Origin of the sequence: uncultured Bradyrhizobium sp. (genome assembly GCF_936943645.1) — a bacterium.
Taxonomy (GTDB): Bacteria; Pseudomonadota; Alphaproteobacteria; order Rhizobiales; family Xanthobacteraceae; genus Bradyrhizobium.
Window position 1 is genome coordinate 1 of sequence record NZ_CAKZJO010000010.1, and the last position, 50,697, is coordinate 50,697.

A 50,697-nucleotide genomic window follows, 5' to 3' on the forward strand; every position below is an offset into this window, starting at 1 on the left:
GACCGGCGGCGCCGTGCGCACGGCGCGCAGATCGCCTTCGATCATGGACAGGCGATCGACCACATGGCCGAGCGCGCTATGAACGGCTTCGAGCGAGTCCTGGGTGCTGCGGTTGGTCTCGGCCTGGCTGAAGCGGATGTCTGAGAGCTCGCGCTTGACCAGGTCGACCACGCCGGAATCCGCAGGCGCCGAATTGCGGCTCTCGGCGAGGGCCGAATAGGTCGCCTGTTGCCGCTCGAGATGCCTGAGGATGTCGTGCAGCCCGTCCTCGACACGGCTGAGATTGCCGTTGCGCGGGTCGGAGGCGGCTTCGATCCGCTCCAGCAGATAGGAGACGCGCTGTTCGAGATGCGCGAAGGTGGAAGCTGAATCGTTGCCGACCTGCATGCGGTCGAAACGATCCGACAGCGCGCGGATCGCAACTTCCAGATGTTCGGTGCTTTCGGACGGCTGCGGCCGCTCGCGGGTTTCCAGCGCTGCCGTGAGCGCAGCGATGCGCTGCTCCAGCACCGCAAAGCTGTCGCCCTGTCCGGACGAACGGGTGACCTGGTCGACCTTGGACGACAGCAGCTGCACGTCCTCGGACAGACGGGCCAGCGCTTCGTTGGAGGCGACGTTGGAGACGATGCCGCGCAGCGCCGAGATCGCGCTCTCGAGCTGATGCACCGTCGTGGGATCGTCATTGGCGCGCAGGATCAGGTCGAGCTTGGCGCCGAGATTGCGGATCGCCTCGTCGTAGCCGGTGAGCTGCTCGGCCGGCGTCAGCGTGCGCAGCACCTGCTTGATGTCGGACAGCGCGTGCTCGATGCCCGACAGCACCTGGCCGTCGGTGCCGTTGGAGCGGGTCTCGTCGATGCGCCGATGCAGCGAGCGGATCTCGTTCTCGATCGATTCGATCGCGCGCCGCGGCATCGCCTCGGTGATGGCGGCACGGATCTCGGCGAGCTCGCTGCGGAAGGCGTTGATGGCCTGCTCTGTATTGTCCGGACGCTGCAGCGATTCGATCTGGCTCGTGATCTTGAGCAGATGGCGCTCGAGCGAGGAGAAATCCGGCCCCGGCGGTGGTGGCGGCGGAGCGTAGGCAGGCGCAGGTGGCGCCATCGGAGGCACGTAGGGAGCAGCGGAAGGCGCAATCGAGGGCGCTGCGCGCGGCGGCAGCTGCCGCGGCGTGAAGCCGTCGAGCTCGCTCTGCCGCGCGGTGATCTCGGCGACGGCGACGTCGAACGACGCGGGGCTCAGGGGCGGGGCGTTGCGATAGACTTGCGCTGCCGCGCGCTCGACCGCATCGGCCTGGCGCTGGCGCGTTTCAACGGGTGAGGGCGCAGGCGCCGGACGCTGTGGCTGCTGCGGCTGGGGCTGCTGCGGACGGGAGATCTGCGACAGCCGCGCATCGAGCCGCGAGATCGCGTCGTTGAGCTGGCGTGCGACGCCCTGCTCGCGCGCGAGATCCGGTCTCGACGATGCGTCCTGCCGCGGGGCCGGCTTTGAAATCCGTTCGATCTGCTGGGTGATCGCGTCGAGCCGCTGATGGATATCCGCGACTTCGCGGCTCTCCTGACTCGGCAAAGGATTCGGCAAGGGATTCGGCATGGCTTGCGGACGTTGATCCTGACGCTGATCGTAAGGTCCGCGAAAGTTTGGCGGGGCAGTTTCGCCGAGCGTGGAGTTCAGCCAATCGTTGAGCGACATGCCCGCACGACGCGCAGCAGCTTCGGCCCGCTCCCTGACGGATGGATCGATACCGTCCACACTCCACGATACGCGCGAATTCATGACTCTGTCCGGTTCCGACTCCGGCGCCCCACCCGGCGCCTCCAGTCTTCCCACGCGTGCCGATTGCAAAGACAATCGAATTTGGCGCGGGTCGTCTGCCTCGAAAACCGACTTTTTCCTGTTACGGTAAATAACGAGTTAAGGAACGTGGCGCCGGGGTCTTAAAGTTGGACGGGGGACCGCCACGGAACCGGTGCGCTCCCTCCCCCGCTTGCGGGGGAGGGTCGGGGAGAGCGTGCCTCCGCGATGGGATAGTCCCCAAGAGGAGAAAGCCCTCACCCGCGCCTTCCGCGCGACCTCTCCCGCAAGCGGGAGAGGTTTCGGCACCGCCGTCGCTGATCGAGCTCTCAGCCCTTCTCCCGCTTGCCCTCGTCCAGCGGTACCACCGTGGCCTTGCCACTCATCGCCGACAGTGCGGCGAGTGTCTCTTCGCAGAAGTCGGCCACCATCTGCTCGTGGCGGGCCCCGAGGCGGAGCAGGAGCAGATTCCCGAGATCGAGCCGGCCTTCCGCCGTGCCGTCAGGGAAACGCTTCTTCAGGATGCGCTCGTAATTGGCGTGGCGGTCGCGGTGGTGCTCCAGGCGCGCCATCAGATCGGTGCGCAGCGGCTCGATGTCGATGCTGTCGAGGGCATGGAGGCGGACCAGGAGGTCGTCCTTGGTCGAGGCGGGCGTGCTTGGTCGCGCGGCCCAGTGCCGCAGTGCTGTTCGACCCTCCGGAGTGAGCGTATAAACCAGCTTGTTGGGCTTGCCCGATTGCACGACCTCGCGGCCCTGGATGTGGCCGCGGTCGCGCAGCTTGGAGAGCTCGCGGTAGATTTGCTGATGGTCGGCCTTCCAGAAGAAGCCGATCGAGGAGTCGAACGTCTTGGCGAGCTCGTAGCCCGTCATCGGGCGTTCCGTCAGGCATGCGAGGATTGCGTCGCCCAGGGCCATGACCACCGGCCTCCTTGTTTCATCGACCTCGCCCATCTCGCTTGACTTTATGCGCATTGGCGCATATGCGTCAATATGCATATAGGGGTAAGCAGGGCCGGGCGATGATCCGACCCGAAAAGCCCAGCGAAATCAATCGCCACGCTACTGTGCATGGGGTTGTTTTCGCATTTTTTGTCCAGGCCTTTAGGGAGGCAGCTGAGAATGACCGGCCTCGATTCCTGGTACGCCTACATGAAGTCACACGACCGCACCGCGCTCCGGGATCTCCTGCATCCCGACGCCGTGTTCGAAAGCCCGGTCGTCCACACGCCGCAGCGCGGGCGTGACATCACCTTCAAATACCTTTCCAGCGCCGAGCAGGTGCTCGGTGGACCCGATTTCACCTATGTCGGCGAATGGAAGAGCGAGCGCGGCGCCGTGCTCGAATTCAAGACCATGATCGACGGCATCGAGATCAACGGTGTCGACATCATCAGCTTCGATGCCGAGGGGCGCATCACCCATTTCAAGGTGATGGTGCGTCCGCTCAAGGCGATCAACATGCTGCACCGCCTGATGGCGGAGCAACTGGCCGCCCAATCATGACACTGCCCTGAGGTTGCAGAACCCGCTAAGCTCGCGGGCAAGGCTGCGCCGCAGGAAACACGCTGATATCACCGCTTTCCAAGGCCCATTGCCGGGAGAACCTCATGCCGATCTACAAAGCCCCCGTCGAAGACGTGAACTTCCTGCTCAACGACGTCTTCCAGATCGACCGCTACGACAACCTCGCCGGTTTCTCCGACGCATCGAGCGACGTGCGCGAAGCCATCTTGGGCGAAGCCGCCAAGCTCGCCGAAGAGGTGCTGCAGCCGCTCAACCGCGTCGGCGATCTCGAAGGCTGCAAGCGCGCCGATGACGGCAGCGTCACCACGCCGAAGGGCTTCAAGGACGCGTTCAAGCAGGTCGCAGAAGGCGGCTGGCTTGGTCTCTCCGCGCCGACCGAGTTCGGCGGCCAGGGCCTGCCGGTGACGCTCTCGCAGGCCGTCAACGAATTCCAGATCTCCGCCAACATGGCGTTCTCGATGTATGGCGGCCTCACCATGGGCGCGACCGCAGCGCTCCTGGTGCACGGCACGCCCGAGCAGAAGCAGACCTACGTCCCGAAGATGGTCGCCGGCGAATGGACCGGCACCATGAACCTGACCGAGCCGCATTGCGGCACCGACCTCGGCATGCTCCGCACCAAGGCGGTGCGCCAGGCCGACGGCAGCTTCAAGATCACGGGCACCAAGATCTTCATCTCGGCCGGCGAGCATGACCTTGCTCCCAACATCATCCACCTCGTGCTCGCCCGCATCGAGGGCGCACCCGCCGGCATCAAGGGCGTGTCGCTGTTCGTGGTGCCCAAATTCCTTGTGAATGCGGATGGGTCAGTGGGTGCCCGCAACGGCGTCGTCTGCGGCTCGATCGAGCACAAGATGGGCATTCACGGCAATTCCACCTGCGTGATGAACTACGACAGCGCCACCGGCTGGCTGATCGGCGAAGAGAACAAGGGCATGCAGGGCATGTTCGTGATGATGAACGAGGCCCGCCTCGGCGTCGCCGTTCAGGGCCTCGCGCAGTCCGAGGTCGCCTATCAGAACGCCGTCGCCTATGCCCGCGAGCGCATCCAGGGCCGTTCGCTGACCGGCGCCAAGGCGCCGGACAAGCAGGCCGACCCGATCATCGTGCATCCCGACGTGCGCCGCACGCTGCTCTCGATCCGCGCCTTCAACGAGGCCGCGCGCGCCTTCGTGATGTGGACCGCGCTGAAGAGCGACGTCGCCCATCGCTCCGAAGACCCGAAGGACCGTCAGGCAGCCGACGACCATATGGGCCTGATGACCCCGGTGCTGAAGGGCTTCCTCACCGATTACGGCTTCGCCAACGCGGTGCAGGCCCAGCAGATGTATGGCGGCCACGGCTACATCGCCGAGCAGGGCATGGAGCAGTTCGTGCGCGATGCGCGCATCGCGATGATCTATGAAGGTGCCAACGGCATCCAGGCGCTCGACCTCGTCGGCCGCAAGCTGCCGCGCGACGGCGGCCGCGCCATCATGGCCTTCTTCGGCGAGGTCATGGCCTTCGCCAAGGAGAATGGCGGCGACGAGGCGCTGAAGCCCTTCATCACCCCGCTCTCGGCCTCGCTCGGCCATCTGCAGCAGGCGACCACCTGGCTGATGCAGAACGCGATGGCGAAGCCCGACAATGCCGGCGCCGCCGCAACCGATTACCTGCACCTCTTCGGCTTCGTCGCGCTCGGCTACATGTGGGCGAAGATGGCGAAGGTCACGAACGCCAAGATTGCCGAAGGCGGGGCGACGCCCTATCTCTCGACCAAGCTCGTCACGGGCCGCTTCTTCATGGAGCGGATGCTGCCGGAGACGGCCGCCAATCTCGCGCGCATCCAGGCCGGCTGCGCCACCATCATGGAATTGCCCGCGGAAGCGTTCTGAGGCTTTCCGCGTCACCAGAGATTGCGACCGCGCCCGCGGTCGCCACTGACATCACTGCAATCAGGAGGCTCCCATGGCAGATGCCTATATCTATGATCACGTCCGCACCCCCCGCGGCCGCGGCAAGGCCGACGGTTCGCTGCACGAAGTGACCGCGCTCGCGCTCGCCACCGTGCCGCTGAAGGCGCTCAAGGACCGCAACAATCTGCCGGAGGATTCGGTCGACGACGTCATCCTCGGCGTGGTCGATCCGGTCGGCGAAGCGGGCAGCGACATCGCGCGCTTTGCCGCGCTGAAAGCCGGTCTCGGCGAAGCCGTCCCCGGCGTGCAGATCAGCCGCTTCTGCGCCTCCGGCCTCGATGCCGTGAATTTCGCCGCCGCGCAGGTCATGAGCGGCCAGCATGAGCTGGTGATCGGCGGCGGCGCGGAATCGATGAGCCGCGTCGGCATCGGCGCCTCCGGCGGCGCCTGGCCAATGGATCCCTCGATGGCTGTCCCCGCTTACTTCATGCCGCAGGGCGTCTCGGCCGACCTGATCGCGACCAAATACGGTTTCTCCCGCGACGACGTCGACGCCTACGCCGTGCAGAGCCAGCAGCGTGCGGCGAAGTCCTGGGAAGAAGGCCGCTTCGACAAGTCGATCGTGCCGGTCAAGGACATCAACGGCCTCACCATCCTCGCCAAGGACGAGCACATGCGTCCTTCGACGACGATGCAATCGCTGGCGCAGCTGCAGCCCTCGTTCACGATGATGGCGCAGATGGGCGGTTTCGACGGCGTCGCGATCCAGTCGCACCCCGAGATCGAGCGCGTCAATTACGTGCATCACGCCGGCAACTCCTCGGGCATCGTCGACGGCGCCAGCGCCGTGCTGCTCGGCAGCAAGGATGCGGGCAGCAAATATGGTCTCAAGCCGCGTGCAAAGATCCGCGCCTTCGCCAACATCGGCTCGGAGCCGGCGATGATGCTGACCGGTCCGGTCGACGTCACCGAGAAGCTGTTCGCGCGCTCGGGCATGAAGAAGTCCGACATCGACCTGTTCGAGCTGAACGAGGCCTTCGCTTCGGTCGTGCTGCGTTACATCCAGGCCTTCGACATCGACAACGCCAAGATCAACGTCAATGGCGGCGCGATCGCGCTCGGCCATCCGTTAGGGGCCACCGGCGCGATGATCCTCGGCACCGTGCTCGACGAGCTCGAGCGTACCAACAAGTCCACCGCCCTCGTGACGCTGTGCATCGGCGGCGGCATGGGCACCGCGACCATCATCGAGCGCGTCTAAGGGTTGAGGAGCAACCAGCATGTCGTACAAGAACTTCAAGGTTGAGACCGATTCAGACGGCATCGCGCTCGTCACCTGGGATATCCCGGGCCGTTCCATGAACGTGCTCGACGAGACCTCGACCAACGAACTCGACGCGATCGTCAAGGCGACCACGGCGGATGCCGCGGTGAAGGGCGTCGTCATCACTTCCGCCAAGGACGCGTTCTGCGCCGGCGCGGATTTGTCCATGCTCGAAGGCATGAACCAGGCCTATGCCAAGGTCTTCAAGGAGCAGGGTGAGACCGCGGCGAACCAGATGCTGTTCGACCAGAGCCGCCGCTTCTCGCTGGTGCTGCGCTCGATCGAGACGTCAGGCAAGCCGTGGGCGGCCGCGATCAACGGCCTCGCGCTCGGCGGCGGCTTCGAGATCACGCTGTGCTGCCACTACCGCGTGGCGGCCGAGAATCCCAAGACCCGCCTCGGTCTGCCCGAGGTCAAGGTCGGCCTGTTCCCGGGCGCCGGCGGCACGCAGCGCGTGCCGCGCCTGGTGCCGCCGCAGGATGCGATGACGATCCTGCTCAAGGGTGATCCGGTCACCGTCGAGAAGGCCAAGGCGCTGAATTTGATTCACGCCATCGTTCCCGCAGCCGACCTGGTCAAGGCCGCCAAGGACTGGATCAAGGGCGGCGGCAAGGCCGTCGCACCCTGGGACGAGAAGGGCTTCAAGCTGCCGGGCGGTCCGGTGTTCTCCAAGGCCGGCATGATGATGTTCCCGGCCGGCAACGCGATCTATCGCCGCGAGACCTACGACAACTACCCGGCCGCGCGCGCGATCATGAGCTGCGTCTATGAAGGCCTGCAGCTGCCGATCGACGCGGCGCTGCGGGTGGAGTCGCGCTACTTCACCTCGGTGCTGCGCTCGAAGGAAGCGGCGGCGATGATCCGCAGCCTGTTCCTGTCGATGCAGGAGCTCAACAAGGGTGCGCGCCGTCCGAAGGACGTGCCCGCGACCAAGGTGAAGAAGATCGCCGTGATCGGCGCCGGCTTCATGGGCGCCAGCGTCGGCTACGTCTCGGCCCGTGCCGGCCTCGACGTTGTCCTGATCGATCGCGACCAGGAGAGCGCCGACAAGGGCAAGGCGCACGCGCAGAAGGTGATCGAGGAGCAGATCAAGAAGGGTCGCGCCAAGCCCGCGGACGCCGAAGCGCTGCTCGCGCGCATCACGCCGACCGCGGACTATGCCGCGCTGAAGGACGTCGACCTCGTCATCGAGGCCGTGTTCGAGGACCGCAAGGTCAAGGCTGACACCTTCGCCAAGGCGCAGGAGCATATGAAGCCGGACGTGATCTTCGCCTCGAACACCTCGACGCTGCCGATCACTTCTCTTGCTGAATCCTTCAAGGACCAGGGCAAGTTCGTCGGCATTCACTTCTTCTCGCCGGTCGAGAAGATGATGCTGGTCGAGATCATCCTCGGCAAGAACACCGGCGACCTCGCGCTCGCGACTGCGCTCGACTACGTCCGCCAGATCGGCAAGACGCCGATCGTGGTCAACGATAGCCGTGGCTTCTTCGCCAACCGCTGCGTCGGCCGCTATGTCGCCGAGGGCAACGAGATGTTCCTGGAAGGCGTGCCGCCGGCGATGATCGAGAACTGCGCCAAGATGGCCGGCATGCCGGTCGGCCCGCTCTCGCTCTCGGACGAAGTCGCGCTCGACCTCGGCCTCAAGATCATGAAGGCGACGGAAGCCGATCTCGGCCCCAACGCCATCAATCCCGATCAGAAGAAGCTGATGGTGGAGATGGTCGAGAAGCAGGGCCGTCTCGGCCGCAAGAACAGCAAGGGCTTCTACGACTATCCCGAGAAGGGCAAGGGCTCGAAGAGCCTGTGGCCGGGCCTCTCGGCCCTGCAGCCGAAGCAGCTCGATCCTGACACGCTCGACGTCGAGGAACTGAAGCAGCGCTTCCTGGTGGTGCAGGCGGTGGAAGCCGCGCGCACTGTCGAGGATCACGTCATCACCGATCCGCGCGAAGCGGATGTCGGCTCGATCCTCGGCTTCGGCTTCGCGCCGTTCACCGGTGGCACGCTGTCCTATATCGACTTCATGGGCACGAAGAAGTTCGTCGAACTCTGCCACAAGCTGGAAGCGAAGTACGGCTCGCGCTTCACCCCGCCCAAGCTGCTCGAGGAGATGGCGGCAAAGGGCGAAACCTTCTACGGCCGCTTCGCGCCGAAGAAGGCGGCGGCCTGATCAACGACTGTCGTCCCGGACAAGCTCACGGCAACGCGCGAGCGTTGCTGTGAGCGCCGATCCGGAACCCATAATCACAGGATGTGGTTTGGTGCAGACTGGGTCCACGCGTTCGCGGGGACGACGGCAAATCAAGAAGGCCGGATCATGGATCCGGCCTTCTTCGTGCCCCGCGGCCGCTTATTTCGCCTGCGCGAGGCCTTCCTTCTGCAGCGCTGCCTGCACCTGCGGCCGGGCCGCGACGCGGGCCTTGTAGGCCATGAGGTTCGGCATCGCTGAGAGATCGAACTTCATCCGGTCGCCCCAGGTCAGCATCGTGAACAGATAGCCGTCGGCCACCGTGAACTGCTTGCCCATCAGGTAGTCGCGGCCGGCGAGCTGGCTGTCGATATATTTCAGCTTGCCCATGACGCGATCCCTGAAGAAGGCCTTGGCTTCGTCGTTGAGCGCCGGCGCAAACATCGGGCCGAAGTTCTTGTGCACCTCGGAGGTGAGGAAGTTGAGCCACTCCAGCAGCTTGTAGCGCTCGGAACTGCCGTGGGCCGGCGCCAGCGCCTTGGCCGCAGCCTGATCGGCGATCATCTGGACAATCACCGGCCCTTCGGTCACGATCTCGCCGCTGTCGAGGCCCAGCGCAGGGACCTGGCCCTTGGGGTTCAGCTTCAGATAATCCTCACCATTTTCGAGCTTCTTGGCCCGGATATCGACCTTGACCAGCTCATAGGGCAGGCCGGCTTCCAGGAGCGCGATGTGGGGGGACAGCGAGCAGGCACCGGGCGAATAGTACAGCTTCATGGAATTTCCTTCTCTTGAGCTTGGTTCGGCCGAAAGAGCGATTACATGCATCTGCTTGGAATAGTCAAGATTGATGCACCTGCATCAAATGGGGTAAGAGACGGGCGACGAGCTTGAGCGGGACCATGAAACGCAAACCATCGACCGAGGCGACTTCCGCCTGGATCCGCCTGATGCGGGTGCAGAGCCGCGTGCTCGATTGCGTCGAGCAGGACCTGAAGAAGGCGGGCTTCCCGCCGCTGGCATGGTACGACGCGCTGCTGGAATTGTCGCGTGCTCCCTCGGGCGAGCTGCGGCCGGTGGAACTCGAACGGCAGATGCTGATCCCGCAATATTCCACCTCGCGCCTGATCGACCGCCTGGTCGACGAGGGCCTCGCCTCGCGGCGCGAATGCAAGATCGACAAGCGCGGCCAGTTCGTCGAGATCACCGAGGCCGGCCGCGAGCTGCAGAAGCGGATGTGGGGCGCCTACTCCGCCGCGATCGAGAAATATGTCGGCTCGAAACTGTCCGATGCCGATGCCGTCAAGCTCAGCGGTCTGCTCGACCGGCTGGGCTGCTCGTGCGGCGAGATGAAGCTGCCGCCCGTCGCCCAAGCCAACGCCAACACCAACGAAACCTCGCCGTCGCGATGATCGCGCGGCAAACCCGCTCGTCCGTGCGCCCGGTGGGTTCGCGGACCATCCCCGTCACCCGCGCGCATTCGATCGAAGCGCCTTTGATTAGAGTTTGATATGGCGCGAGACCAGATCGATATGACGCCGCTGCAGTCACGCGACGAGCTCGTGGCGTGGTTCGAGGCCGGCTGCAAGCCGGCGTCCGAGTGGCGCATGGGCACCGAGCACGAGAAGACGCCGTTCACGCTCGAAGGCCACCATCCGGTGCCTTACGAAGGCGCGCGGGGCATCGGCGCGCTGCTCGAAGGCATGAAGCTCCTGCTCGGCTGGGAGCCGATCATGGAGAAGGGCAACATCATCGGCCTCTACGACGTCACCGGCGGCGGGGCGATCTCGCTCGAGCCCGGCGGGCAGTTCGAGCTCTCAGGCGCCCCGGTCGAGAACGTGCATCAGACCCAGAGCGAGCTGATGGCGCACCTGGCGCAGGTGCGCGAGATCGCGACGCCGCTCGGCATCGGCTTCCTCGGCCTCGGCATGACCCCGTCCTGGTCGCGCGCCGACATCCCGATGATGCCCAAGGGCCGCTACAAGATCATGACCAATTACATGCCGAAGGTCGGCCAGTACGGCCTCGACATGATGTACCGGACCTGCACGGTGCAGACCAATCTCGACTTCTCCTCCGAAGCCGACATGGTCAAGAAGCTGCGCGTGTCGCTCGCGCTGCAGCCGGTGGCAACTGCGCTGTTCGCCAATTCGCCGTTCACCGAAGGCAAGCCGAACGGCTTTTTGTCCTTCCGCTCCGATATCTGGCGCGACACCGACAATGCGCGGTCGGGCATGATGCCGTGGGCGTTCGAGGACGGCATGGGCTTCGAGCGTTATGTCGACTACGCGCTCGACGTGCCCATGTATTTCGTCAAGCGCGACGAGGACTATATCGACGTGTCGGGCTCCTCGTTCCGCGCCTTCTTCGAGGGCCGCAACAACAATCTTCCCGGCGAGCGTCCGACGCTGTCGGACTGGGCCAACCATCTCTCCACGATCTTCCCGGAAGTGCGGCTCAAGCGCTATCTGGAGATGCGCGGCTCCGACGGCGGCCCGTGGGGCCGGCTGCCGGCGCTGCCGGCGTTCTGGGTCGGGCTGCTCTATGACGACGTCGCGCTCGACGCCGCCTGGGAGATCGTCAAGCACTGGACCGCGCCCGAGCGTCAGGCCCTGCGCGACGACGTGCCGCGCTTCGGCTTCAAGGCGCGGATCAAGAACCGCTATTTGTTCGAGATCGCCAAGGAATGCCTCGTTCTGGCACATGCGGGCCTGCGCCGGCGCGGCCGGATCGATCAGCTCGGGCGCGACGAAACGCGGCATCTGGAGCCGCTCGACCGCATCATCGATTCCGGCCGGACGCCGGCCGAGGAAATGTTGGACAAGTTCAACGGCCCCTGGAAGGGCTCGGTGGAACCGGCCTACGCGGAATACGCTTTCTAGACCATAGGCCAACGAGCCGGGTTTCAGCCGTTCATCGCCCATACAGGTTTGCGGCGATCAAATGACCGGCCGAAAAAACCGAGCGTCGTCAATAACTCGAAAGCTGTTCCGATGGGGAAGGGCCGCCAGTCCCGGGCCTTCATGGCAAAGGTCATGGCTTGCGTCGTGGCTTCTGTCACGCTGCTTTCGCTCGCCTTCGCGAGCGTGCCGGCACGCGCCCAGACGGCATTCGACCGGCCCGGCGGCGACTATTTCAGCGCGCCTGTCGCCTCAGGCGATCCCGAGGATTGCGCGCTACTGTGCGAGCGCGACCGCCGCTGCCGTTCGTGGAGCTTCAGCTATCCCGACGTCGAAGGCGGCTCGGCGGTGTGCTGGCTGAAGAACACCGTGCCGGCGCGCGTGCCGGGCAGCTGCTGCATCTCCGGCGTTCGCGGTGCCGGCGTGATCGAGCCGCGGGTCGAGGGCGTGGAGACGTCGATCGACCGTCCTGGCGGTGACTTACGCAATTTCGATCTGAAGGAAGGCGACGGCGTGGAGGCCTGCAAGGCCGCGTGCACTGCCGACAACAAATGCCGCGCCTTCACCTATGCCCGCCCCGGCTACACCGGGCGCGAGGCGCGCTGCTTCCTGAAAAAGGAAATCAAGCCGCCGCGCCGCAAGGCTGGGTTCACCTCGGGCGTGGTGCGGTAGGACCCGTGCCCCGGACGCAAAGCGGCTCTTCTTCAGCGCTGCGGTGCTGAGCCGGGGCCCATGTCACCAAGCATTCCGCTGCAGCATCCTGGGTCCCGGCTCTGCGCCGCATCGTTTCACGATGCATCTTGTCCGGGACACATGAGGCCTAAGCGTCCGCCGCAATCACCGTGAGCTCCGGCCACAGCGCTTTCCATCGCGCGGCCTTGGCCGCGTAATTTGCCGCGGAAAAATTCGGACCGGGGTTAGGTCGCGCGATCAGGCCCGCGACATCGTCAAACCCATGCGGCGCATAGACCTCGTAGCCGCCGCCGGCGCGCCTGACGCCGATTTGCGTGTTCTGCGTGAGGAAGCGGTCGATGCCTTCGCGCGAATCTCGCAGCGGCGGATAGGGCAGGCCGTGCTTGTCCGGATACCACAGATGCACGCGGGCCTGGTTGCGGATCTCGACCTTGGCGCCGAGATGGCCCAGCCGCTCCTGCAGCGTGCGTATGACCGCGTCCTCCGCCTCCCACGATGTATCAGCATCGAAATAGAACGCGTCGTAATCGGCGATGCCGTGCCCGACGGCCCGGCCCGAGAGCACGTTCCATACGGTCTGCACCAGGCATCCCGAGACCAGCCACGCGTCGGGAAGGGCGAGGCGATGCAGTTCAGCGACGATTGCGGCGTTGGCGGGATTCTGCAGCGCGAGGGTCAGAAATTCGTCGCGGTTCATCGCTGCTGTTCTCCCTCTCCCGCTCGCGGGAGAGGTGACGTGAGTGGAGGCTCAATGCACAGCGGTGAAGAACCGCGCCAGCCGGAAGCCGGACAGCCAAGTGTACACCGGCTGGCTGCGCATGCCGAGGTCCCAGGAGCCGACCACCGCATCGGCACGGCCGATCAGATTGTCGATCGGCAGCAGGCCGACGCCGCCGGATCGCAGCGGCACGCGGCTGTCGGCGGAGTTGTCGCGGTTATCGCCGAGCACGAAGAGATGGCCGGCCGGCACCGTCACCTCAGGCGTGTTGTCGAGCGGGCCGTTGTCGCGCATCTTGAAGATCAGATGTGAGACGCCGTTCGGCAGCGTCTCGACATAACGGTAGGCGGGCTCGCTGCCGCCATTGTCGTCCTCGGCCGCGCCAACGCCGTCCGGCTTCAGCTCGGCCGGGCGGTCGTTGATGAAGAGCTGGCCCTGCCGCATCTGAATGCGATCGCCGGGAAGCCCGACGACGCGCTTGACCCAGGCCTGCGAACGATCGCCGGGCCAGCGAAACACCACGACGTCGCCCTGCTTCGGCGTTTCCGCGAACACGCGGCCGCTCTCGGGCAGATTGATCTGGATCGGCAGCGACGACGTGCCGTAGCCATAGGGAAATTTCGAGGCGAGCAGCGCATCGCCGATCAGCAGCGTCGGCTCCATCGAGCCCGACGGCACGTAGAACGGCTCGGCAAGCGCGCCCTTGGCGATGAACACCGCGGCGACGATGCCGGCGAGCTGGACGATCTGCCCGCCCCAGCCGCTGCTCTTCCGCTTGGCGGCGACAGTTGCTTTCTCAACCCTCATGCGCCCGTTCCACCCACCGTGATGCGTTCCATCAGAAGCGACGGCTGGCCGACGCCGACCGGGACGCCCTGTCCGTTCTTGCCGCAAGTGCCGATGCCGGTATCGAGCGCGAGGTCGTTGCCGATCATGCGGATGCGATGCAAATCGGTCGGCCCGTTGCCGATCAGCATGGCGCCCTTCAGCGGCGCACCGATCTTGCCGTTCTCGATCTTGTAGGCCTCCGTGCACTGGAACACGTACTTGCCCGAGGTGATATCGACCTGGCCGCCGCCGAAATTCGCGGCGAACACGCCGTTCTTCACCGACGCCAGGATTTCGGCCGGATCGCGGTCGCCGGCGAGCATGTAGGTGTTGGTCATGCGCGGCATCGGCACATGGGCATAGCCCTGGCGGCGGCCGTTGCCGGTCGGCTTCATGTTCATCAGCCGTGCGTTCTGGCGGTCCTGCATGTAGCCGACCAGAATGCCGTCCTCGATCAGCACGGTGCGGTTGGTCGGCGTGCCCTCGTCGTCGATCGACAGCGAGCCGCGCCGCGAGGCAATGGTGCCGTCGTCGACCACGGTGACGCCCTTGGCTGCGACCTGCTGGCCCAACAGGCCGGCAAACGCAGATGTCTTCTTGCGGTTGAAATCGCCTTCGAGGCCATGGCCGACCGCTTCATGCAGCATCACACCGGGCCAGCCGGCCCCGAGCACGACGTCCATCTCGCCGGCGGGGGCGGGGATCGATTCCAGATTGACCAGCGCCTCGCGCAGCGCGCCGTCGGCGGCGTCGCGCCAGTTCTTGCTCTCGATGAATTCGGCATAGCCGGCGCGGCCGCCATAGCCCTTGCTGCCGCTCTCCTGACGGTCGCCCTGACCGGCAACGACGGAGACGTTGACGCGCACCAGCGGACGGATGTCGCGATAGCTCTCGCCGTCCGGCCTGAGGATCTCGACCACCTGCCAGGTCGCGCCGAGGCTGACGCTGACCTGCCGCACCCGCGGATCCTTGTCGCGCAGATAGGCGTCGATCTCGGCCAGCAGTTTTACTTTCGTCTCGAAGCCGGGGGCATCGAGCGGATTGTCGTCGCTGTAAAGCCGCACATTGGTATGCGGCGGCGGCGCGGCAAAGCTGCCGGAATAGCCGCCGCGCACGGCCGCGACCGCGTCCGCCGCGCGGATCAGCGCCGGCAGCGAGACGTCGGAGGAATGGGCGTAACCGACCGCGTCGTCCTTGACGGCGCGCAGGCCAAAGCCCTGCGAGGTGTCGTAGGTCGCCTGCTTCAGCCGCCCATTGTCGAACATCAGCGCTTCGGTCTGGCTGTACTCCAGGAACAGCTCACCGTCATCGGCACCGGAAAGCCCGCGCGCGACCTCGTGGCGAACCTGGTCGCGGTCGAGATTGGCGCGGTCGAGCAGGGAGGTCGTGGCAGGGTTTGTCATGCGTCCGTCCATTAGCGGAAGATGTGGGGCAAGATAATGGTTTCCCGGCAGTTCCGCGAGGGGCGGGGCGTCACATTACCGAAACGATAGGTGCAGCATGGTCGGTCGTCGAGCACGTGGCCGCAAGCATCAATCCATCACCGTCACCCTGAGGTACTCGGCTTGCAAAGCAAGGCGAGCCTCGAAGGGCGATGGACCGCCTGCATCTCGGCCGTACATCCTTCGAGGCTCGCACGGCAGCGCGATTGCGCTGCCGAACTCGCACCTCAGGATGACGGGATTGAGAATATGCGATCGGAAATCTGCCCCCTACGGCAGCTTGTCGTAGCCCTCACCCAGCCCGTTCAGGCTGAGCGGGAAGCCGATGCCTTCTTCCGGGGTCTCGAAGATGATGAAGGTGGCGGTCTTGGCGGTGCGGAGCTGGCCGAGCAGCTTGTCGTCCATGACGACCTCGGCGACGCAGCCATTGGGCAGGCAGCGGACGAATCCGGCGCGGCCGACGTCCTGGTTGTCGAGCTTGAGGCCGAGGCCGGAGGGCAGCAGGACACCCAGGGGCGCGACCACGCGCATCAGGCGGCTCTTCTGGTCGGCGGTCTTCAGCACGATGACGGTCAGGCCGGCATTGGAACGGTCCTCCGCCACAACGCTCTGGATCAGGGCGCATTGCTCGGTCTGGGCGCCGGGCGGGGTGTCGCAGCGAATCTGCCAGTCGCCATGGACGGAGCGCACTGCGCCCTGCGCATGAGCAAGGCCGGGAAGCGCCAGAAGGACGATCGCCGCCAGCAGGCCTGCCAGCGCCGGGAGGCGGTCAGCCAGCGATCTCGCCTGCCTTGCCGTCGATTTCGAAAGCCCCATCGGGTCGGTCCCTCTGCTCGCCTGGGTCGCTCGCGCTTGGCGGACTAATCTGGCGGACTGATACGGGAATGACGGCGTCTTGAAGGCGATTCCCAAGCAAATTCCACGCCGCCTCGCACCGCCGCCGCCCGCACGAATCAGGTTCCTGCGCGGCCATCTGGCAGTGCCTAACGCGGGCAATTCCGCTGTCAAGCCGCAGCATCCCGGCCAACGGTATTTTTGTCCGATATTACTAGGAATTATCTTGCGGGTGATGGCTGGCAGACCGGCCTCAAGACTGCATTGCGATAGATCAAAAATTATGGTTTGAGAGGCTTGATTTCGGCGTTCTAGCGATCTGGCCCCAATTCCTCTTAGAGGTATTCTTGCGCGGCGGTTTGTCAGGCGGGCGGATCGAATAAGCGTTTTCCGGAGACAGGGGAGCGCACTTGGGGTGATTTCGTAAGGGGAGCGCGAACGGCATGAGGATGTCGATGGGCCGGATGGGCCGGCACTTGCTGGGATTGGCCGTGGCGGGTCTGACGCTGGCGACGGGCGGCGCGGCATTTGCCGAGCTCGGGCAGCCGAAGCCTTGGGAATGGACGCTTCAGGAGTCCGGCTCCCCGGTGATGGACAACATCGTCTGGTTCCACAACTTCCTGTTCGTGCTGATCACCCTGATCACGCTGTTTGTTCTGGCGCTGCTCGTGGTCGTGGTCATCAAGTTCAACGCGCGGGCGAACCCGGTTCCCTCGCGCACCACCCACAACACGCTGATCGAGGTGGCCTGGACGCTCGTTCCCGTGCTGATCCTGGTCGGCATCTCGGTGCCGTCGTTCCGGCTTCTGTTCCTCGAGCTCGACGTGCCGAAGGCGGATATCACCGTCAAGGCGACCGGCAAGCAGTGGTACTGGTCCTACGCCTATCCCGATAACGGCAAGTTCGAGTTCGACTCGCTGATGGCGCAGGACAAGCAGCCCCGTCTGCTCGGAGTCGACAACGAGATGGTGGTGCCGGTCAACAAGGTGATTCGTGTCCAGGTCACGGGTGCCGACGTCATCCACGCCTTCGCCCTGCCGGCTTTCGGCGTCAAGATCGACGCCATTCCGGGCCGGCTGAACGAGACCTGGTTCAAGGCGACCAAGACCGGCATGTTCTACGGTCAGTGTTCGGAGCTCTGCGGCAAGGACCACGCCTTCATGCCGATCGCGATTCGCGTCGTGGAGGACAAGGAGTTCGCCTCCTGGGTCGAGACGGCGAAGAAGAAATTTGCGAGCGGCGGCACCAGCACCTACGCCTCCGCAGCCGGCCCGACGCAGTGAGCGTCGGGTGACGGCTTTCAGGGACTGAAAGCGATATAAGGGCGGGACCTCCAGAGGTCCGAATGGGACGCAAGGCAGGATTTGAAAATGGCAACGAGCGCAGCGGCACACGGCGATCACGCCCACGGACATGACGAGCATGCCCATCCGACCGGATGGCGGCGCTACGTCTATTCGACCAACCACAAGGACATCGGCACGATGTACCTGATCTTCGCGGTCATCGCCGGTATCATCGGCGCCGCGATGTCGATCGCGATCCGTGCCGAGCTGATGTATCCGGGCGTGCAGATCTTCCATGAGACGCACACCTACAACGTCTTCGTGACCTCTCACGGCCTGATCATGATCTTCTTCATGGTCATGCCCGCGATGATCGGCGGCTTCGGCAACTGGTTCGTGCCGCTGATGATCGGCGCGCCCGACATGGCGTTCCCGCGCATGAACAACATCTCGTTCTGGCTGCTGCCGGCTTCCTTCGGCCTGCTGCTGATGTCGACCTTCGTCGAGGGCGAGCCGGGCGCCAACGGCGTCGGCGCCGGCTGGACCATGTACGTGCCGCTGTCGAGCTCCGGTCATCCGGGCCCGGCCGTCGACTTCGCGATCCTGTCGCTGCATCTGGCGGGCGCCTCGTCGATCCTCGGCGCCATCAACTTCATCACCACCATCTTCAACATGCGCGCGCCGGGCATGACCCTGCACAAGATGCCGCTGTTCGTGTGGTCGATCCTGGTGACGGTGTTCCTGCTGCTGCTGTCGCTGCCGGTGCTCGCCGGCGCGATCACCATGCTGCTCACGGACCGCAACTTCCACACCACGTTCTTCGCCCCCGACGGCGGCGGCGATCCCGTGCTGTTCCAGCATCTGTTCTGGTTCTTCGGCCACCCCGAGGTCTACATCCTGATCCTGCCCGCCTTCGGCATGATCAGCCAGATCGTCTCGACCTTCTCGCGCAAGCCCGTGTTCGGCTATCTCGGCATGGCCTACGCCATGGTCGCGATCGGCGGCATCGGTTTCGTGGTGTGGGCGCACCACATGTACACCGTCGGCATGTCCTCGGCGACGCAGGCCTATTTCGTCGCCGCGACCATGGTCATCGCGGTCCCGACCGGCGTGAAGATCTTCTCCTGGATCGCCACGATGTGGGGCGGCTCGATCGAGTTCCGCGCGCCGATGATCTGGGCCGTGGGCTTCATCTTCCTGTTCACGATCGGCGGCGTCACCGGCGTCGTGCTGGCGAATGCCGGCGTCGACCGCGTGCTGCAGGAGACCTACTACGTCGTCGCGCACTTCCACTACGTGCTGTCGCTCGGCGCGGTGTTCGGGATCTTTGCCGGCTGGTACTACTGGTTCCCGAAGATGTCGGGCTACATGTACAACGAGACGCTGGCGAAGGCGCATTTCTGGGTCACCTTCATCGGCGTCAACCTGGTGTTCTTCCCGCAGCACTTCCTCGGCCTGTCGGGCATGCCCCGCCGCTACGTCGACTATCCCGACGCGTTCGCGGGCTGGAACCTGGTGTCGTCGGTCGGTTCCTACATCTCCGGCTTCGGCGTGCTGATCTTCCTCTACTGCGTGCTCGACGCCTTCATGAAGAAGGTGCCGGCGGGCGACAATCCGTGGGGTGCCGGCGCGACCACGCTGGAATGGACGCTGCCCTCGCCGCCGCCCTTCCACCAGTTCGAAGTGCTGCCCCGCGTGCAGTAAGCCAACATCCGCGGCGCCCGTGACGGGCGCCGCGGTTCTATAACGAAGCGAGTTGAATTCGTGTCCGTGCTCGACCAGAACGCCATCGACATCAATCCCCGCATCTCCGAGGCGGAGGTCGGCGACTACATCGCGCTCTTGAAGCCGCGGGTGATGTCGCTGGTGATCTTCACCGCGCTCGTCGGGATGGCGATGGCGCCGGGACACTTCCACCCCGTGCTGGCCTTCACCTCGCTGCTCTGCATCGCCGTCGGAGCCGGCGCCTCCGGCGCGCTCAACATGGCACTCGAGGGCGACATCGATTCCAAGATGTCGCGCACGGCGAACCGGCCGATCCCGCGCGGCCGCATCACCCGCCCCGAGGCGATGGCGTTCGGCCTGACGCTGTCGTTCTTCTCGGTGATGACGCTCGGCATCCTCGTCAACTGGATCGCAGGTAGCCTGCTCGCCTTCACCATCTTCTTCTACGTCGTGATCTATACGATGGGCCTGAAGCGCTGGACTGCGCAGAACATCGTGATCGGCGGCGCCGCCGGCGCGCTGCCGCCGGTGGTGGCCTGGGCTGCCGTCACGGGCACGGTCGACGTCGAGCCGCTGCTGCTGTTCGCCATCATCTTCTTCTGGACCCCGCCGCATTTCTGGGCGCTGGCGCTGTTCCGCTCCGACGACTATGCGCGGGCCGGCATTCCGATGCTGCCCAACGTCGCCGGTCCCGACGCGACGCGGCTGCAGATCCTGCTCTACACCGTCGTGCTGATCGCGGTCGCCGCCGCGCCCTGGGCGCTCGGCTATTTCGACGCGATCTACGGCATCGTCTCGCTGATCCTCGGCGCCGGCATGCTGGTGCTCGCGATCAACGTCTATCTGCGCCGTGAGCGCAGCCAATCGCTGCGCGCGACCCGCAAGCTGTTCGCCTTCTCGATCCTCTATCTGTTCGCGCTGTTCGCGACCCTGCTGGCCGAGGTCGTGTTCCGCGCGCTGGCTCCGATGGTTGGGGGCGCATGATCACCGCGATGGCCGACAAACCCGAGACAGACGGAATCGTCCTTACCGAGGCGCAGAAGAAGAGCCGTCGTCAGCGCTCGATTGCCATCGCTCTGGCGCTCGGCGTGCTCGTGGTGCTGTTCTTCGCCGTCACCATGGTCAAGGGACCGGCCGTTCTCGTGCGGCCGATGTAGCAAACATGGATCACGAGCCCACCATATCGCAGGATGTCAGCGCCAGGCCGGCCAAGCGCCGCGGGCTGGGTCGTGATGTCGTGGTTGCGTCGATCTGCGGCGGCGTGGTCGCCCTGATGGTCGGCGCTTCCTACGCGGCCGTGCCCTTCTACAACTGGTTCTGCCGCGCCACCGGCTTCAACGGCACGACGCAGGTGGCGACCTCGACGCCGGCCACCGGGCCGATCGCGCGAAAAATCTGGGTGCGCTTCGATTCCAACGTCGCGCCCGGCCTGCCCTGGAAGTTCGAGCCGGAGCAGAACGAGATCGAGGTCAATATCGGCCAGGTCGTGACGATCTTCTACACGGTGACCAACCAGGCCGCGCGCACCACGGCGGCCCAGGCTGCCTACAACGTCGCGCCACTGACGGTCGGCTCCTACTTCCAGAAGATCAACTGCTTCTGCTTCACCGAGCAGATCATGGCTCCGGGCGAGAAGCGCGAGATGCCTGTCGTCTTCTACGTCGATCCGTCGATTGCCGACGACCACGAGAACGACGGGCTGAACACCATCACGCTGTCCTACACCTTCTATCCGGTGAAGGATCCCGTGGTGAAGCCGCTGGCATCGGGCGAAGGCGACAAGCGCAAGGGAAATCTCTGACCGCGGGCCTCGCGCCCGATGGTCGGAACAAGGGGATAAGTGCCTGACAGGCACGGGATTGAGGAGAGAGACCGCAAATGGCAACGGCGCACACCAAGCATCACGACTATCACCTGGTCGATCCGTCGCCTTGGCCGGCCGTCGGTTCGGTCTCAGCCTTCATCATGGCGGTCGGCGCGATCACCTGGATGCATCACATGTTCTCGGCCGCGCCGATCGTGTTCGGCGTCGGCACCGTGGGCGTGCTTTACACGATGGCGAGCTGGTGGGGCGACGTGATCAAGGAAGCCCAATACAAGGGCGACCACACCCGCGTCGTGCAGCTGCATCACCGCTACGGCATGATCCTGTTCATCGCCTCCGAGGTGATGTTCTTCGTCGCCTGGTTCTGGGCCTATTTCAACGCCGCGCTGTTTCCGGCCGACGCCGTCCACGCCACCCGCGACGCCGTGTTCGGCTGCGGTCTCGGCACCCAGGCCGGCGCCTGCGCGGTCCCCGGCACCTGGCCGCCGAAGGGTATCGAGACTTTCGATCCCTGGCATCTGCCGCTGTTGAACACGCTGATCCTGCTGACCTCGGGCACCACGGTGACCTGGGCGCACCACGCGCTGCTCGAGAACGACCGCCAGGGCCTGAAATACGGCCTGATCCTCACCGTCGTGCTGGGAGCGCTCTTCACCTGCGTGCAGGCCTATGAGTACAGCCACGCGGCGTTCTCGTTCGGCGGCAACGTCTACGGCGCGACCTTCTTCATGGCGACCGGTTTCCACGGCTTCCACGTGCTGGTCGGCACCATCTTCCTGCTGGTCTGCCTGTTCCGTGCCTATGCCGGCCACTTCACGCCGAAGCAGCACCTCGGCTTCGAGTTCGCCGCCTGGTACTGGCACTTCGTCGACGTGGTCTGGCTGTTCCTGTTCCTCTGCATCTACGTCTGGGGACACGGCGCCGAGGCCATGGCCCACGGCGCGCACTGAGCCGCATCGAATCGACCACAAAGGGCGGCCGCAGGGCCGCCCTTTCGCTTTTGGTCCGCCGGAAGTTTCGGCGAAAATTGTGATAGAGTCCGCCATCATGAACGACACTGCCGGCAAGACCGAGCCCGAGACCACCGTCCTGCAGAGCGCGCTGCGCGGGCTTGCCTGCAGATGCCCGCGCTGCGGCCAGGGCAAGCTCTATGCGGGTTTCCTCAACCTTGCGCCCGCCTGCGACCGCTGCGGCCTCGACTACGCCTTCATCGACACCGGCGACGGTCCGGCGATCTTCATCATCATGCTGGCCGGCGGCATCGTCGTCGCGGCGGCGCTCATCGTCGAGGTCAAGTACCAGCCGCCCTACTGGCTGCATGCGGTGTTGTGGTTGCCGCTGATCCTGGCCACCACGCTGCTGCCGCTGCGGGCGATGAAGTCGCTGCTGATCGCGCTGCAATTCCACCACAAGGCGGCGCCGGGCCGGTTGGTCGACCGCGCGAAATGAACGAGCCCGCACGCAAGCCTCGCGTGGCCGGCTTCGCGCTGTTCACGCTGTTCCTGACGGCCGTCTTCCTCGCGCTCGGCTTCTGGCAATTGCAGCGGCGGACCGCCAAGCACGAGCTGGTCGCAGCCCTTACCGAGCGCCTCGCCGCCGCGCCGGTCGCGCTGCCGCCGCCGACGCTATGGGCCGAACTCAATCCCGCGCGTGACGAATTCCGCCGCGTCAGCTTCACCGCGACCTACGCGGCCCTGCCCGATGCGATGGTCTATTCCTCGGGCTCCGCGGTGCGCAAGGACGCATCAGGCCCCGGCACCTGGGCGTTCCTGCCGGCGCGGCTGCCTGACGGCGAGACGGTCGTGATCGATGCCGGCTTCGTCGAGAACACGATGCAGGACCGCAGCGTCGAGGATCGCGCGGTGAAGAAGCTCGTCACCGGGCAGCCGGTCGCGCTCACCGGCTATCTGCGCTTTCCGGAAGGCGCCGGCTGGCTGACGCCGGCGGAGAATCGCGACAAGCGGCTCTGGTTCGTGCGCGATCATCCGGCCATCGCAAGCGCGCTTCAGTGGGGTGCGGTGGCGCCGTTCTATGTCGACCTCGAGCAGCCGGTTCCGGAGAACGGCATCCCGCGCCCGGGGCCGCTCGACGTGCATCTGAAGGACGATCACCTGCAATACGCCGTCACCTGGTTCATGCTCGCAGGCGCCGTGCTGATCGCCTTCGCGGTGTGGGCAAGGGGCCGGCGGCAGAGTTGAGGCGATCGGTTTCCGTGCGGGAACCCGGTATCGCCCGGGGTTTATTATTCAGCGCATATTCACGAGTGTGATCCTAAGCCGCCGATGTTTTTCCGCGGCAGACAGGATTGCGGCGTGAGCGATTTCGATCAGATGGGAATTGTCGTCGACTGGGTGGATGCCTGCCGGAAGGGCGACCTCATGATGTTGCTCGACCTCTATGCGGACGACGCCCAGGTCGAATGCACCTGCAATGGCGCGCGGCGCTACCGCGGCCGGAGCGAGCTGGAAGCCTATTGGCAGCCGCGGCTCAGCGCGTACTCGTTGGCGGGTTTCGGGCTGGAGGAGATCCGCCCGGTGCCTCATGGCGTCGATCTCGAATATTCCGTCGCGGGCGCGCTGCGGATTCGCGCCTCGTTTCGCTTCAGTTCGGACGGCAAGATCCACAGCACGTCGTGCGAGCCGGCGCGACAGAACGCGCATGATGGCTGCGCGTGCTAGCGGTTGACCGGCGCCTCGCGCGCCATCTCGGCCGGCAGGCGGCAGCGGACATAGGTTCGCTCGTCCACGCGCAGCAGTGACAGCGATCCGCTGAGCGCCCGCACGCGCTCGTGCATGCCGGTGAGGCCGCGGCCGAAGACATTGTCGGCGGGAAAGCCGCCGCCGTCGTCGGCGATCTCGATGACGAGCGTCCCGCCGGCGACGGTTGCCTGGACATGGGCGCTGCCGGCCTTGGCGTGGCGCAGCACGTTGGTGAGTGCCTCCTGGATCACCCGGTAGACGGTCCGGGCCAGCGGCCCGTCGATCACGTTCAGATCCGGATCGATCGTGTCCGTCAGCGCGATGTGCGGCGCCTGCTTGCGAAAATTCCGGAGCAGCGTCTGCACGCTGGTCGCAAGGCCGAGCTCCTCGATGTAGAGCGGCCGCAGCCGATCGAGGATGCGCCGGTTGGTCTGCTGCAGCGCCTCGACCGATTGCAGCACATCCTGAGCCGAATTGCCGAGATTTCCCGCCTGCGGCTCGGCGTCGATCAGGGCGATCGTGCCGGCGCGGATGGCGAACAGCAGCGGTCCGAGCTCGTCGTGCAATTCGCGGGCGAGATCGCGCCGCTCGTCGTCCTGAAGCGACACCAGGCGATGAAGCAGGTCGCGATTGTGCTGGCTCAATCGGGCGAGCGTCGTGGCCAGGGCATTTGCTTCTTCGCAGCTTTGCCGGATCTCGGGCGGTCCCCCGACCGGGATTGGCGTCGCGTAATCGCCGCGCCCGATGCGCGTCAGGCCTTGGCCGAGATTTTGCAACGGGCGCAAGGCAGATTCCGCGAACACATAGGCAATGATACCGGTGAGTATCATCAGCACGGCGACCAGGCCGGTCAGCGCGAGGAAGCCGATCCACTTCTCGAACAGGTCTGCCGACAAATCCGGCAGGAACACGAGATCGCCGACATGTCTGCCGTCAACGACCACAGGAGAGGCGGCATCCATCTCCGGTATGGTCAACAGATCGACGAACCACCTTGGAACAACCTTCAGGTTGCGGGCATCATCCTTCGGGGAGACGGGAGAACCATCTTCTATGCGGCGGAATTGGATATCGGAGGAGGTGTCCAGCGACTGGACGAAGGCATCCAGCGTCTTTTGAGGATTGTCCGAGACGCGCAGCGTGTTGTTGAGTGCAGTGGAGATGATCCGGATCGAGCGTCGGGCCGGCTCGTTCTCGTCGGCGAGCTGACCGGTTGCAAATATCTGCAGCAATATACCGCCCAGGATCAGCGCAGCGAGAAAACTTGCGCCGAGCGGAAGAAACAGTTGCGTTCTGAACGAGAGTCGGTGCCACATTAGGTCAATTCTAACGCGCATCGGGAGAATTTGCTCTTTCCATTTGTTCCCGCCGGTTTATGAGTTGAAAAACAAGAGAGCGCGCGATGCAAGATACCGCCAAACCGGGGACCCGGGTCCTGATAGTCGACGACCATCCCGTGGTGCTGTCCGGTTGCCGCACCCTGTTCGCGGCGGACCATTCGATCCGTATCGAGGAGGCGACGGACGCCAAATCCGGCCATCGCGCCTATGTGAGCAAGCGGCCCGACGTCACCGTGATCGACATCAGCCTGCCCGACGTCTCCGGCTTCGAGCTGATGCGACGCATCCGCAAGGACGATCCCGACGCCAAGATCATCATGTTCAGCATGAACGACGATCCCGCCTTCGTGGTGCGGGCGGTCGAGCTCGGGGCGCAGGGCTACGTCTCCAAGGGCGACGATCCCAGGATCCTGCTCAAGGCGGTGCGCAAGGTGGTGGCGGGCGACAATTTCATCTCCCCGCAGCTTGCCGAAGCCGTGACGTTCTCCGGCGCGGCCATCAAGGCCAACCCGGCCTCGCAGATGACGCCGCGGGAGCTCGAAATTCTCCGTCTGCTCGGACGCGGCGACAAGATCGTGGAAGTGGCCGAGGCGCTCGGCATTTCCTACAAGACGGTCGCCAACACCACGTCCTTGCTCAAGCAGAAGCTGGGCGCCAAGAACCATTCCGACCTGATCAGGATCGCGGTGGAAATCGGGATGAATTGACGGTCCGCCGCGGGCGGACCAGTGCCGATCCATGTCCGAGATATCCGGGAATTCGGGAAAGGGCGGCAACACGCAGGCGTGCCGCGGCCTAGTGATGCGTGCTGCGGCTTGGCCAAGCTTTGGGGAGCCGAGCTGGATCGGGAAAAATAGGAACATTTTCTCGCATATCTCGTTTTCGGCCTTGACGGTTTCGTGACAGGCGACGAAAGGTTGCGCGAACAGTTTTGACGGGTCATCCGACCCCGACGAGGCAAACCGGGTCTGCACACATCAACGACAGACCTTCCAAGAGAGGGGCTGCGGCATCGCCGCAGCCCTTTTTCGTTGGGCCGGGGAGCGGCGGGAAGCGGTTTCCCGATGCCGCAAAACACTTTATGGTGGCCCAAAGCCTCTGGCTGTTAACAAGTAGTTTCATAGAATCAAAGGCTTAACGAGCGGCTCAGGCCGGCCGGCCTTTGGAGGGCAGTTTGACTCGTTATATCTCGACCCGGGGCGAGGCCCCTGAACTCGGCTTCTGCGACGTGATGCTGACCGGGCTTGCCCGCGACGGCGGCCTGTATGTGCCGACCGTCTGGCCGCAGCTCTCCACTGATGCCATCGCCGGCTTTTTCGGCCGCCCCTATTGGGAGGTCGCGGTCGAGGTGATCCGTCCCTTCGCCGGCGGCGAGATCTCCGATGCCGAGCTCGGCCGCATGGCGAACGAGGCCTATGCCACCTTCCGCCATCCCGCCGTGGTGCCGCTGCGCCAGATGTCGCCGCACCAGTTCGTGCTGGAGCTGTTCCACGGCCCGACGCTCGCCTTCAAGGACGTGGCGATGCAGCTGATCTCGCGGCTGATGGACCACGTGCTCGCCAAGCGCGGTCAGCGCACCACCATCGTGGTCGCGACGTCGGGCGATACCGGCGGTGCTGCTGTCGAGGCCTTCGCCGGGCTCGAGAATGTCGATCTCATCGTGCTGTTCCCGCACGGCCGCATCTCCGAGGTGCAGCGGCGGATGATGACGACGACGGGCGCCGACAATGTCCATGCGCTCGCCATCGAGGGCAATTTCGACGATTGCCAGGCGCTCGTGAAGGGGATGTTCAACAACCATCGCTTCCGCGACGCGACCTCGCTCTCCGGCGTCAATTCCATCAACTGGGCGCGCATAGTCGCTCAGGTGGTCTACTATTTCACCTCCGCGGTTGCCGTCGGTGCGCCCGCGCGCGCGGTCGATTTCGTGGTGCCGACCGGCAATTTCGGCGACATCTTTGCCGGCTACGTCGCCAAGCGCATGGGACTGCCGGTGCGCACCCTGCGCATCGCCGCCAACGTCAACGACATCCTGGCGCGTACCCTGAAGACCGGCATCTACGAGGTGCGCGAGGTGCACGCCACGGCCTCGCCCTCGATGGACATCCAGATCTCCTCGAATTTCGAGCGGCTGATGTTCGAGGCCGGCAAGCGCGATGCCGCCGCCGTGCGCCGCCTGATGGATTCGCTGAAGCAGTCCGGACGTTTCGTGCTGCCCGATGCGACGCTCGCCGCCATCCGCGAGGAGTTCGACGCCGGCCGCGCCGACGAGACCGAGACGGCGGCTGCGATCCGCGCCGGCTGGCGCGAGGCCGGCGAGCTGGTCGATCCCCACACCGCGGTGGCGCTCGCCGTCGCTGATCGCGACACCACCGATACGCGGGTTCCGAGCATCGTGCTCTCGACCGCCCATCCGGCCAAATTCCCCGATGCTGTCGAAGCGGCCTGCGGCCAGCGGCCGCAACTGCCGGCCTGGCTCGATGGATTGATGACCAAATCCGAACACATGAAGGTGATGAAGAACGATCAGGCCGAGCTCGAGCGGTTCGTGTTGTCGGTCAGCCGCGCTGCAAAGCAGGGAGTTGCCGGATGAGCGTCGAGATCACCAAGCTTGCCTCCGGCCTGACCGTCGTCACCGACAAGATGCCTCATCTGGAAACCGCCGCGCTCGGCGTCTGGGCCGGCGTCGGCGGGCGCGACGAGAAGCCGAACGAGCATGGCATCTCGCATCTGCTCGAACACATGGCGTTCAAGGGCACGACGAAGCGCTCCTCGCGCGAAATCGTCGAGGAGATCGAGGCGGTCGGCGGCGACCTCAATGCCGGCACCTCGACCGAGACGACGTCCTATTACGCGCGGGTGCTGAAGGCCGACGTGCCGCTCGCGCTCGACGTGCTCGCCGACATCCTGGCCAATCCCGCCTTCGAGCCGGACGAGCTGGAGCGCGAGAAGAACGTCATCGTGCAGGAGATCGGGGCCGCGCAGGACACGCCCGACGACGTCGTGTTCGAGCATCTCAACGAGCTCTGCTATCCCGACCAGCCGATGGGCCGTTCGCTGCTCGGCACGGCCAAGACGCTGCGCAGCTTCAACCGCGACATGCTGCGCAGCTATCTCTCCACGCATTATCGCGGGCCCGACATGGTGGTGGCGGCGGCCGGTGCGGTCGATCACAGCCAGGTCGTCGCCGAGGCCGAGAAGCGCTTTGCGAGTTTCGAGGCGGCGCCGGGCCCGAAGCCGCAAACCGCTCAATTCGGCAAGGGCGGCGCCAAGGTGGTGCATCGCGAGCTGGAGCAGGCGCATCTGACGCTGGCGCTGGAAGGCGTGCCGCAGGCCGATGCGTCGCTGTTCTCGCTCCAGGTCTTCACCAACATCCTCGGCGGCGGAATGTCGTCCCGCCTGTTCCAGGAGGTGCGCGAGAAGCGCGGTCTCTGTTACTCGATCTACTCGTTCCACGCGCCCTATACCGACACCGGCTTCTTCGGCCTCTACACCGGCACCGATCCGGCCGATGCACCGGAGATGATGGAGGTCGTGGTCGACATCATGAATGAGTCGGTGGAAACGCTGACCGAGGCCGAGATCGCACGGGCCAAGGCGCAGATGAAGGCGGGCCTCCTGATGGCGCTGGAGAGCTGCTCGTCGCGCGCCGAGCAGCTCGCCCGGCATATTCTCGCCTATGGGCGGCCGCAGACGGTCGAGGAGCTGGTCGGCCGGATCGACGCGGTCAGCGTCGAATCGACCCGGGACGCGGCGCGTGCGCTGCTGGCGCGGAGCCGGCCTGCCGTTGTCGCATTAGGCAGTGGCAGGGGTCTGGACACGGCGGTATCTTTTGCGGAAGGATTGACCCGGGCGCGTGCCAAGGCGCGGCTGCATTAGGAGCCGCGCAACGGCGAGACCGCCCCGGGAAGCATCACCATGGCCCTCTTTCGCCTGCCGTCCAGTGGACCCGCCACCCTCGCGCCGCGTGGCAACGGGCTGCTCTTGCGCGCACCGCAGATGTCGGACTTCCTGCAATGGGCGCATTTGCGCGAAACCAGCCGTGACTACCTGACGCCCTGGGAGCCGATCTGGCCCTCGGACGACCTGACGCGCTCCGGCTTCCGTCGTCGCCTGCGCCGCTACTCCGAGGATATCGCCGCGGACCGCTCTTATCCCTTTCTGATCTTTCGCGAGCTCGACGGCGCCATGGTCGGCGGCATCACGCTGGCCAATGTCCGGCGCGGCATCGTGCAAGCCGGAACCATCGGCTACTGGGTCGGTCAGCCCCATGCGCATCGCGGCTACATGACGGCGGCGCTGCGGGTGCTGCTGCCGACGCTGTTCGGTGAGCTGAACCTGCACCGGGTGGAGGCGGCCTGCATCCCCACCAATGCGCCCTCGATCCGGGTGCTGGAGAAATGCGGCTTCTCCCGTGAGGGGTTGGCGCGCCGCTATCTCTGCATCAACGGGATCTGGCAGGACCATTTGCTGTTCGGCCTGTTGCACGAGGATTTCCGCGGCTGAGCTGCCCAGTTCGTGTGGCCAAATCCCCCTTTTTGCTGCCTTGGGTTCGCCGATTTTGGCGATATAAGGCGCTGGGCCTCCCGGGGATCCGCCGGGTTTTGTCATGGAGTACGGGCTTTGATGGGGAAGCAGCTTCGGTCATCGCGGAATGTGCTGCGGCGAATGCCGGCGATCGCACTTGCATTGTCGGTGTCGTTCGCGGCGGTTTCGCCGGTTGCGGCGCAGTCATTGACCGACCGTTTCAAGAGCCTGTTCGGCGGCAAATCCGACGAGCCGGCCCCGCCCAAACCGGCGCCCGCACCCGGCCAGCCGGCGGAAGACGATCTCGATTGCCCGCAAGTGACGGTGCGCGCGGGGGCCTCGACCTACGCGGTCGGCGCCGGCGGCAAGCCGGCCGTCGGCAATGAGATTCGCTTCCAGGCCACGATCACCAAGATGGCGCGCGAATGCGCCCGCAGCAGCGCCGGTATCACCGCCCGGATCGGCATTCAGGGCCGCGTCATTGCCGGCCCCGCCGGCGCGCCTGCCACGGTCGAGGTGCCCTTGCGCATCGCCGTCGTGCAGGGCGGCGTCGGCGAGAAGGTGATCGCCTCGAAGGCCTACCGGACCACGGTCGAGATGACGGATACCGGCAGCGTGCCCTTCACGTTCGTCGTCGAGGACATGAGCTATCCGGTGCCCGCGTCCGCGGTCGCCGATAGCTACATTTTCTATGTCGGCTTCGACCCGCAGGCGCTCTCGCCCGAGCCGAAGGGGCGGAAGAAGAAGTAGGGGATCAGTCTCCGCGCAGGCGCGTCCCATCAGCCAACGAACTTAGGGGGCAGATGGATTGTCTTCAATTAGTTTTTCCACCGTTGGCGAGAAACACCGACTTGGCAATTCCTTTCGTACCCAAAGTCGGGCTGCAATAGTCAGTCGTCTCAATCGCGAATCGTGAACGAGGTCGATACGACGTCTCGGGGAGTAAGAACTTATGGACGGTGGATCACATCCGACCACGCGAGCGGCGCCAAACCAAAAGATGTCTTCAATATCCGGCATGTTGTAGATGCGCTGAGGCGAAGCAAGGACCGAGCAAAAGAGATCAGCAATGCTAGCTGCGGAAGGATCGGGCGCACCAATTGCACCTGCGTGTTTCGCGCTGATCGGCAGACAGGCCAAATCTTCGAGTGGTTCTCCGACTGAAGTGAGACTGTGTGTCCATACTGGATAATCGGGCCATCGATATCCTGGATAGATGCCGCAGATCATCATTGCGATGCAGTAGAATGGATAAGCCCGTAGCTCTGCCGGATGTGCTGAAATTCCAAAATTCGCGTCCATAGCTTGCGCAAAATTCTCGCAAGCGGCGCGGGTGCGATGATCGATGTTTCGATCGATGGCCTCGATGAGATCGAACTGGATCAGGATAGCCGCTAATCGGGAAGCGGCGACGTGCCACCTGTCGAATGCACCACCCTTCGCGGCTGGCAGCCTCGCGAGCATTTCAGCAAGTGCGGCCTCTGCGCCACGGAGAATTGCTGATATGGTCAAACCAAACCTTTGGTCCTCGCCCTTATTCTTCGGGAGCCAATCAAACGATTGGGAGGCCCCTCGAGGTGTTTCTCTAACAAGCGAAACGAAATCAGTAACGTTCAAGGCAGGCTGTCGTTCGAATTCTTCACCTATCTCGGGGCTTGGCTCCAGAGGCTCAGTAGGTGGAAGTGGTATTATCCCTCCTCCATCCGTACCATCTGAGCGACCGCTTCCGAGATAAACGCGTTTAACAAACTCGGTTATCTCTGAGAGAGTTCCAAACGGTACTTCACCCTGTTGGTCCAACAGGCCGAGCTGAAAGCCGTGTCTCTCTCCGCCAAGGGCGGTCGCGGGACTCGCAATTGGTGTCGGTGTAAACGTCGGAGGTGCGAAGTAGAATACAGGCCTGTCCGAGAGTGTGTTTCCTCGCTCAAGATCGTTCGCTCTCCAACTCGCAAATGCCAACCCTCCCCGAGCATTGAGTGTATCGATATACCAGCTTGGTGGTTTGCGCATCCGATCGCTCTTGTTAGGTACGCGTGCGACCCGTAGTCGTCACCACGCGGATTGAAATGTTGCTTTCTGCCAAATGCCTTTCAGCTACGCGACGGCGTCGTCGCCAAAGGAGCTCGGCCATTCTGGTGCCCCCGCTGATGCTTCGATCTCGGATTCGTTCGTCCAATGCAACATCCGCGGCCGATAGGCGGACTTCCTCAATCGCACTGGGACCAAATGACTGATTTCTTAAAACCTCGATGTAGTCTTCATCGTCTAAAACGCCAGCAGAAATCATGGCGGTCGTTAGTAGTCGGTCGCTGCTAGGCCGTGTCGAGAGAACCTTGATGGCCGCTATTGGTGCCAAATCGCTTTTGAAGGTGCCGCGCATGGAATTCATGATGAGGGCGTGTTGCTGGGCCTCTGATTTTCGTCGATCGATACCTTGTCTTAGAGGATCTCTGATTAGGTCATAGGAGTTCCGGTCGAGTATTGAGAGCTGCGCATCCGTTGTCAGTCTCCGGAGAACAAGACAAAAATCCCCGTAAAATCCAATTCCCGCACCATTCAACTCTATAGCTGCAAAGTAGATTTGATGGGGCTTCAGGCCCGTGACCGTGGCGATTGCGGAATCGACAGTTTTCCTTTTTCTTGAAACTTTGGGGGCCTTCCCAATGCGTGGCTGTTTTTCAAGGTCATATGCATTCATGTAACGGCCTCCGCGGCAAAACGCCGGAACGTACGCCGATGACATGTTTGCTACGATGCGGGCGCCGCAGCTGTCGAAAGCACTGCCTCCGCAGACTGTAAGGTCAATCAGATTTGCGTTTGCCGAAGGGTAGTTATTTGAGTCGCCGCTAACTTCTCGGAGTCTCCGGACAAGAACATTTAGTTTCCGGCGCCAACTTGGAGCCTTCATTTGGAGAGTTCTTTCGCTGGAGGAGTCGGTTTAACATTGTCTAAGTTTGCAGCTGCAAATAATGCAATACTCAACACTCCAAGAGCAAAGCCTCCGAATTGGATAGTCATTGCTATCCGCCGTAGCCGCGTAATATTGTGTCGGGCTCTTTCCCCATCTGCCTGATTGTTCTTGTAGTCGCGGTAAGACGCATAAAATCGCTCCCACCCGTACAAGTTTCCCATCGCTCCAATGGTGGAAAGACCCAATGCTATCCAACCAAGCCACATAAGCCCTTCCCATTTAGGAACGGGAACGCTTGGTCGGAAGCTTACGGTAAATGCCAGCAGTCCAGTTGCAACTAGGAATGTCGTCTTGATTAGCTCTAGCCGAAACTGGTTCGCGAAGCCGATATCGGTCTGAAGCGCTGCAATAGTCGGAATAGGAGAAGTTGGAGGGCCGCTTGTGATCGTCATACCTGCTCCCCAAGTCAACCAAAAAGAGAGTATCAGGATATTAAAATCAGTAATTGTCAAGCGCGACAAACTGTTCAAACAAAAAAGCCGGCGCTCATCGCGCCGGCTTTTTGATGGGTGAAGGCAAATGCCTCAGTTCAGCTTCTGCCTGACCTCGTTGATGCCCTTGGCCAGCAGGTCGTCGGCGACCTGGCCCTTGACCGACTGCGACAGGATCGTGGAGGCGGCCTGGACGGCGGCTTCCGCGGCTGCGGCGCGGACATCGGCCAGCGCCTGGGCCTCGGCGAGCGCGATCTTGCTCTCCGCGGTCTTGGTCCGGCGGGCGACGAAGTCTTCCATCTTCGCCTTGGCGTCGGCCGCGATGCGCTCGGCTTCGGACTTGGCATTGGCGATGATGTCGGCGGCTTCGCGCTCGGCCGTCGCACTGCGCGCCTTGTAGTCGGCGAGCACCTTGGCCGCTTCCTGCTTGAGGCGCTGGGCGTCGTCGAGCTCGGCCTTGATGCGGGCGGCGCGATGATCGAGCGCGGTCATCGCCGACTTGAAGACCCCGAGATAGCCGAACACGACCATCAGGATCACGAAGGCGACGGCGACCCAAGTCTCTGGATCGAAGAACATATCGACTAACCCTTCAAGGACGCGTCAACGGCAGCATTGACCGAGGCCGCATCCGGAACCACGCCGGTGAGTTGCTGCACGATCTGGCCTGCCGCATCGGCCGCGATGCCGCGGACGTTGCTCATGGCGGTGGCGCGGGTCGAGGCGATGGTCTTCTCCGCCCCGGCGAGCTTGGCCGCCAATTGTTCTTCCAGCGCCTTGCGCTCGGCATCGGCCTGCGCATTCGCCTTGTCGCGGGATTCGTTGCCGATCGCCTGTGCCCGCGTGCGCGCCGCGGCGAGCTCGCTTTCATAGGCCTTCAGCGCCGCCTCGGACTGATCCTTCAGCTTCTGCGCCTCAGTGAGGTCACCCTCGATCTTGTTCTGGCGCGCCTCGATCGCACCGCCGACCTTCGGCAGAGCGAGCTTGGACACGATCACGTAAAGCAGGACGAAGAAGATCGCGAGCGACACCAGCTGCGAAGCAAAAGTGCTGCTCTCGAACGGCGGAAAACCGCCGCCGTGATGACCGCCATCGGCTTCGGTGTGAGCGCCCGCCGCCGGACCTTTTGCCCCGCCATGACTCTCGGCCATGGAGTACTCCTGTTGCTGTCACGCGCCGCTTCGGATGAAGCGGCGCGAAAGAAGTCGTTCTTTAGAAAACGAACAGCAGAAGCAGCGCGATCAGCAGCGAGAAGATGCCGAGCGCTTCGGTCACGGCGAAGCCGAAGATCAGGTTGCCGAACTGGCCCTGAGCGGCCGAGGGGTTGCGAACGGCTGCGGCGAGGTAGTTGCCGAAGATCACGCCCACGCCGACGCCCGCGCCGCCCATGCCGATGCACGCGATGCCCGCGCCGATAAGTTTTGCTGCTGTCGGATCCATTTTAGACTCCTTGGAAGAAAGATTGGGTTGTGGGTGGAAATTCCCCGGACAGCTCAGTGTCCCGGATGAATGGCGTCGTTGAGGTAGATGCAGGTCAGGATCGCAAACACGTAGGCTTGCAGGAACGCGACCAGAATCTCGAGCGCGTAGAGCGCGATCGTGAGCGCCAGCGGCAGCACGCCGCCGACCCAGCCGACGGCGCCGAGCGAGAAGCCCAGCATGGCGACGAAGCCCGCGAACACCTTCAGCGCGATGTGGCCGGCCAGCATGTTGGCGAACAGACGAATGCTGTGCGAGACCGGCCGCAGGAAGAACGACAGGATCTCGATGAACATGACCAGCGGCAGGATGTAGCCCGGGACGCCGTGGGGAACGAAGATGGAGAAGAACTTCAGGCCGTTCTTGGCGACGCCGTAGATCAGCACGGTGAAGAACACCAGCAGCGCCAGCCCGACGGTGACGATCAGATGGCTCGAGACCGTGAAGGTGTAGGGAATGATGCCGACCAGGTTCGAGACGCAGATGAACATGAACAGCGAGAAGATCAGCGGGAAGAACTTCATGCCTTCCGAGCCGGCCGTCGAGCGGATGGTTGAGGCGACGAACTCGTAGGAGATTTCGGCGACCGATTGCAGGCGCCCGGGAACCAGCTGCGTGCCGCTGGCGAGCATCAGGAGCGAGATGATCGCGACTGCCACCAGCATGTAGAGCGACGAATTGGTGAAGGCGATCGTGTGATTGCCGATATGGCCGATCGTGAAGAGAGGCTCGATGTTGAACTGGTGGATCGGATCGATTTTCATCGGCGCGGCATCTCTTGGTCTGCCGGGCGATGCCGGCGGGTCTCGGTCTGCCGGCCGGGCCGGCCCGTACCGGCGGAACCGGCACGATCATTCCTCTCCTGGTGGGATTGCCTTACGAACCACCGCGCCTGTTTTGACCCGCGCCTGCCGATCTCACCACATTCACCACGCCGGCCACGAAGCCGAGCAGCAGGAACACGATAAATCCGAAAGGCGACGTCGACAGCAAGCGGTCGAACCCCCAGCCAATCCCCGCTCCGACAGCGACACCGGCGACCAACTCGGAGGATAACCGAAAACCAAGCGCCATCGCCGAGGCTCTGGCCGCTCCGTCTCCACCGTCACCTGCGGGTTGCTCGGTCTTGATCCGGCGGTCGCGAAATTCGGACAACCGCTGATCGAGACTTCCGAGCCGTTCGGAAAGCGCAGCTTCATCGGACGATCTATCGCGATCTCCATTCTCGCCGTGTCCCGTGCCCTGTGTCATGCAACGAAGACCCGAAACGCCGCGGCTGAATGGAAATTGCGCCCGCCACCCTCAAAAGCCGCGCGGACCATACTGATGGCCTATAATCAAGTCAAGCCAAGTCACGATTGCGTCTCTTTCGATTATCTAATTGATTTGATTGACAATATCGGCGCGCACGGCAGCGCTGCACACAGCGTGACGCCGCACCGCAGCAGCTCGCTGCATGATCGGCGGACACGGTCGCCATTTCGCCGCGCTGCCGGGATCAATGGGGATGGCTGGATCGTTCATGTCCGGCGGGTGTTTTGGGCGGCGGATCGCCGCGCCGGGGTGTAGAATTTGCGGGAGTGCCACCTACGCGTCGTGGCGGAGAGCGCGATGAGACCAGTGACATCATCCACAACATCCTGGCTGGCGGCGGCGGCGTTCGCCGCGGCGATGGCCGTCGGTGGCGGCATCGTGGCCGCCCAATCCGCGCCCGATGGCGAAAACGGCCGCTACAGCATGACGCCCATCCCCGAGGGCGTGCTGCGGCTCGACACGCGCACGGGCACGGTTTCGACCTGCAGCAAGAACGGCGCCGGCTGGGCCTGCTACGCCGTGCCCGACGAACGGACCGCACTCGACGCCGAGATTGGCAGGCTCCAGGCCGAGGTCGAGAAGCTGAAAGGACAGCTCGCGGCGGGGCCGACGGTGTCGGGCAAGATCGACGAGGCGTTGCCGAAATCGGACCCGCTGAAGAAAGCCGAGCCCAAAAACGCCGAGCCTCGGGTCGCCGAGGGCGACCGCAAGATCGAGATCCCGCTGCCGAGCGACCAGGACGTCGATCGCGTGATGTCGTTCCTGGAAAAGGCCTGGCGGCGGCTGATCGACATGGCCAACCGCGTCCAGAAGGACGTGTCGGGGAAGATTTGACGCGTGGCGAGGGGCCGTCGTGGCGAGGTCTCGTAGGGTGGGCAAAGCGAAGCGTGCCCACGCGTTCTTCGTGGTCGAGAGAGAACGTGGGCACGGCGTAAGAACGCCTTTGCCCACCCTACGATAGCCTTCGAGTTGAGATACCTTTCATGACATCAGCCAAATCGATCACGCGCTCCGCACCATCATCAGTGCAAGCCACCATGATCGTCTCATCGCTCCTCACCGTGCAGACATCCGGCCGCGGCTTCACCGATCTCACCGCCGAAGCGGCAAAATTCATCGGCGAGATTCACGCGCGCGACGGCGCGTTGACGCTGTTCATCAGGCACACCTCGGCCTCGCTGACGATTCAGGAGAACGCCGATCCTTCGGTGCTCGTCGACCTCACGACCGCGCTGTCCCGGCTCGCGCCGGAGAATGCCGGCTGGACCCACGACACCGAAGGGCCGGACGACATGCCGGCCCACGTCAAGACGATGTTGACCGACGCCTCGCTCCAGGTCCCGGTCCTGAACGGCAGGCTCGCGCTCGGCACCTGGCAGGCGATCTATCTGATCGAGCATCGCAAGCGCCCGCACCGGCGCGAGGTGGTGCTGCAATTCGTCGGCAGCAATCAGTAGAGCGCCCAAAACAAAACCGGCCGCGGGAGACCGCGGCCGGTTCGTATTGGTTGAGATCGCTGCTTTCGATCAGGTCGCCTTGATGTCGACGTCCTTGGTCTCGGGCAGGAACAGGAAGCCGATGACCACGGTGATCGAGGCGAAGATGATCGGGTACCAGAGGCCGGCATAGATGTCGCCGGTCGAGGCCACGATGGCGAAGGCGGTCGCCGGCAGCAGGCCGCCGAACCAGCCGTTACCGATGTGGTAGGGCAGCGACATCGAGGTGTAGCGGATGCGGGTCGGGAACAGTTCGACCAGCATCGCCGCGATCGGGCCGTACACCATGGTGACGTAGACCACGAGCACGAACAGCAGGCCGATGATCGCCGCCACCTGCGGACGGAAGATGTCGAACGGATGGGTCATCTTCACGATGCCGGTGTCGCCGGCCTTCGGATAGCCGGCCGCCTGCACCGCGGCGAGGACCGCCGGGTTGCCGTCCTTGGCGTTGGCGTAGGGCACTTCCTTGCCGTTGACCATCACCTTTACGCCCGAGCCGGCTGCGCTGGGCGTGGTCGAGTACTTGACCGACGACTGCGACAGGTAGGCGCGTGCGGTGTCGCAAGGCGCGGTGAAGACGCGGGTGCCGACCGGGTTGAACAGGTCACCGCAGCCCTTGGGATCGGCCACCACCTCGACCTTGACCGTCTCGATGGCCTTTTCCAGCGCCGGGTTGGCGTTGGTGGTGATCATCTTGAAGATCGGGAAGAAGGTCAGTGCCGCGATCAGGCAGCCGCCGAGGATGATTGGCTTGCGGCCGATACGATCGGACAGCATGCCGAACACGATGAAGAAGCCGGTGCCGAGCAGCAGCGACCAGGCGATCAGCAGGTTGGCGGTGTAACCGTCGACCTTCAGGATCGATTGCAGGAAGAACAGCGCGTAGAACTGGCCGGTGTACCAGACCACGCCCTGGCCCATCACGCCGCCGAGCAGCGCGAGCAGCACGAGCTTGCCGTTCTGCCAGTTGCCGAAGGCTTCCGTCAGCGGGGCCTTCGAGCTCTTTCCCTCTTCCTTCATCTTCTGGAAGATCGGGGATTCGTTGAGGCGAAGCCGGATCCAGACCGAGATGCCGAGCAGCAGCACCGAGACCAGGAACGGAATGCGCCAGCCCCACGCCGCGAAGTCGGTCTCGCCGATCGCCGAACGGGTGAACAGGATCACGATCAGCGACAGGAACAGGCCGAGCGTCGCCGTGGTCTGGATGAAGGAGGTGTAGTAGCCGCGCTTGCCGTTCGGCGCGTGCTCCGCGACATAGGTCGCCGCACCGCCATATTCGCCGCCGAGCGCCAGGCCCTGGGCGAGGCGCAGCGCGATCAGGATGATCGGGGCTGCGATGCCGATCGTGGCTGCATTGGGAAGCAGGCCGACGATGAAGGTCGACAGACCCATGATCAGGATGGTGACGAGGAAGGTGTATTTGCGGCCGACGATGTCGCCGATGCGGCCGAACACGATGGCGCCGAAGGGACGGACCAAGAAGCCGGCTGCGAACGCCAGCAACGCGAAGATGTTGCGGGTGTTTTCGGGATATGCGCTGAAGAACTGCGCGCCGATGATGCCGGCCAGCGAGCCGTAGAGGTAAAAATCGTACCACTCGAAGACGGTACCGAGCGAGGAGGCGAGAATGACGAACCGTTCGTCCTTCGTCATCCCTCCCGCGCGTGTTTGAGACACAGCCATTGTCGACATGTTTGAATCGCTCCCCGAAATGCGTTTCCTCGCGCCCCGGATGTCCGGCCACGCCGGATCAACCCAGGTCTTGGCTGCCAAAGTAACATCGGCGTGAAACGCGCCCCAATACGACTTTCGGCCTTGCGCACTGACGCACAGCTGACGTCCGGTATCATGCGCCCGCACGCAGCCACGGAGGCCTCGGGATTAACCCCTTTGCGGCAAAGGGATAATGTGCACTTGCATGCCACGGCCGCTCAGGGAAGAATTGAGATATCCGGGATCGGTCCGCCGGCCTGCGAACGACAGCAAGAGAACGATGAACGCTCCCACGACCCATCTCGTCATCGCCGATGACCATCCCCTGTTCCGCGACGCGCTGCGACAGGCGGTGGCGGGCGTGCTGACCTCCGCCAAAATCGACGAAGCCGGATCGTTCGAGGATCTGACCAAGCTTCTGGAACAGACCTCGGATGTCGACCTGATCCTGCTCGACCTCTCGATGCCCGGGATCTCAGGCTTTTCCGGCCTGATCTATCTGCGCGCGCAATATCCCGCGATCCCGGTCGTGATCGTCTCGGCGTCGGACGACAGCGCGACAATCCGCCGCTCGCTCGATTTCGGCGCGTCCGGCTTCATTCCGAAGCGTTTCGGCGTCGAGACGCTGCGCGATGCCATCCTCAAGGTGATGGAAGGCGACGTCTGGGTTCCCGCCGACACCGACCTGTCGGCAGCCGCCGACCCCGACATGACGCGCCTGCGCGATCGCCTGGTGACGCTGACGCCGCAGCAGGTCCGGGTCCTGATGATGCTGTCGGAGGGGCTCCTCAACAAGCAGATCGCCTACGAGCTCGGCGTCTCCGAGGCCACCATCAAGGCGCACGTCTCGGCGATTCTGCAAAAGCTCGGCGTCGAGAGCCGCACCCAGGCCGTGATCGCCGCCGCCAAGATCGCCGGCGGCCAGTGGAAGCAGGGCACGCCGACGGGGTGAGGCTCTTCCGTCGCCGGCAAATCCGTCATCCTGAGGTGCTCGCCTCTTCGGCGAGCCTCGAAGGATGAACGGCCCGGCTGATACCTCGGCCGTCCATCCTTCGAGGCTCCCGTCGCAATGCTCTCGCATCGTGCCATTCGCACCTCAGGATGACGGGGCATAGCGAGCTTGTTGCTTACAATGTCCGCAGCAATGCGTTGGCGATCCTGATATCCGTCGTCTCCGAGCCCTCGCCAAAATCTTCGAGCGCCGATTGAAGCGACTGCCTGGCTTCGTCACGCCGGCCGCGTTCGGCGATGACACTGGCGAGGTCGATTGCGGCCCGCAGCTCCCAGGCCTTGGCGCCTTTGCGGCGGCTCAGATCCAGCGACTGCATGAAGTGGGCTTCCGCCTGCTCGACGTCAGGCTCCGGCAACGACAGCAGGACTCTGCCCTTCATCCGCAGCAGCTCGGGCATGTAGAGGTGATCGCCGCTGCGATCCACGAGGCGGATCGCGTCGTCGATCAGTTCCGCGCTCTGCCTGATCTGCCCGAGCGCCAGCAGGCCCTGGACCAGCGCGATGTTGAACGTCGTGGTGAGCAACTCGTAGCCGGCCTCGTGGAGCTCGCGCAGGCAGGTCCTGATCGTCTCGACGCCACCGGCGGCATCGCCGCGCCGGATCGCCAGCTCGCCTTTGACGCCGCGGCCGACGGCGAGATAGGGGCCCATCGAGCGCGAACTGGCATGCGCGATGAAGCGGTCGATGTTCTCCTCCGCGCCGTCGAGGTCCCCGCCCCAGAGATCGATCGAGACCGCCCAGATCAAGGCGATGCAGAGTGTGATCGGGTGATCCATCTGCCCGGCCTCGGTGACCGTCTGCCGCGCCAGCTGCAGCGCATCCGCGGGCCGACCCTGCAACCAGAGTTCCCGGGCCAGCGTGATGCCGGCCCGATTGCGATGATCGAAGCCGTAGACCGTGCTGATTCGCTCCGTGCCCGGTCCCTGCCAGGCGACGTCCAGCATCTTCAATGCGTCGCGATGTTCGCCTGCCAGATGCAGCGAGACGCCGAGGAGGGAATGGGCGAGGGCGATCGAGGCCGGGTCGCCGAGCGACCTCGCCACCGCGAGGCTCTGCTGCGCATAGCCGAGCGCGGCATCGAACTCGCCCATCCGCTCGTGGAAGATATGCATGCGGCCGAGCAGCTGGAGCTGGTTGACCTCGTCGCCGCGCGCCTCGGCGATCGCAAGGCTCCGGCTCAAGGCGCTGCGCGCCGCTTCGCTGCCGCCACGGGTGAACATCAAGGTCAGTCCGAGAGCGGCCTGGATGTGCATTTCCTCGGCGCTGCCGCGTGAGGAAGGGGCGATCGCCAGCAGCGCCCGTTCCGACCAGCGCCGGCATTCGATCAACAGGGACATCGCCAGGAAGATCGGCGCCGCCGCGGCGGCGAGCGCGATGCCGACGCCGAGATCACCGTCCGCGCCGAAGCACCATTCCAGCGCGGCGCGCACATTGTGAAGCGCGGAGAAGTGAACAGCCCGTTCGTCCGCGTTCGGCACCGCGACCCATGACATGCCGGCCTGCTCCAGCCATCGCCGGTAGTAAGTCGCGTGGCGGCCGGCGAGCGCTGCGTCGTCGGGTTCGATCTCGCGCAGATAGGCGCGCGTCGTGTCGAGCAGGCGGTAACGCATCATCGCGCCGATCGGCCGCGGCGCGACCATCGATTTGGCAACGAGGCTGTCGACGGCGTCGAACAGATGCGCCTGGTCCACGCGCGCGTCCGGCACGACCTCGAGCGCTGCGTCGAGGGTGAAATGGCCGGCGAAGACGGCAAGCCTGCGCAGCACGAGGCGTTCGCGATCCGACAGCAGTCCGTAGCTCCAGTCGAGCGTGGCCTGCAACGTCTTCTGTCGGGGCGGGGCGGTGCGCTGGCCCTGCCAGAGCAGGTTGAGGCGCTCGTCGAGCAGTGCGGCGGTTTGCGACAAGCCGTAGGCTTCGACCCGGCCGGCGGCGAGCTCGATCGCCAAGGCCATGCCGTCGAGCTTGCGGCAGATGCTTGCGATGACCGCAGCGCTCCCATCATCGAGCGCGATCTGTGCGCCGCTGGCCGTCGCCCGTTCGAGGAACAATTGCAGCGCCGGATAGGTCTGTGCCGCGGCGGCCGTCAGCGCGGAGCCGTCGGGCGGAACCGCGAGCGGGGCCAGGCGATAGACCTGCTCTCCCTCGACGCGCAGCGCTTCGCGGCTCGTTGCGAGGAGATGGACCTGTGGTGCGGCGTGGAAGATCTCCGCCGCCAGCGGCGCGGCGGCCGCGATGACGTGCTCGCAATTATCGAGGATCAGCAGCATCCGCTTGTCGCGCAGATGCGCCAGCAGCGCGGGCAGGGGATCGTCGGTCTCGGCCGGCAGACCGAGCATCAGCAGGATCGACGTGATCACGAGATCAGGATCGCTGAGCGCGGCGAGATCAACGAAATGCGCGGCGTCGGCAAATGTTTCGAGCAGATCGTGGGCGATGGCCACGGCGACCGCGGTCTTGCCGACGCCGCCGGGGCCGGCAATCGTGACGAAGCGCGAGCTGACGAGCTTGCCGGAGACGGCGGCGATCGCATCGTCGCGCCCGACCATGCGCTGCAAGCGGTTGGGCAATTTCACCGGCGGCAATTCCGGTCGCGGTGCGTGGGGCTGCACCGGTGCAACATCCGCGCGCGCAATCGGCGCCACGAAGCAATAGCCGCGGCCGGAGAGCGTCGTGATGTAGCGGGCGCCATCCTTGCCGTCGCCGAGCGCCTTGCGAAGCGCCGCGACGTGAAAGCGCAGGCTGGCCTCTTCGACCGTGAGGCCGGGCCACACCAGCGCCATCAAATCCCATTTGCTGACGACCTCGTTCGGCCGAGACATCAGCGCCATCAGCGTGTCGAACGCCTTCGCGCCGAGCGGCAACGCCACGCCGTCGCGCGTCACGAGTCTTTCATGCGGTGTCACGGAGAATGGCCCAAACGACAATGTTCCTGTCGCGATGCCGGCCGGATCAGTCATGTCGAAATCTGGTTCCTTCGACAGACCCGATAGCCAGATGATCGCGATCCTGCAAGGCCGTCCCTGCATCGGCATCAGACCGCAGATGCAGGCCTTGTGAGCCGCGTAAGGCAAGGCCTCACAACTTCTCACAAGTCCAAACGGGCGTGCTGCCGCAGCCGCTGCTAGTCAGTGCCGTGACGACGAGGAGATATCTTCATGACGCAGGCGGCAAAGACACTCTATACGGCGAGGACCCACACCAGCGGCGGACGCGGCGACGGCATCTCGCGCAGCTCCGACGGCCGCCTGGACGTCAAGCTGTCGCCGCCGGGCGGCGCGGGCAGCGGCACCAATCCCGAGCAATTGTTCGCCGCCGGCTGGTCGGCGTGTTTCGAAGGCGCGATGGAGATCGCGGCGCGCAAGCGCAAGATCGAGCTTCCCAGGAAGTGCGCAATCGATGCCGAGATCGATCTCGTGCTCGACGACGGCGCCTATTCGCTGCGGGCGCGCCTCAGTGTGAGTCTTCCGGGCCTCGACGGCGAGACCGCGCGCGGCATCATCGATGATGCACATCAGACCTGTCCCTATTCCAAGGCCGTTCGCGGCAACATCGACGTCACGGTCGCGCTGATCTGACGCACCATCACCAACCAACGAAAGGCAGTCCCACCATGAAGCAGATCATCGATCAGCATCGTCGCAATTTCTTCGGCGTCGCCGCCGGATCCGTCGCGGTCGGTCTCGGCGTGATCGACCTCGCGCGTGCCGAAACGGACGCGCCGCGGTCGCAGGCATCGACCGCGTCCTTCGGTCCGATCAAGCAGATCGATGCCGGCGTTCTCAATGTCGGCTATGCCGAGGCAGGTCCGTCGAACGGTCCCGTCGCGATCCTGCTGCACGGCTGGCCCTACGACATTCACGCCTTCGTCGACGTCGCGCCCATCCTGGCGAAGGCCGGCTATCGCGTGATCATCCCTCATCTGCGTGGCTACGGCACGACGCATTTCCTCTCTGGCGAGACGCCGCGCAACGGCGAGCCCGCCGCGATGGCCGCCGACATCATCGCGCTGATGGACAAGCTCGACATCAAGAAGGCCGTCGTCGCCGGCTTCGACTGGGGCGCACGCACCGCCGACATCATTGCCGCGCTGTGGCCGGAGCGCTGCCGCGCGCTGGTGTCGGTCAGCGGCTATCTGATCTCGAGCCAGGCCGCCGGCAATGCGCCGCTGCCGCCGTCGGCCGAGCTGCAATGGTGGTATCAGTTCTATTTCGCCACCGAGCGCGGCCGCGCCGGATACGAGAAGTACACGCATGATTTCGCCAAACTGATCTGGAAGCTCGCTTCGCCGCAGTGGAAGTTCGACGACGCCACCTTCGCCCGCAGCGCGGCGGCGCTCGACAACAAGGATCATGTCGCGATCACGATCCACAATTACCGCTGGCGGCTCGGGCTCGCCCAGGGCGAGGCGAAATACGAGCCTCTCGAAAAGAAGCTGGCGGCGACACCTGTCATCGAGGTGCCGACGATCACGATGGAAGGCGACGCCAATGGCGCGCCGCATCCCGAGCCCAGCGCCTATGCCAAGAAATTCGCGGGCCGCTACGAGTTTCGCCTGATCACCGGCGGCATCGGCCACAATCTGCCGCAGGAAGCGCCGCAGGCCTTTGCCAAGGCCGTCATCGACGCCGACGGGGCCTGATCATTCCTGCGATGCCTCGGTCCGGCGCGGCTGGACCGAGGCTGTGCTGCCATCCCAACCTGAAGAAATCTCATGTCGTCCATCGAACCGCAAAAGCAGAAGCGCTCCTATGTCACGGCCATCACGCTGGCCGTGCTGCTTCTGGTCGTTCTCCTGACTTGCGTGCCCTATCTGGTCTCGATCGCGCTTGCCGAGGGACCGGCGCAGGTCGACACCGCCGCTGCCTCGCCGATCTTCGGCGTCACGATTCCGCCCGGTTACAGGCAGTGGGAACTGATCGCGCCGGCGGAAGAAGCCGCGCCGCTCGACGAGCTTCGCGCCGTCGTCGGCAACCAGACCGCCATCGATGCGTATCAGGCCGGCAAGCTGCCGTTTCCGGACGGTACCATCCTGGTCAAGCGCGCCTGGAAGCGACAGCGCTCGCCCGAGTTTGCGTCCGCGACCATCCCCGGTACTGCCACCACGGTCCAGGTCATGGTCAAGGATTCCAGGAAATATGCCGCAACCGGCGGCTGGGGCTTTGGCCGCTTCATTGGCGGCAAGCCGGTCGACGAGGCCCAGCACCGCACGTGCTGGGGCTGTCACGAAGCCCGCGCGAAGAGCCGCGATTACGTCTTCACACGGCTTGCGCCCTGAAGCGGATGTCGGCCGGCGCTCATGCGGCGCGCTGTTGCCGGCTTTGCGCCGAACCGGAAGCTGCCCGGGTTCGCGAATGAACCATTTGAATTGTGAACCCGACCAAGGTCGGAAGAGTGTCCGGGGAGTAGCGATCGGCTATCCCTGCCGCTCCGATCCACGTGCGGAAATTGCGGGCCGATGCGGTTGAAAAAGACGCTCCTCGTGCTGCTTCTCCTTTTCGCGATTCCCGCGGACGCCTGCTGCGCGCAGACACCGCCGCCGCTCGACGAACATGCGCTGGAGCGCGTGCCGCCGACGATCACGAAGAGATTGGCGACCCGCTTTTCGCTGGGCGCCTTCGCCGGCCGCTTCGAGCAGACGCCGCTCGGCGCGGTCCGCAAAACCGTGGGCGAAGGGACCATCCAGCACCGGGGCGACGCTGGAGATAGCATCTATTGGCTGTGTTACAGGCGCGCGCAGCATCGCTTATGGGTCGTGTCCAGCGGGGAGATGGGTGGTCCCGACCACCGCGTCACGGAGATCGTTGCAGAGCTCACCGAGAAGGACACGGAGGCTTCGACCGGTTGCACCGTCATCCCGGACAAGTTCGCGCCCCTCGTCTTCGACGGCAAGCTGCATTTGGGGATGTCGCGTTCGGAGGTCGTCACGGCGCTGGGACCGCCGTCGAAGTCGGACGCTGCCGGGATGGTGTATTCTCACGACGGCAAGCTCGCAAACGGCTTCGACGAGACCGCATGGCTCATTCTCCGGTTTCGTGAGGACAAGCTCGTCTCCATGCGCGGCGGCAAGACCACGACGAATTGAAGCGGCTCACCCCAAGGGCTTGCGTCTTCGTCGGGCAAAGCAGCAACGGCTGGGTCAATCGGCCCGTCGGTAAATATTCTTCTTTACAGAAATTCGGAATTATCGTAGGTGTCGTCCATCCTGATCCGGCAAAAAGGGGCGGTCGTACGTCGTCACGAGCCGCGGATCGGGCTGCGGTGGACGCATTGGCGCCGTCGCGGATGTGAGCCGCAGGGCGGGGGGATGGATTGAGCCGATCCCCGTGAGCGTCTCGCAAGCCGCGTTGTACGAGCGGCGCCGTGTGCGTACGGCAAAACCGTGTCGTCCTGGCCGTCGTTGCTACGGTCAAGCCTTGCGGAGGCGGCATGGCGCCAACCGGCGCCTTGTCGGCGAATTCCGTGAGGTGAGGGAGGCCAGAAGGAAAGTTCGGCTCCCGGGAGAGCACGGCATAAGCCGTCCGACCATCGCGCAGGGAAGGCCGAGTGATCGGCACCACCTGTATGCTGCTGTGCGGTTCTTCCTGCGTGTGCATTTCGCGCAGCGGACCGCGGGTGCCAGCCGGCGCCCGGTCTTCCCTGCGCCCTTTTCTTTGGAAGGGCGTGACGAGAAGCGCAAAACTCGGGCGAAACGCGCCGCGGGAAGGCGAAAGTGTGTCAATCGGTCAACAGCGGTCTCTCGTGCCCCGGACGCAGCGCAGCGCCTCTTCGGCGATGCGCTGCAGAGCCGGGGCCCATGCATCAGCAATCCGTGTAGCCCCCTGGGTCCCGGCTCTGCGCCGCAGCGTTTCACGCCGCGTCGCGTCCGGGACACGAAAGGAACCGTTGCTGCTACCCAGCACTCCGTCATTGCGAGCGCAGCGAAGCAATCCAGACTGTCTCCGCGGGTGCATTTCTGGATTGCTTCGCTGCGCTCGCAATGACAGGGTGGGGCCGGTGCGTCTCTCTGTCACCGCGCCCAGCGCAATACCGCCCGTCCTACTCCGCCGCCACCATCTGCTGCGTGCGCCACTGGCCGAGCAAGGCGCGGAGCGAGGCCGGCTTGACCGGTTTGTTGAGCACCGCGACCTTCTCGTCGCGTGCAGCGACCTGCACCGCGGGGCTGCGGTCGGCCGTGATCAGGATCGCGGGGATCGCATCGCCGAAGCGGCGGCGGATCTCGCGGATCGCGGCAATGCCGTTGCCACGGTCGAGATGATAGTCGACCAGGAGGCCGGTGACGCGGCGGCCGGCGGCCTCGATCGCGGCGATCGCGCCTTCGGGATCGGCGACCGCGATCACCTCGGCATCCCACGCCTTCAGCAGCGTCCGCATGCCGTCGAGGATCGCGGCGTCATTCTCGATGCAGACGATCAGCGCGCCCGAGATCGGCGTGCGCGCCAGCGGCGTCGCGCTGGTCACCGCGGCGGTGTGGGTGATCGCCTTCGCCGTCGGCACCGTCACCGAGAACACCGAACCGCCGCTTCTGTTGCCGTCGATGGCGATGCCGTGCTTGAGCACGCGCGCGAGGCGTTCGACGATCGACAGGCCGAGGCCGAGGCCGCGCGCGATCCGCGCGCCCTGTTCGAGCCGGTGAAACTCCTTGAAGATCTCGCCGCGCTTGACCTGGGGAATGCCGACGCCGGTGTCGTAGACGCAGATCCTGAGCGAGGGGCCCTGGCGGCGGCAGCCGACCAGCACGCGGCCGCGCGGGGTGTATTTGATCGCGTTCGAGATCAAATTCTGCAGCAGGCGCCGCAGCAGCAACCGGTCCGATTCGACCGGCAGCGAGCAGGGCACGAAGGCGAGCTCGAGGCCCTTGGCGCGCGCGATCGGCGCGAACTCGATCTCCAGCGAGCGCATCAGGTCGGCCATCTTGAAGCTCGAGATCGAGGTCGTCATCGCGCCGGCGTCCAGCCGGGAGATGTCGAGCAGCGCGCCGAGGATCTCCTCGATCGCCTGCAGCGATTCGTCGATGTTCTCGACCAGCCGCGTTTCCTCGCCGCTATGCTGGCGCTCGACCAGGCTCGTGACATAGAGCCGCGCCGCGTTCAGCGGCTGGAGAATGTCGTGGCTGGCGGCGGCGAGGAAGCGCGTCTTGGAGATGCTGGCGTCCTCCGCCGCGCTCTTGGCCAGTGCCAGCTCGGAGTTCAGCCGCGTCAGTTCCTCGGTGCGGTCGCGCACGCGCTTTTCCAGCGTCGCATTGGCGCGCTCCAGCGCTTCGGCGGCTTCGAACGTGGGGGTGACGTCGGTGAAGGTGATGACGAAGCCGCCGCCGGGCATGCGGTTGGTGAGCACCTCGATCACCATGTGGCGTTCCGGCAGGCGCTCGAGATAGGGCTCGCTGTCGGTCGTGTAGGCAATGAGCCGCTGCTCGATCATCGCCTCGCGATCGGCCTGATGCTCCGGATCGCTCACGCCCATGAATTCCAGGATCTCGCGCAGGGGCGTGCCGAACTGGACGATGTGCGGAGGCACGTTGAGGAGATCGCCGAACTGCCGGTTGGAGCAGATCAGCTGCAGGTCGGCATCGAACACGGCGATGCCCTGGCGCACGTGGTTGAGCGCGGTCTGGAGGATCTCGCGGTTGAAATGCAGGGCCGCGTGCGAATCGTCGAGCAGCTTCAGTGCCGCCTTCGCCGACACCGTCCGCTTGCGCAGCAGCAGCGACATCACGAGGCGGGACGACGCAGCGCCAATCGAGGAGGCGATCAGGTGCTCGGCGTGCTGCAGCAGCTCGAAATCGGCAGGTGCGCCGGGCTCCAGCCGCAGATTGCGCCGCGCGGAGAAGGCCTCGAAGGAATGCCGCGCGCGGTCGGGGCCGAGATATTGCGCCACAGTGGTCTGGATGTCCTGCACGGTGACGGTGGTGCGCCAGCGGCGGAAGCTCGGGGAGATCGGCGCGAGCGTGTTGGGCACGAACAAATCCGCCTGCAGCAGCTCGATCGACGAGGGCCTGCGCGCCAGCGACAGCAGCACATAGGTCAGGATGTTGAGCGACAGCGACCAGATCACGCCGTGCATCAGCGGCGGCAGATCGGCGCCGAACAGCGCCTGCGGCCGCAGCGCCTCGATGCCGAACGGGCCGTGCTGGAGCCACAGGATGCCGGCCGTGGAGGAATCCATGAAGCTCGGCATGAACAGCGTGTAGAGCCACACCGCGAAGCCGACCAGCATGCCGCCGATCGCGCCGCGCGCGGTGGCGCGCCGCCACAGCAGCCCGCCGAAGAAGCTCGGTGCCAGCTGGGCGATGGCGGCAAAGGAGAGCAGGCCGATCGCCGCGAGCTGGGTGTTGCCGAGCGCGCGGTAGTAGAAATAGGCCATCACCATGATGGCGAAGATCGCGAGCCGCCGCGAGCGCAGCAGGAAGTCGCTGAAATCGGCTCCGCCGGTGCGGCCTTCCGGCCGCCGCTGCAGCACCAGGGGCACGATCAGGTCGTTCGAAACCATGATCGAGAGCGCGACGCATTCGACGATTACCATCGCAGTCGCCGCCGACAGGCCGCCGACGAACACGGCGACGCTGAGCAGGTCCGCGCCGCCCTCCATCGGCAGGGCCAGCACGTACATGTCGGGATCGGCCGCGCCGAACGGGAAGCTGACGAGGCCGGCGAGCGCGATCGGGATCACGAACAGGTTGATGGCGACGAGGTAGAGCGGGAACAGCCAGCGTGCGCGGCCGACCTCGGCATCGGACGAATTCTCGACGACACTGACGTGGAACTGGCGCGGCAGCAGCATGATCGCGCATAGCGACAGCAGCGTCATGGTGAGGAAGTTGCCGATCGACGGCGAATAGTTGATGGCGCGCACCGCCTCCGGCGTCTTCATCGCGCGCTCGATCAGTTCGTGCGGAGAGAACATCACGAAGGTGACGAAGATGCCGGCGGTGAGGAAGGCGACCAGCTTGATGATGGATTCGGTCGCCACCGCCAGCATCAGGCCGTGCTGGTGCTCGGTCGCGTCGGTCTGCCGCGTGCCGAACAGCACGGCGAAGGCCGCCATCGCCAGCGTCACCATCAGCGCGACGTCGCCGATGATCGGGATGTGGGAGAAGGCCTGGTCTTCGCTCAGGATCGTCGCGAGCGAGGAGGCGACCGCCTTGAGCTGCAGCGCGATATAGGGCACGGAGCCGATGATCGCGATTCCGGCGACGGTGGCCGCCACGGCCTGGCTCTTGCCGTAGCGGGCGCCGATGAAGTCGGCGATCGAGGTGATGTTGTGGGCTTTGGCGAGCTGGATCACGCGGCGCAGGATGCCGGCCCCGAGCCCGATCATCAGGATCGGGCCGACATAGATCGCGAGGAAGTCGGTCGAGGTGCGCGTCGCAAAGCCCACCGAACCGAAGAAGGTCCAGGAGGTGCAGTAGATCGCCAGCGACAGCGGATAGATCAGCCCGGAGGCGCGGCCGCGCCCGGCCGGCGAGCGGCGGTCGCCGTGGCTCGCCACCAGGAACAGGAAGCCGATATAGCCGAAGGCGGCGGCGATCACGCCCCAGTCGTGCAGCATGTTGAAGCGCGCTTCCTCCAGGGCGCCGGCGGCGCCCAAGCTCATTTTCCCTGCAAACCTAGCGCGTTGGGCGGGGCGAGGCGACAGCGAAATGGCGAGGGGGGGCGGGAACCGGGGTTGTCGTTAAGCTGTGGACGAGCTGCCTGCTCTCACCCTCCCCTGGAGGGGCAGGGTCGATCGCGCGAAGCGCGAG

General features: G+C 64.6%; 48 protein-coding genes and 1 pseudogene. 29 read left to right on the plus strand and 20 right to left on the minus strand.

Annotated features, from left to right (window positions below; all coding sequences use genetic code 11):
- A pseudogene (locus Q0743_RS01010) lies at positions 1 to 1,773 on the minus strand (hypothetical protein); the annotation flags it as partial.
- A 347-nt stretch (positions 1,774 to 2,120) separates the two neighbouring features.
- The gene (locus tag Q0743_RS01015) at positions 2,121 to 2,708 is read right to left on the minus strand and encodes a PadR family transcriptional regulator (protein WP_298239740.1); all 588 of its coding nucleotides are present in this window, start codon (positions 2,706 to 2,708) and stop codon (positions 2,121 to 2,123) included.
- Positions 2,709 to 2,912: 204 nt separating this feature from the next.
- Here Q0743_RS01015 and Q0743_RS01020 point away from each other — a divergent pair, with 204 nt between their 5' ends.
- The 4 genes from Q0743_RS01020 to Q0743_RS01035 all read left to right on the plus strand — a co-directional run bounded on the left by Q0743_RS01020 (position 2,913) and on the right by Q0743_RS01035 (position 8,706).
- Positions 2,913 to 3,296 carry a nuclear transport factor 2 family protein gene (locus tag Q0743_RS01020; RefSeq protein ID WP_298239741.1) on the plus strand — a complete coding sequence of 128 codons (384 nt, stop codon included), beginning with the start codon at positions 2,913 to 2,915 and terminating at the stop codon, positions 3,294 to 3,296.
- A 104-nt stretch (positions 3,297 to 3,400) separates the two neighbouring features.
- Positions 3,401 to 5,191: an acyl-CoA dehydrogenase C-terminal domain-containing protein gene (locus Q0743_RS01025; RefSeq protein ID WP_298239742.1), complete on the plus strand. Its 1,791-nt coding sequence runs from the start codon at positions 3,401 to 3,403 to the stop codon at positions 5,189 to 5,191.
- Positions 5,192 to 5,264: 73 nt separating this feature from the next.
- The gene (locus Q0743_RS01030) at positions 5,265 to 6,473 is read left to right on the plus strand and encodes an acetyl-CoA C-acetyltransferase (protein ID WP_298239743.1); all 1,209 of its coding nucleotides are present in this window, start codon (positions 5,265 to 5,267) and stop codon (positions 6,471 to 6,473) included.
- A gap of 19 nt (positions 6,474 to 6,492) precedes the next feature.
- Positions 6,493 to 8,706: an FAD-dependent oxidoreductase gene (locus Q0743_RS01035; protein WP_298239744.1), complete on the plus strand. Its 2,214-nt coding sequence runs from the start codon at positions 6,493 to 6,495 to the stop codon at positions 8,704 to 8,706.
- Positions 8,707 to 8,886: 180 nt separating this feature from the next.
- Here Q0743_RS01035 and gstA read toward each other — a convergent pair whose 3' ends face one another.
- A complete protein-coding gene (gene gstA, locus Q0743_RS01040; RefSeq protein WP_298239745.1) occupies positions 8,887 to 9,501 on the minus strand; it encodes a glutathione transferase GstA in 615 nt (204 codons plus the stop codon).
- Positions 9,502 to 9,626: 125 nt separating this feature from the next.
- Between gstA and Q0743_RS01045 the strand changes: the two genes are divergently transcribed.
- Together Q0743_RS01045 and Q0743_RS01050 are read left to right on the plus strand one after the other, a co-directional pair.
- Positions 9,627 to 10,136: a MarR family winged helix-turn-helix transcriptional regulator gene (locus Q0743_RS01045; protein WP_298239746.1), complete on the plus strand. Its 510-nt coding sequence runs from the start codon at positions 9,627 to 9,629 to the stop codon at positions 10,134 to 10,136.
- 99 nt (positions 10,137 to 10,235) lie between these two features.
- Positions 10,236 to 11,606 carry a glutamate--cysteine ligase gene (locus Q0743_RS01050; RefSeq protein ID WP_298239747.1) on the plus strand — a complete coding sequence of 457 codons (1,371 nt, stop codon included), beginning with the start codon at positions 10,236 to 10,238 and terminating at the stop codon, positions 11,604 to 11,606.
- 23 nt (positions 11,607 to 11,629) lie between these two features.
- Here the strand turns inward: Q0743_RS01050 and Q0743_RS01055 are convergent, their stop codons facing one another.
- Entirely contained in the window at positions 11,630 to 11,761 is a 132-nt protein-coding gene (locus tag Q0743_RS01055) for a hypothetical protein (RefSeq protein WP_298239782.1), read from the minus strand.
- On the opposite strand from Q0743_RS01055, the gene Q0743_RS01060 reads away from it, so the two are divergent.
- The gene (locus Q0743_RS01060) at positions 11,718 to 12,296 is read left to right on the plus strand and encodes a PAN domain-containing protein (protein WP_298239748.1); all 579 of its coding nucleotides are present in this window, start codon (positions 11,718 to 11,720) and stop codon (positions 12,294 to 12,296) included. The genes Q0743_RS01055 and Q0743_RS01060 overlap by 44 nt on opposite strands.
- Before the next feature lie 148 nt (positions 12,297 to 12,444).
- Here the strand turns inward: Q0743_RS01060 and Q0743_RS01065 are convergent, their stop codons facing one another.
- From Q0743_RS01065 to Q0743_RS01080, 4 genes are all read right to left on the minus strand, one after another.
- Positions 12,445 to 13,014, minus strand: coding sequence for a nucleotidyltransferase family protein (locus Q0743_RS01065; RefSeq protein ID WP_298239749.1), 570 nt, complete (start codon positions 13,012 to 13,014; stop codon positions 12,445 to 12,447).
- 51 nt (positions 13,015 to 13,065) lie between these two features.
- Positions 13,066 to 13,842 (minus strand): signal peptidase I, encoded by a 777-nt coding sequence (gene lepB, locus Q0743_RS01070; protein ID WP_298239750.1) that lies wholly within the window; start codon positions 13,840 to 13,842, stop codon positions 13,066 to 13,068.
- On the minus strand, positions 13,839 to 15,266 hold the full coding sequence (tldD, locus tag Q0743_RS01075; protein WP_298239751.1) for a metalloprotease TldD: 1,428 nt from the start codon (positions 15,264 to 15,266) through the stop codon (positions 13,839 to 13,841). Before tldD ends, lepB begins: the two co-directional genes overlap by 4 nt.
- 309 nt (positions 15,267 to 15,575) lie before the next feature.
- Positions 15,576 to 16,121 carry an invasion associated locus B family protein gene (locus Q0743_RS01080; protein ID WP_097657225.1) on the minus strand — a complete coding sequence of 182 codons (546 nt, stop codon included), beginning with the start codon at positions 16,119 to 16,121 and terminating at the stop codon, positions 15,576 to 15,578.
- A 461-nt stretch (positions 16,122 to 16,582) separates the two neighbouring features.
- On the opposite strand from Q0743_RS01080, the gene coxB reads away from it, so the two are divergent.
- The 9 genes from coxB (at position 16,583) to Q0743_RS01125 (ending at position 23,653) form a co-directional block, all read left to right on the plus strand.
- Positions 16,583 to 17,422, plus strand: a complete 840-nt coding sequence (gene coxB / locus Q0743_RS01085) for a cytochrome c oxidase subunit II (protein ID WP_298239752.1) — start codon at positions 16,583 to 16,585, stop codon at positions 17,420 to 17,422.
- Between the two features lie 87 nt (positions 17,423 to 17,509).
- A complete protein-coding gene (gene ctaD / locus Q0743_RS01090) occupies positions 17,510 to 19,129 on the plus strand; it encodes a cytochrome c oxidase subunit I (protein ID WP_298239753.1) in 1,620 nt (539 codons plus the stop codon).
- A 60-nt stretch (positions 19,130 to 19,189) separates the two neighbouring features.
- Positions 19,190 to 20,134, plus strand: a complete 945-nt coding sequence (locus Q0743_RS01095; protein WP_298239754.1) for a heme o synthase — start codon at positions 19,190 to 19,192, stop codon at positions 20,132 to 20,134.
- Positions 20,131 to 20,307: a hypothetical protein gene (locus Q0743_RS01100; RefSeq protein ID WP_063197888.1), complete on the plus strand. Its 177-nt coding sequence runs from the start codon at positions 20,131 to 20,133 to the stop codon at positions 20,305 to 20,307. Before Q0743_RS01095 ends, Q0743_RS01100 begins: the two co-directional genes overlap by 4 nt.
- Before the next feature lie 5 nt (positions 20,308 to 20,312).
- Complete coding sequence (locus Q0743_RS01105; RefSeq protein ID WP_298239755.1) at positions 20,313 to 20,951, plus strand: cytochrome c oxidase assembly protein; 639 nt, start codon at positions 20,313 to 20,315, stop codon at positions 20,949 to 20,951.
- 77 nt (positions 20,952 to 21,028) lie between these two features.
- Positions 21,029 to 21,925 carry a cytochrome c oxidase subunit 3 gene (locus Q0743_RS01110; protein WP_298239756.1) on the plus strand — a complete coding sequence of 299 codons (897 nt, stop codon included), beginning with the start codon at positions 21,029 to 21,031 and terminating at the stop codon, positions 21,923 to 21,925.
- Positions 21,926 to 22,022: 97 nt separating this feature from the next.
- A complete protein-coding gene (locus Q0743_RS01115; protein ID WP_097657231.1) occupies positions 22,023 to 22,424 on the plus strand; it encodes a DUF983 domain-containing protein in 402 nt (133 codons plus the stop codon).
- A complete protein-coding gene (locus tag Q0743_RS01120; RefSeq protein WP_298239757.1) occupies positions 22,421 to 23,173 on the plus strand; it encodes an SURF1 family protein in 753 nt (250 codons plus the stop codon). The genes Q0743_RS01115 and Q0743_RS01120 overlap by 4 nt, the downstream gene beginning before the upstream one ends.
- Before the next feature lie 114 nt (positions 23,174 to 23,287).
- Positions 23,288 to 23,653, plus strand: coding sequence for a nuclear transport factor 2 family protein (locus tag Q0743_RS01125; protein ID WP_298239780.1), 366 nt, complete (start codon positions 23,288 to 23,290; stop codon positions 23,651 to 23,653).
- On the opposite strand, the gene Q0743_RS01130 is transcribed toward Q0743_RS01125, so the two are convergent.
- Positions 23,650 to 24,990 carry an ATP-binding protein gene (locus tag Q0743_RS01130; RefSeq protein WP_298239758.1) on the minus strand — a complete coding sequence of 447 codons (1,341 nt, stop codon included), beginning with the start codon at positions 24,988 to 24,990 and terminating at the stop codon, positions 23,650 to 23,652. The two genes, Q0743_RS01125 and Q0743_RS01130, sit on opposite strands and share 4 nt — an antisense overlap.
- Positions 24,991 to 25,076: 86 nt before the next feature.
- Here Q0743_RS01130 and Q0743_RS01135 point away from each other — a divergent pair, with 86 nt between their 5' ends.
- The 5 genes from Q0743_RS01135 to Q0743_RS01155 all read left to right on the plus strand — a co-directional run bounded on the left by Q0743_RS01135 (position 25,077) and on the right by Q0743_RS01155 (position 30,291).
- Positions 25,077 to 25,721, plus strand: coding sequence for a response regulator transcription factor (locus tag Q0743_RS01135; RefSeq protein ID WP_097657234.1), 645 nt, complete (start codon positions 25,077 to 25,079; stop codon positions 25,719 to 25,721).
- A 467-nt stretch (positions 25,722 to 26,188) separates the two neighbouring features.
- Positions 26,189 to 27,607 carry a threonine synthase gene (thrC, locus tag Q0743_RS01140; RefSeq protein ID WP_298239759.1) on the plus strand — a complete coding sequence of 473 codons (1,419 nt, stop codon included), beginning with the start codon at positions 26,189 to 26,191 and terminating at the stop codon, positions 27,605 to 27,607.
- Positions 27,604 to 28,893 (plus strand): pitrilysin family protein, encoded by a 1,290-nt coding sequence (locus tag Q0743_RS01145; RefSeq protein WP_298239760.1) that lies wholly within the window; start codon positions 27,604 to 27,606, stop codon positions 28,891 to 28,893. Before thrC ends, Q0743_RS01145 begins: the two co-directional genes overlap by 4 nt.
- 39 nt (positions 28,894 to 28,932) lie before the next feature.
- Positions 28,933 to 29,520 (plus strand): GNAT family protein, encoded by a 588-nt coding sequence (locus Q0743_RS01150; RefSeq protein ID WP_298239761.1) that lies wholly within the window; start codon positions 28,933 to 28,935, stop codon positions 29,518 to 29,520.
- 120 nt (positions 29,521 to 29,640) lie between these two features.
- Positions 29,641 to 30,291: a hypothetical protein gene (locus tag Q0743_RS01155; protein WP_298239762.1), complete on the plus strand. Its 651-nt coding sequence runs from the start codon at positions 29,641 to 29,643 to the stop codon at positions 30,289 to 30,291.
- Between the two features lie 42 nt (positions 30,292 to 30,333).
- Here Q0743_RS01155 and Q0743_RS01160 read toward each other — a convergent pair whose 3' ends face one another.
- The 8 genes from Q0743_RS01160 to Q0743_RS01195 form a co-directional block, all read right to left on the minus strand.
- The gene (locus Q0743_RS01160) at positions 30,334 to 31,158 is read right to left on the minus strand and encodes a hypothetical protein (RefSeq protein WP_298239763.1); all 825 of its coding nucleotides are present in this window, start codon (positions 31,156 to 31,158) and stop codon (positions 30,334 to 30,336) included.
- A 406-nt stretch (positions 31,159 to 31,564) separates the two neighbouring features.
- Positions 31,565 to 32,239: a hypothetical protein gene (locus tag Q0743_RS01165; RefSeq protein ID WP_298239764.1), complete on the minus strand. Its 675-nt coding sequence runs from the start codon at positions 32,237 to 32,239 to the stop codon at positions 31,565 to 31,567.
- A 206-nt stretch (positions 32,240 to 32,445) separates the two neighbouring features.
- The gene (locus Q0743_RS01170; RefSeq protein WP_298239765.1) at positions 32,446 to 32,904 is read right to left on the minus strand and encodes a hypothetical protein; all 459 of its coding nucleotides are present in this window, start codon (positions 32,902 to 32,904) and stop codon (positions 32,446 to 32,448) included.
- 132 nt (positions 32,905 to 33,036) lie between these two features.
- A complete protein-coding gene (locus tag Q0743_RS01175) occupies positions 33,037 to 33,522 on the minus strand; it encodes an ATP F0F1 synthase subunit B (RefSeq protein ID WP_298239766.1) in 486 nt (161 codons plus the stop codon).
- 5 nt (positions 33,523 to 33,527) lie between these two features.
- Positions 33,528 to 34,094, minus strand: a complete 567-nt coding sequence (locus tag Q0743_RS01180) for a F0F1 ATP synthase subunit B' (protein WP_298239767.1) — start codon at positions 34,092 to 34,094, stop codon at positions 33,528 to 33,530.
- A gap of 61 nt (positions 34,095 to 34,155) precedes the next feature.
- Complete coding sequence (locus Q0743_RS01185; RefSeq protein ID WP_092238250.1) at positions 34,156 to 34,383, minus strand: F0F1 ATP synthase subunit C; 228 nt, start codon at positions 34,381 to 34,383, stop codon at positions 34,156 to 34,158.
- A 53-nt stretch (positions 34,384 to 34,436) separates the two neighbouring features.
- A complete protein-coding gene (locus Q0743_RS01190; RefSeq protein ID WP_298239768.1) occupies positions 34,437 to 35,186 on the minus strand; it encodes a F0F1 ATP synthase subunit A in 750 nt (249 codons plus the stop codon).
- Between the two features lie 112 nt (positions 35,187 to 35,298).
- Positions 35,299 to 35,673: an AtpZ/AtpI family protein gene (locus Q0743_RS01195; protein ID WP_298239769.1), complete on the minus strand. Its 375-nt coding sequence runs from the start codon at positions 35,671 to 35,673 to the stop codon at positions 35,299 to 35,301.
- Between the two features lie 75 nt (positions 35,674 to 35,748).
- Between Q0743_RS01195 and Q0743_RS01200 the strand changes: the two genes are divergently transcribed.
- The 3 genes from Q0743_RS01200 to Q0743_RS01210 all read left to right on the plus strand — a co-directional run bounded on the left by Q0743_RS01200 (position 35,749) and on the right by Q0743_RS01210 (position 37,193).
- Entirely contained in the window at positions 35,749 to 35,991 is a 243-nt protein-coding gene (locus Q0743_RS01200; protein WP_298239770.1) for a hypothetical protein, read from the plus strand.
- 42 nt (positions 35,992 to 36,033) lie between these two features.
- Positions 36,034 to 36,570 carry a hypothetical protein gene (locus Q0743_RS01205; RefSeq protein WP_298239771.1) on the plus strand — a complete coding sequence of 179 codons (537 nt, stop codon included), beginning with the start codon at positions 36,034 to 36,036 and terminating at the stop codon, positions 36,568 to 36,570.
- A 149-nt stretch (positions 36,571 to 36,719) separates the two neighbouring features.
- Positions 36,720 to 37,193 (plus strand): secondary thiamine-phosphate synthase enzyme YjbQ, encoded by a 474-nt coding sequence (locus Q0743_RS01210; protein WP_298239772.1) that lies wholly within the window; start codon positions 36,720 to 36,722, stop codon positions 37,191 to 37,193.
- Between the two features lie 69 nt (positions 37,194 to 37,262).
- Here Q0743_RS01210 and Q0743_RS01215 read toward each other — a convergent pair whose 3' ends face one another.
- Entirely contained in the window at positions 37,263 to 38,888 is a 1,626-nt protein-coding gene (locus Q0743_RS01215; RefSeq protein ID WP_298239773.1) for an MFS transporter, read from the minus strand.
- 340 nt (positions 38,889 to 39,228) lie between these two features.
- Between Q0743_RS01215 and Q0743_RS01220 the strand changes: the two genes are divergently transcribed.
- Positions 39,229 to 39,900, plus strand: coding sequence for a response regulator transcription factor (locus tag Q0743_RS01220; RefSeq protein ID WP_298239774.1), 672 nt, complete (start codon positions 39,229 to 39,231; stop codon positions 39,898 to 39,900).
- Between the two features lie 175 nt (positions 39,901 to 40,075).
- Here the strand turns inward: Q0743_RS01220 and Q0743_RS01225 are convergent, their stop codons facing one another.
- Positions 40,076 to 42,916, minus strand: coding sequence for a tetratricopeptide repeat protein (locus Q0743_RS01225; protein WP_298239775.1), 2,841 nt, complete (start codon positions 42,914 to 42,916; stop codon positions 40,076 to 40,078).
- A 198-nt stretch (positions 42,917 to 43,114) separates the two neighbouring features.
- Here Q0743_RS01225 and Q0743_RS01230 point away from each other — a divergent pair, with 198 nt between their 5' ends.
- The 4 genes from Q0743_RS01230 to Q0743_RS01245 all read left to right on the plus strand — a co-directional run bounded on the left by Q0743_RS01230 (position 43,115) and on the right by Q0743_RS01245 (position 46,041).
- Positions 43,115 to 43,534, plus strand: coding sequence for an organic hydroperoxide resistance protein (locus tag Q0743_RS01230; protein ID WP_298239776.1), 420 nt, complete (start codon positions 43,115 to 43,117; stop codon positions 43,532 to 43,534).
- A 35-nt stretch (positions 43,535 to 43,569) separates the two neighbouring features.
- Entirely contained in the window at positions 43,570 to 44,598 is a 1,029-nt protein-coding gene (locus tag Q0743_RS01235) for an alpha/beta hydrolase (protein WP_298239777.1), read from the plus strand.
- A 72-nt stretch (positions 44,599 to 44,670) separates the two neighbouring features.
- Complete coding sequence (locus tag Q0743_RS01240) at positions 44,671 to 45,234, plus strand: cytochrome P460 family protein (RefSeq protein ID WP_298239778.1); 564 nt, start codon at positions 44,671 to 44,673, stop codon at positions 45,232 to 45,234.
- Between the two features lie 180 nt (positions 45,235 to 45,414).
- The gene (locus tag Q0743_RS01245) at positions 45,415 to 46,041 is read left to right on the plus strand and encodes a hypothetical protein (protein ID WP_298239779.1); all 627 of its coding nucleotides are present in this window, start codon (positions 45,415 to 45,417) and stop codon (positions 46,039 to 46,041) included.
- Between the two features lie 953 nt (positions 46,042 to 46,994).
- Here the strand turns inward: Q0743_RS01245 and Q0743_RS01250 are convergent.
- The gene (locus Q0743_RS01250; protein ID WP_298239781.1) at positions 46,995 to 50,504 is read right to left on the minus strand and encodes a hybrid sensor histidine kinase/response regulator; all 3,510 of its coding nucleotides are present in this window, start codon (positions 50,502 to 50,504) and stop codon (positions 46,995 to 46,997) included.
- Between the last annotated feature and the right edge of the window lie 193 nt (positions 50,505 to 50,697).

Coding starts and splice junctions, on each gene's coding strand:
- Q0743_RS01015 (WP_298239740.1), bottom strand. CDS start 2,708: ATGGCCCTGGGCGACGCAATCCTCGCATGCCTGACGGAACGCCCGATG.
- Q0743_RS01020 (WP_298239741.1), top strand. CDS start 2,913: ATGACCGGCCTCGATTCCTGGTACGCCTACATGAAGTCACACGACCGC.
- Q0743_RS01025 (WP_298239742.1), top strand. CDS start 3,401: ATGCCGATCTACAAAGCCCCCGTCGAAGACGTGAACTTCCTGCTCAAC.
- Q0743_RS01030 (WP_298239743.1), top strand. CDS start 5,265: ATGGCAGATGCCTATATCTATGATCACGTCCGCACCCCCCGCGGCCGC.
- Q0743_RS01035 (WP_298239744.1), top strand. CDS start 6,493: ATGTCGTACAAGAACTTCAAGGTTGAGACCGATTCAGACGGCATCGCG.
- gstA (WP_298239745.1), bottom strand. CDS start 9,501: ATGAAGCTGTACTATTCGCCCGGTGCCTGCTCGCTGTCCCCCCACATC.
- Q0743_RS01045 (WP_298239746.1), top strand. CDS start 9,627: ATGAAACGCAAACCATCGACCGAGGCGACTTCCGCCTGGATCCGCCTG.
- Q0743_RS01050 (WP_298239747.1), top strand. CDS start 10,236: ATGGCGCGAGACCAGATCGATATGACGCCGCTGCAGTCACGCGACGAG.
- Q0743_RS01060 (WP_298239748.1), top strand. CDS start 11,718: ATGGGGAAGGGCCGCCAGTCCCGGGCCTTCATGGCAAAGGTCATGGCT.
- Q0743_RS01055 (WP_298239782.1), bottom strand. CDS start 11,761: ATGACCTTTGCCATGAAGGCCCGGGACTGGCGGCCCTTCCCCATCGGA.
- Q0743_RS01065 (WP_298239749.1), bottom strand. CDS start 13,014: ATGAACCGCGACGAATTTCTGACCCTCGCGCTGCAGAATCCCGCCAAC.
- lepB (WP_298239750.1), bottom strand. CDS start 13,842: ATGAGGGTTGAGAAAGCAACTGTCGCCGCCAAGCGGAAGAGCAGCGGC.
- tldD (WP_298239751.1), bottom strand. CDS start 15,266: ATGACAAACCCTGCCACGACCTCCCTGCTCGACCGCGCCAATCTCGAC.
- Q0743_RS01080 (WP_097657225.1), bottom strand. CDS start 16,121: ATGGGGCTTTCGAAATCGACGGCAAGGCAGGCGAGATCGCTGGCTGAC.
- coxB (WP_298239752.1), top strand. CDS start 16,583: ATGAGGATGTCGATGGGCCGGATGGGCCGGCACTTGCTGGGATTGGCC.
- ctaD (WP_298239753.1), top strand. CDS start 17,510: ATGGCAACGAGCGCAGCGGCACACGGCGATCACGCCCACGGACATGAC.
- Q0743_RS01100 (WP_063197888.1), top strand. CDS start 20,131: ATGATCACCGCGATGGCCGACAAACCCGAGACAGACGGAATCGTCCTT.
- Q0743_RS01105 (WP_298239755.1), top strand. CDS start 20,313: ATGGATCACGAGCCCACCATATCGCAGGATGTCAGCGCCAGGCCGGCC.
- Q0743_RS01110 (WP_298239756.1), top strand. CDS start 21,029: ATGGCAACGGCGCACACCAAGCATCACGACTATCACCTGGTCGATCCG.
- Q0743_RS01115 (WP_097657231.1), top strand. CDS start 22,023: ATGAACGACACTGCCGGCAAGACCGAGCCCGAGACCACCGTCCTGCAG.
- Q0743_RS01120 (WP_298239757.1), top strand. CDS start 22,421: ATGAACGAGCCCGCACGCAAGCCTCGCGTGGCCGGCTTCGCGCTGTTC.
- Q0743_RS01130 (WP_298239758.1), bottom strand. CDS start 24,990: ATGTGGCACCGACTCTCGTTCAGAACGCAACTGTTTCTTCCGCTCGGC.
- Q0743_RS01135 (WP_097657234.1), top strand. CDS start 25,077: ATGCAAGATACCGCCAAACCGGGGACCCGGGTCCTGATAGTCGACGAC.
- Q0743_RS01145 (WP_298239760.1), top strand. CDS start 27,604: ATGAGCGTCGAGATCACCAAGCTTGCCTCCGGCCTGACCGTCGTCACC.
- Q0743_RS01150 (WP_298239761.1), top strand. CDS start 28,933: ATGGCCCTCTTTCGCCTGCCGTCCAGTGGACCCGCCACCCTCGCGCCG.
- Q0743_RS01155 (WP_298239762.1), top strand. CDS start 29,641: ATGGGGAAGCAGCTTCGGTCATCGCGGAATGTGCTGCGGCGAATGCCG.
- Q0743_RS01165 (WP_298239764.1), bottom strand. CDS start 32,239: ATGAATGCATATGACCTTGAAAAACAGCCACGCATTGGGAAGGCCCCC.
- Q0743_RS01170 (WP_298239765.1), bottom strand. CDS start 32,904: ATGACGATCACAAGCGGCCCTCCAACTTCTCCTATTCCGACTATTGCA.
- Q0743_RS01175 (WP_298239766.1), bottom strand. CDS start 33,522: ATGTTCTTCGATCCAGAGACTTGGGTCGCCGTCGCCTTCGTGATCCTG.
- Q0743_RS01180 (WP_298239767.1), bottom strand. CDS start 34,094: ATGGCCGAGAGTCATGGCGGGGCAAAAGGTCCGGCGGCGGGCGCTCAC.
- Q0743_RS01185 (WP_092238250.1), bottom strand. CDS start 34,383: ATGGATCCGACAGCAGCAAAACTTATCGGCGCGGGCATCGCGTGCATC.
- Q0743_RS01190 (WP_298239768.1), bottom strand. CDS start 35,186: ATGAAAATCGATCCGATCCACCAGTTCAACATCGAGCCTCTCTTCACG.
- Q0743_RS01195 (WP_298239769.1), bottom strand. CDS start 35,673: ATGACACAGGGCACGGGACACGGCGAGAATGGAGATCGCGATAGATCG.
- Q0743_RS01200 (WP_298239770.1), top strand. CDS start 35,749: ATGGCCTATAATCAAGTCAAGCCAAGTCACGATTGCGTCTCTTTCGAT.
- Q0743_RS01205 (WP_298239771.1), top strand. CDS start 36,034: ATGAGACCAGTGACATCATCCACAACATCCTGGCTGGCGGCGGCGGCG.
- Q0743_RS01210 (WP_298239772.1), top strand. CDS start 36,720: ATGACATCAGCCAAATCGATCACGCGCTCCGCACCATCATCAGTGCAA.
- Q0743_RS01215 (WP_298239773.1), bottom strand. CDS start 38,888: ATGACGAAGGACGAACGGTTCGTCATTCTCGCCTCCTCGCTCGGTACC.
- Q0743_RS01220 (WP_298239774.1), top strand. CDS start 39,229: ATGAACGCTCCCACGACCCATCTCGTCATCGCCGATGACCATCCCCTG.
- Q0743_RS01225 (WP_298239775.1), bottom strand. CDS start 42,916: ATGACTGATCCGGCCGGCATCGCGACAGGAACATTGTCGTTTGGGCCA.
- Q0743_RS01230 (WP_298239776.1), top strand. CDS start 43,115: ATGACGCAGGCGGCAAAGACACTCTATACGGCGAGGACCCACACCAGC.
- Q0743_RS01235 (WP_298239777.1), top strand. CDS start 43,570: ATGAAGCAGATCATCGATCAGCATCGTCGCAATTTCTTCGGCGTCGCC.
- Q0743_RS01240 (WP_298239778.1), top strand. CDS start 44,671: ATGTCGTCCATCGAACCGCAAAAGCAGAAGCGCTCCTATGTCACGGCC.
- Q0743_RS01245 (WP_298239779.1), top strand. CDS start 45,415: ATGCGGTTGAAAAAGACGCTCCTCGTGCTGCTTCTCCTTTTCGCGATT.
- Q0743_RS01250 (WP_298239781.1), bottom strand. CDS start 50,504: ATGCTGCACGACTGGGGCGTGATCGCCGCCGCCTTCGGCTATATCGGC.